57 protein-coding genes and 2 riboswitches (2 of these 59 cut by a window edge) are annotated in these 55610 nt (G+C 70.7%); of the genes, 41 read left to right on the top strand and 16 right to left on the bottom strand.

Features of this window, described 5'->3' with window-relative positions; all coding sequences use genetic code 11:
* Positions 1–166 carry the 3' portion of a TolB-like translocation protein gene (locus tag AWQ70_RS26370; RefSeq protein ID WP_067181267.1) on the top strand. It extends 1040 nt beyond the left edge of the window, so the window shows 166 of its 1206 coding nt (coding positions 1041–1206); its start codon lies off the left edge, out of view; it ends in the stop codon at positions 164–166.
* A 53-nt stretch (positions 167–219) separates the two neighbouring features.
* On the opposite strand, the gene AWQ70_RS26365 is transcribed toward AWQ70_RS26370, so the two are convergent.
* On the bottom strand, positions 220–597 hold the full coding sequence (locus AWQ70_RS26365) for a VOC family protein (RefSeq protein ID WP_067181262.1): 378 nt from the start codon (positions 595–597) through the stop codon (positions 220–222).
* 200 nt (positions 598–797) lie between these two features.
* Between AWQ70_RS26365 and AWQ70_RS26360 the strand changes: the two genes are divergently transcribed.
* A complete protein-coding gene (locus AWQ70_RS26360) occupies positions 798–1376 on the top strand; it encodes a hypothetical protein (RefSeq protein WP_067181258.1) in 579 nt (192 codons plus the stop codon).
* Positions 1373–1711: a transcriptional regulator gene (locus AWQ70_RS26355; protein ID WP_174552421.1), complete on the top strand. Its 339-nt coding sequence runs from the start codon at positions 1373–1375 to the stop codon at positions 1709–1711. The genes AWQ70_RS26360 and AWQ70_RS26355 overlap by 4 nt, the downstream gene beginning before the upstream one ends.
* Positions 1712–1864: 153 nt before the next feature.
* On the opposite strand, the gene AWQ70_RS26350 is transcribed toward AWQ70_RS26355, so the two are convergent.
* On the bottom strand, positions 1865–2128 hold the full coding sequence (locus tag AWQ70_RS26350) for a hypothetical protein (protein WP_245647158.1): 264 nt from the start codon (positions 2126–2128) through the stop codon (positions 1865–1867).
* A 165-nt stretch (positions 2129–2293) separates the two neighbouring features.
* Positions 2294–2626: a cupin domain-containing protein gene (locus tag AWQ70_RS26345; RefSeq protein WP_067181252.1), complete on the bottom strand. Its 333-nt coding sequence runs from the start codon at positions 2624–2626 to the stop codon at positions 2294–2296.
* Between the two features lie 70 nt (positions 2627–2696).
* Here AWQ70_RS26345 and AWQ70_RS26340 point away from each other — a divergent pair, with 70 nt between their 5' ends.
* Positions 2697–3323: a DedA family protein gene (locus AWQ70_RS26340; RefSeq protein WP_067181248.1), complete on the top strand. Its 627-nt coding sequence runs from the start codon at positions 2697–2699 to the stop codon at positions 3321–3323.
* A 77-nt stretch (positions 3324–3400) separates the two neighbouring features.
* Positions 3401–4105 carry a GNAT family N-acetyltransferase family protein gene (locus AWQ70_RS26335; RefSeq protein ID WP_067181245.1) on the top strand — a complete coding sequence of 235 codons (705 nt, stop codon included), beginning with the start codon at positions 3401–3403 and terminating at the stop codon, positions 4103–4105.
* Positions 4106–4144: 39 nt separating this feature from the next.
* Here AWQ70_RS26335 and AWQ70_RS26330 read toward each other — a convergent pair whose 3' ends face one another.
* A complete protein-coding gene (locus AWQ70_RS26330) occupies positions 4145–4525 on the bottom strand; it encodes a PPOX class F420-dependent oxidoreductase (RefSeq protein ID WP_067181242.1) in 381 nt (126 codons plus the stop codon).
* A 162-nt stretch (positions 4526–4687) separates the two neighbouring features.
* Between AWQ70_RS26330 and AWQ70_RS26325 the strand changes: the two genes are divergently transcribed.
* From AWQ70_RS26325 to AWQ70_RS40340, 7 genes are all read left to right on the top strand, one after another.
* On the top strand, positions 4688–5236 hold the full coding sequence (locus tag AWQ70_RS26325; protein WP_306303417.1) for a SigE family RNA polymerase sigma factor: 549 nt from the start codon (positions 4688–4690) through the stop codon (positions 5234–5236).
* Positions 5233–6396 (top strand): WD40 repeat domain-containing protein, encoded by a 1164-nt coding sequence (locus AWQ70_RS26320; RefSeq protein ID WP_157530411.1) that lies wholly within the window; start codon positions 5233–5235, stop codon positions 6394–6396. The genes AWQ70_RS26325 and AWQ70_RS26320 overlap by 4 nt, the downstream gene beginning before the upstream one ends.
* A gap of 76 nt (positions 6397–6472) precedes the next feature.
* Complete coding sequence (locus AWQ70_RS26315) at positions 6473–8083, top strand: ABC-F family ATP-binding cassette domain-containing protein (protein WP_067181237.1); 1611 nt, start codon at positions 6473–6475, stop codon at positions 8081–8083.
* 95 nt (positions 8084–8178) lie between these two features.
* A complete protein-coding gene (locus tag AWQ70_RS26310; RefSeq protein WP_067181235.1) occupies positions 8179–8961 on the top strand; it encodes a hypothetical protein in 783 nt (260 codons plus the stop codon).
* An 83-nt stretch (positions 8962–9044) separates the two neighbouring features.
* Entirely contained in the window at positions 9045–10145 is a 1101-nt protein-coding gene (locus AWQ70_RS26305) for a saccharopine dehydrogenase NADP-binding domain-containing protein (RefSeq protein WP_067181233.1), read from the top strand.
* Between the two features lie 180 nt (positions 10146–10325).
* Positions 10326–12035: an RNA polymerase sigma factor gene (locus AWQ70_RS26300; protein WP_084517829.1), complete on the top strand. Its 1710-nt coding sequence runs from the start codon at positions 10326–10328 to the stop codon at positions 12033–12035.
* Positions 12036–12236: 201 nt separating this feature from the next.
* Positions 12237–13385, top strand: coding sequence for a C40 family peptidase (locus AWQ70_RS40340; protein ID WP_067181229.1), 1149 nt, complete (start codon positions 12237–12239; stop codon positions 13383–13385).
* Here AWQ70_RS40340 and AWQ70_RS26290 read toward each other — a convergent pair whose 3' ends face one another.
* The gene (locus AWQ70_RS26290) at positions 13386–13883 is read right to left on the bottom strand and encodes an inorganic diphosphatase (RefSeq protein WP_067181226.1); all 498 of its coding nucleotides are present in this window, start codon (positions 13881–13883) and stop codon (positions 13386–13388) included.
* Positions 13884–14178: 295 nt separating this feature from the next.
* Here AWQ70_RS26290 and dacB point away from each other — a divergent pair, with 295 nt between their 5' ends.
* From dacB to AWQ70_RS26235, 11 genes are all read left to right on the top strand, one after another.
* Positions 14179–15351, top strand: coding sequence for a D-alanyl-D-alanine carboxypeptidase/D-alanyl-D-alanine endopeptidase (gene dacB, locus AWQ70_RS26285; protein ID WP_245647157.1), 1173 nt, complete (start codon positions 14179–14181; stop codon positions 15349–15351).
* A 61-nt stretch (positions 15352–15412) separates the two neighbouring features.
* A complete protein-coding gene (locus tag AWQ70_RS26280) occupies positions 15413–16552 on the top strand; it encodes an Rv3626c family coenzyme F420 biosynthesis-associated protein (protein ID WP_174552423.1) in 1140 nt (379 codons plus the stop codon).
* A 205-nt stretch (positions 16553–16757) separates the two neighbouring features.
* Positions 16758–17744, top strand: a complete 987-nt coding sequence (tilS, locus tag AWQ70_RS26275; protein WP_067181223.1) for a tRNA lysidine(34) synthetase TilS — start codon at positions 16758–16760, stop codon at positions 17742–17744.
* Positions 17745–17755: 11 nt separating this feature from the next.
* Positions 17756–18313: a hypoxanthine phosphoribosyltransferase gene (gene hpt, locus AWQ70_RS26270; protein ID WP_084517827.1), complete on the top strand. Its 558-nt coding sequence runs from the start codon at positions 17756–17758 to the stop codon at positions 18311–18313.
* 263 nt (positions 18314–18576) lie between these two features.
* The gene (ftsH, locus tag AWQ70_RS26265) at positions 18577–20577 is read left to right on the top strand and encodes an ATP-dependent zinc metalloprotease FtsH (RefSeq protein ID WP_067181216.1); all 2001 of its coding nucleotides are present in this window, start codon (positions 18577–18579) and stop codon (positions 20575–20577) included.
* A 2-nt stretch (positions 20578–20579) separates the two neighbouring features.
* The gene (folE, locus tag AWQ70_RS26260) at positions 20580–21167 is read left to right on the top strand and encodes a GTP cyclohydrolase I FolE (protein ID WP_066945722.1); all 588 of its coding nucleotides are present in this window, start codon (positions 20580–20582) and stop codon (positions 21165–21167) included.
* A 44-nt stretch (positions 21168–21211) separates the two neighbouring features.
* Positions 21212–22069 carry a dihydropteroate synthase gene (folP, locus tag AWQ70_RS26255; protein ID WP_067181213.1) on the top strand — a complete coding sequence of 286 codons (858 nt, stop codon included), beginning with the start codon at positions 21212–21214 and terminating at the stop codon, positions 22067–22069.
* On the top strand, positions 22056–22478 hold the full coding sequence (locus AWQ70_RS26250; RefSeq protein WP_067181210.1) for a nuclear transport factor 2 family protein: 423 nt from the start codon (positions 22056–22058) through the stop codon (positions 22476–22478). Before folP ends, AWQ70_RS26250 begins: the two co-directional genes overlap by 14 nt.
* Entirely contained in the window at positions 22475–22846 is a 372-nt protein-coding gene (folB, locus tag AWQ70_RS26245; RefSeq protein WP_067181207.1) for a dihydroneopterin aldolase, read from the top strand. Before AWQ70_RS26250 ends, folB begins: the two co-directional genes overlap by 4 nt.
* Positions 22843–23343: a 2-amino-4-hydroxy-6-hydroxymethyldihydropteridine diphosphokinase gene (gene folK / locus AWQ70_RS26240; protein WP_067181204.1), complete on the top strand. Its 501-nt coding sequence runs from the start codon at positions 22843–22845 to the stop codon at positions 23341–23343. Before folB ends, folK begins: the two co-directional genes overlap by 4 nt.
* 19 nt (positions 23344–23362) lie before the next feature.
* Positions 23363–23812, top strand: a complete 450-nt coding sequence (locus AWQ70_RS26235) for a DUF3180 domain-containing protein (RefSeq protein ID WP_067181202.1) — start codon at positions 23363–23365, stop codon at positions 23810–23812.
* A 6-nt stretch (positions 23813–23818) separates the two neighbouring features.
* Here the strand turns inward: AWQ70_RS26235 and AWQ70_RS26230 are convergent, their stop codons facing one another.
* Positions 23819–25009, bottom strand: a complete 1191-nt coding sequence (locus AWQ70_RS26230; RefSeq protein ID WP_067181201.1) for an NADH-quinone oxidoreductase subunit D — start codon at positions 25007–25009, stop codon at positions 23819–23821.
* Positions 25010–25053: 44 nt separating this feature from the next.
* On the bottom strand, positions 25054–26370 hold the full coding sequence (locus tag AWQ70_RS26225; protein WP_067181315.1) for an aminotransferase class V-fold PLP-dependent enzyme: 1317 nt from the start codon (positions 26368–26370) through the stop codon (positions 25054–25056).
* Positions 26371–26425: 55 nt separating this feature from the next.
* Positions 26426–26541: riboswitch (SAM riboswitch) on the bottom strand.
* A 120-nt stretch (positions 26542–26661) separates the two neighbouring features.
* On the opposite strand from AWQ70_RS26225, the gene AWQ70_RS26220 reads away from it, so the two are divergent.
* Complete coding sequence (locus AWQ70_RS26220) at positions 26662–27867, top strand: cytochrome P450 (protein WP_067181198.1); 1206 nt, start codon at positions 26662–26664, stop codon at positions 27865–27867.
* Here the strand turns inward: AWQ70_RS26220 and AWQ70_RS26215 are convergent.
* Complete coding sequence (locus tag AWQ70_RS26215; RefSeq protein ID WP_067181195.1) at positions 27851–28813, bottom strand: SAM-dependent methyltransferase; 963 nt, start codon at positions 28811–28813, stop codon at positions 27851–27853. The two genes, AWQ70_RS26220 and AWQ70_RS26215, sit on opposite strands and share 17 nt — an antisense overlap.
* Positions 28814–29226: 413 nt before the next feature.
* On the opposite strand from AWQ70_RS26215, the gene AWQ70_RS26210 reads away from it, so the two are divergent.
* The 4 genes from AWQ70_RS26210 to AWQ70_RS26195 all read left to right on the top strand — a co-directional run bounded on the left by AWQ70_RS26210 (position 29227) and on the right by AWQ70_RS26195 (position 34437).
* Entirely contained in the window at positions 29227–30117 is an 891-nt protein-coding gene (locus AWQ70_RS26210; RefSeq protein WP_067181192.1) for a Rossmann-like and DUF2520 domain-containing protein, read from the top strand.
* Positions 30108–30956: a pantoate--beta-alanine ligase gene (gene panC / locus AWQ70_RS26205; RefSeq protein ID WP_067181189.1), complete on the top strand. Its 849-nt coding sequence runs from the start codon at positions 30108–30110 to the stop codon at positions 30954–30956. Before AWQ70_RS26210 ends, panC begins: the two co-directional genes overlap by 10 nt.
* A gap of 96 nt (positions 30957–31052) precedes the next feature.
* Complete coding sequence (locus AWQ70_RS26200; RefSeq protein WP_067181185.1) at positions 31053–33608, top strand: L-aspartate oxidase; 2556 nt, start codon at positions 31053–31055, stop codon at positions 33606–33608.
* A 46-nt stretch (positions 33609–33654) separates the two neighbouring features.
* A complete protein-coding gene (locus AWQ70_RS26195) occupies positions 33655–34437 on the top strand; it encodes a type III pantothenate kinase (protein ID WP_067181181.1) in 783 nt (260 codons plus the stop codon).
* Here the strand turns inward: AWQ70_RS26195 and AWQ70_RS39985 are convergent.
* Complete coding sequence (locus AWQ70_RS39985; protein WP_169808745.1) at positions 34416–34556, bottom strand: type II toxin-antitoxin system VapB family antitoxin; 141 nt, start codon at positions 34554–34556, stop codon at positions 34416–34418. The two genes, AWQ70_RS26195 and AWQ70_RS39985, sit on opposite strands and share 22 nt — an antisense overlap.
* On the opposite strand from AWQ70_RS39985, the gene lysX reads away from it, so the two are divergent.
* The 3 genes from lysX to AWQ70_RS26180 all read left to right on the top strand — a co-directional run bounded on the left by lysX (position 34516) and on the right by AWQ70_RS26180 (position 37119).
* Positions 34516–36153, top strand: a complete 1638-nt coding sequence (gene lysX / locus AWQ70_RS26190; RefSeq protein WP_084517825.1) for a bifunctional lysylphosphatidylglycerol synthetase/lysine--tRNA ligase LysX — start codon at positions 34516–34518, stop codon at positions 36151–36153. The two genes, AWQ70_RS39985 and lysX, sit on opposite strands and share 41 nt — an antisense overlap.
* Positions 36154–36259: 106 nt before the next feature.
* Positions 36260–36655: a winged helix-turn-helix transcriptional regulator gene (locus tag AWQ70_RS26185; protein ID WP_067181178.1), complete on the top strand. Its 396-nt coding sequence runs from the start codon at positions 36260–36262 to the stop codon at positions 36653–36655.
* Between the two features lie 215 nt (positions 36656–36870).
* Complete coding sequence (locus AWQ70_RS26180) at positions 36871–37119, top strand: helix-turn-helix domain-containing protein (RefSeq protein ID WP_157530407.1); 249 nt, start codon at positions 36871–36873, stop codon at positions 37117–37119.
* Between the two features lie 86 nt (positions 37120–37205).
* On the opposite strand, the gene AWQ70_RS26175 is transcribed toward AWQ70_RS26180, so the two are convergent.
* Positions 37206–38255: a C40 family peptidase gene (locus tag AWQ70_RS26175; protein ID WP_245647156.1), complete on the bottom strand. Its 1050-nt coding sequence runs from the start codon at positions 38253–38255 to the stop codon at positions 37206–37208.
* A 75-nt stretch (positions 38256–38330) separates the two neighbouring features.
* Positions 38331–38492: riboswitch (cyclic di-AMP (ydaO/yuaA leader) on the bottom strand.
* Between the two features lie 394 nt (positions 38493–38886).
* Between AWQ70_RS26175 and AWQ70_RS26170 the strand changes: the two genes are divergently transcribed.
* From AWQ70_RS26170 to AWQ70_RS26145, 6 genes are all read left to right on the top strand, one after another.
* On the top strand, positions 38887–39453 hold the full coding sequence (locus AWQ70_RS26170) for an amino-acid N-acetyltransferase (protein WP_067181172.1): 567 nt from the start codon (positions 38887–38889) through the stop codon (positions 39451–39453).
* 112 nt (positions 39454–39565) lie between these two features.
* On the top strand, positions 39566–40843 hold the full coding sequence (locus AWQ70_RS40335; protein ID WP_067181169.1) for an RDD family protein: 1278 nt from the start codon (positions 39566–39568) through the stop codon (positions 40841–40843).
* Between the two features lie 179 nt (positions 40844–41022).
* Complete coding sequence (locus AWQ70_RS26160; protein WP_067181166.1) at positions 41023–41619, top strand: RDD family protein; 597 nt, start codon at positions 41023–41025, stop codon at positions 41617–41619.
* Between the two features lie 514 nt (positions 41620–42133).
* Positions 42134–42478 carry a histone-like nucleoid-structuring protein Lsr2 gene (locus AWQ70_RS26155; RefSeq protein ID WP_067181163.1) on the top strand — a complete coding sequence of 115 codons (345 nt, stop codon included), beginning with the start codon at positions 42134–42136 and terminating at the stop codon, positions 42476–42478.
* Between the two features lie 269 nt (positions 42479–42747).
* Positions 42748–45252 carry an ATP-dependent Clp protease ATP-binding subunit gene (locus AWQ70_RS26150; protein ID WP_067181160.1) on the top strand — a complete coding sequence of 835 codons (2505 nt, stop codon included), beginning with the start codon at positions 42748–42750 and terminating at the stop codon, positions 45250–45252.
* 326 nt (positions 45253–45578) lie between these two features.
* Positions 45579–46514 carry a sugar phosphate isomerase/epimerase family protein gene (locus AWQ70_RS26145; RefSeq protein ID WP_067181157.1) on the top strand — a complete coding sequence of 312 codons (936 nt, stop codon included), beginning with the start codon at positions 45579–45581 and terminating at the stop codon, positions 46512–46514.
* Here the strand turns inward: AWQ70_RS26145 and AWQ70_RS26140 are convergent, their stop codons facing one another.
* Positions 46515–47381, bottom strand: coding sequence for an iron-sulfur binding domain-containing protein (locus tag AWQ70_RS26140; RefSeq protein WP_067181307.1), 867 nt, complete (start codon positions 47379–47381; stop codon positions 46515–46517).
* Between the two features lie 83 nt (positions 47382–47464).
* On the opposite strand from AWQ70_RS26140, the gene AWQ70_RS26135 reads away from it, so the two are divergent.
* On the top strand, positions 47465–48208 hold the full coding sequence (locus tag AWQ70_RS26135; RefSeq protein WP_067181155.1) for a hypothetical protein: 744 nt from the start codon (positions 47465–47467) through the stop codon (positions 48206–48208).
* Between the two features lie 23 nt (positions 48209–48231).
* On the opposite strand, the gene disA is transcribed toward AWQ70_RS26135, so the two are convergent.
* The 5 genes from disA to AWQ70_RS26110 form a co-directional block, all read right to left on the bottom strand.
* Positions 48232–49320 carry a DNA integrity scanning diadenylate cyclase DisA gene (gene disA / locus AWQ70_RS26130; RefSeq protein ID WP_067181152.1) on the bottom strand — a complete coding sequence of 363 codons (1089 nt, stop codon included), beginning with the start codon at positions 49318–49320 and terminating at the stop codon, positions 48232–48234.
* Between the two features lie 56 nt (positions 49321–49376).
* Positions 49377–50804 (bottom strand): DNA repair protein RadA, encoded by a 1428-nt coding sequence (gene radA / locus AWQ70_RS26125; protein WP_067181149.1) that lies wholly within the window; start codon positions 50802–50804, stop codon positions 49377–49379.
* 59 nt (positions 50805–50863) lie between these two features.
* Positions 50864–51178: a thioredoxin gene (trxA, locus tag AWQ70_RS26120; protein WP_067181146.1), complete on the bottom strand. Its 315-nt coding sequence runs from the start codon at positions 51176–51178 to the stop codon at positions 50864–50866.
* Complete coding sequence (locus AWQ70_RS26115) at positions 51175–51555, bottom strand: MerR family transcriptional regulator (RefSeq protein WP_067181142.1); 381 nt, start codon at positions 51553–51555, stop codon at positions 51175–51177. Before AWQ70_RS26115 ends, trxA begins: the two co-directional genes overlap by 4 nt.
* A 63-nt stretch (positions 51556–51618) precedes the next feature.
* Positions 51619–52317 (bottom strand): class I SAM-dependent methyltransferase, encoded by a 699-nt coding sequence (locus AWQ70_RS26110; protein WP_067181139.1) that lies wholly within the window; start codon positions 52315–52317, stop codon positions 51619–51621.
* 80 nt (positions 52318–52397) lie between these two features.
* Here AWQ70_RS26110 and AWQ70_RS26105 point away from each other — a divergent pair, with 80 nt between their 5' ends.
* The 3 genes from AWQ70_RS26105 to AWQ70_RS26095 form a co-directional block, all read left to right on the top strand.
* Positions 52398–53210 (top strand): sugar phosphate isomerase/epimerase family protein, encoded by an 813-nt coding sequence (locus AWQ70_RS26105; protein ID WP_067181136.1) that lies wholly within the window; start codon positions 52398–52400, stop codon positions 53208–53210.
* Positions 53211–53221: 11 nt separating this feature from the next.
* Positions 53222–53800 carry a TetR/AcrR family transcriptional regulator gene (locus AWQ70_RS26100; RefSeq protein WP_067181133.1) on the top strand — a complete coding sequence of 193 codons (579 nt, stop codon included), beginning with the start codon at positions 53222–53224 and terminating at the stop codon, positions 53798–53800.
* A 162-nt stretch (positions 53801–53962) separates the two neighbouring features.
* On the top strand, positions 53963–55610 hold the 5' portion of the coding sequence (locus AWQ70_RS26095; RefSeq protein WP_067181130.1) for a (Fe-S)-binding protein. 467 nt of this gene lie beyond the right edge of the window; only the first 1648 of its 2115 coding nucleotides appear in the window; the start codon lies at positions 53963–53965; its stop codon lies off the right edge, out of view.

The raw sequence follows: 55610 nt of genomic DNA, 5'->3' as shown, positions 1-55610 counted from the left end.
TCAGGCCCTGTACGACGTGGTCACCGGCAAGTCGGGAGACCTGGGTCTGCGCCCGAACGCGAAAGGTCAGTCGATCGCGGTCGAGGCCGGCCTCGGAGACGGACGCCTGGTGGCGTACCCGCTGGGGAACGAGTACGTGATCATCGATCTCGCGAAGATCCGGTGAACGTGTCGCAATCGCATCTGGGTGGCTCCTCCGACCCGCGGATGACTCCGCTGTCAGTGGCGGACCAGACAGAAGGGATGCCCTGCCGGATCCGCGTAGATACGCCAGCCCCGCCCGTCAGGGCCTTCGTCCAGCACCGCCGCGCCCCAGGCGAGCACCTGCGCCTGCGCCTGATCCAGGTCCGGGACTCCGAAGTCCAGATGGAACTGCTGAGGGCGGGACGGATCCGGCCACCGCGGCGGCCAGTAATCGTGTACGCGCTGGAAGGCGAGTACGAGACCGGACGGCGTGTGCAGTGTCGACCAGTCGTCGCCGAGGGCCCACCGCCGGTCCTGCTTGTCGACGGTCCCGCCCAGCAGGGATCGGTAGAACCCGGCAAGTCGCAGCGGATCGGGACAGTCCAGCACGACACACTGCAGTTCAGCGATCATGTCGAGATCCTAAGCGGCCATCGGAGGCCCAGGCAGTCGTCCCCGAAGGCGGCCCCGGGGTCGCCTGGTCGCTCCACGGCCAGTGAGCTTGCTGTGGGCGGGCATGCCTTGGCACTGGAGATTCCTGGCCGGTTTGTGTTGCAAACCGGTTTGCGGCGATCTACGCTCTGGGTGTCGGTCGATCCCCATCGGAGGATGCCATGGTCAACCGGGCCGAACTGGAGCGCGTTCGCTATGTCACCGCCCACTTCGAGGTTCTGCAGGGCTTGGCCGTGCTGCCGGTGGCCCTGGGCTGCGGCGTGGCCATGGCCTGGGCGGCCGGCTGGATCAGCGGGTGGGTCGTGCCGGTGGTCGCCGTGATCGCGGCGGCGGCGACGGTCGCGGCGACCCGCCATTACCGCCGCACCTATGGGCAGGTACGGCCGCGCCCCGGCAAGGCCCGCGACACCTTTCTCCTCTGGCCCACGGCGGGCCTCATCACGGTGGTGGCGCTGGCCCACGCGGTCGGCCCGCACCTCTCCATCAGCCCGGAAGGTGTGGTCCTCTCCGTCGGAGCGCTGGCCGGCGCGTGGTTCCAGCGCCCGCTCGCCCCGGCCTTCCTGCTCATCGGCTGCGCGGGGCTCGTCCTGAGCCTGGCCCCGCTCGGCGGTCCGGGCGGTCCGCACCCGCTGTCGGACACCGAGAACTGGATCATCCTCTTCTGCGCCGGAGTCGCCGTGCTGGCCGGATGGGGCCACCTGTTGCTCCGCCGTACGCTGGGGCGGGGCCGCCACCTGTGAACGCTCCCTTCGAAGAGCTGGCCGGACTGGACAAGCTCATCCACGAACCGGCCCGGCTGGCGATCACCACCGCTCTCGCCGCCTGCGAGCGGGCCGACTTCCTGTTCCTCCAGCGGCTGACCGGCCTCTCCAAGGGCAACCTGTCCGCCCACCTCGGCAAGCTGGAGGCGGGCGGCCTGGTCGAGATCGGCAAGGAGTTCGCCGGCAAGCACCCGCGAACCTGGATCGGGCTCACCGAGTCGGGCCGGCGGTCGGTCGACGCTCATTGGGATCGCCTCAACGACCTGCAGGAGCGTTCACGCGCCTGGGCCGCCGACCACCAAGCCGAGCCCTGACCGGCACATCGTCGCGGTGTCGGTCTCGGCGGCCCACACGCGGTCAATGCACTGCTGAGTCACACATATGTCGGCCGGTTGCCCGATGACCCGCTCGGACGTACGGGACGCCCAAGACGCGGCTCACGGCAACCGGCCGACCCGGAAAGAGATTCAGGCGAAGATGTCGTCTGCTGACTCGGCGGTCGCTGCTCGGCGGATCCACGTTTCGAGCTGCTGGAGGTCGGAGCAGTGGGTGATGCGGTCGCGGGCGTCGGCGGAGATCTCGAGTCCGCGGGCGTCGAGGACGGCGAGGATGGCCGCCACCTCACCCTTCGCGCGGCCTTCCTGGATACCTTCTTTCCGGCCTCGGTCGATCCAGTGGGAGAGGTATTGGCCGGCCATGCTCTCGTAGTCGTGGCTCGTCGTGGTCACCATCTCCTCCAGTCGATTCCGGGCACGGCCAGAACGTTACCGATCGTGACTTTGCTATTACCCTTCGCGTGCGTGTGTGGGGTGGTTGCTTTCCTCCCCCGGGGTGGATTTCCCCGCGATGCGGCCCGTCGGGACCCGTTTCCCTGGGAACCGCTCGGACGGGGAAGGTCAGGAGCGCTTGGCCACGGTGAGGAGGAACGCGGTGTCCTCCAGAGCCTCGACGCTGTGCCGCGCCTGCGGGATGACCAGCAGGTCGTCGGTGCGTCCTTCCCAGGCGTCGTCGCCGCTGCGCAGCACCAGCCGTCCGCGCAGGACGAGCAGGGTCGCCTCGCCGGGACTCTCGTGTTCGGCGAGGGTGGCGCCGGCCGTGAGGGTGAGCATGGTCTGACGGAGGACGTGTTCGTGCCCGCCGTAGACCGTCTCCGCGCTGCGTCCCGCCGGGGCCGCCGCCGCCCGCTCCAGGTGCTCACGGGCCAGCGCGTCGAGTGAGATCTTCTCCATGGTCACCAGTCTGCCAGGGGGCACCGCACGGCTGCAGGCACTGTGAGCTGGGCGGACGTAGAGTTCTCGCATGCGCCCACCGCTGCCGGGTCCGCTGGAAGAGCTGGCTCCGCTCCTTCACGAGTACGGCTACGCCGCGGTGGCGGCGGTGATCTGTCTTGAGGATTTCGGCGTCCCCGTTCCGGGGGAGACGATCCTCATCGCCGCAGCCGTCTACGCGGGCGCCGGACATCTCAACATCATCGTCGTCATCGTGGTCGCGCTGGCGGCGGCCATCGTCGGCGACAACATCGGCTACCTGATCGGCAGAGTCGGGGGCCGGAGGCTGGTCCGCCGCTGGGGCCGTTACGTACTGCTCACGCCGGAGCGCTTCCACGCGACCGAGCGGTTCTTCCTCCGCCACGGAAGCAAGATCGTGGTGATCGCCCGGTTCGTCGAGGGGCTGCGCCAGGTCAACGGCATCGTCGCGGGCACCACCGGCATGCCGTGGCGCCGCTTCCTCGTGTGCAACGCCATCGGCGCCGTCCTGTGGGTGGGCGCCTGGGCGAGCCTCGCATACTTCGCCGGCAAGAAGATCGACGTCGTCTACGAGATGATCGACCGCTACCGGACGTACGCGCTGATCGTCGCCGGTCTCGCGGTCGCCGCCGTCGTCGCCTGGCATGTGGTGCGCCACCTTCGACACCGTAAGGGGTGACCGCGGTGCCGCACCGGAGGCGGAGCGTCCCCGGAAATCCGTTGCCCCCGGTACGGCGCAGGCATGACGATCGCGGGATGAACGAAGAACGTAAGACCATGGCGGGCGCGATCAGCTACAGCGAACGCGTCAGAGACGGGCGCCCCTGGGCGGATCGGGTCGAGGTGATCGGCCCTGGCGCCGCGGACGCCATCATGTCGGGAATGCGGGGCTGGGCGGTCTCGGCCCCGCCCGACCTGGGGGAGGAACTGCTCGCGCGGGGCGCGCGCGTGTTGCGGCACGCCCATGTCATGTTGTGCGACCTGAAGAACGTGGAGCCGGCCGAGATCGAAGCGCCGGAAGGCTTCCGGTTCGTCCCGTGCGACCGTACGCCGGAGGAACTGCTGCCGGCGGTCCGCGCGGCCTACCCGCCCGACCATCCCGATCGCCACCCCGGTGAGGGGGACACGATCAGTGAGGAGCTCACCCCCTTGCTGGAGGGACGGCTGATCGGGAAGGTCCTGCCGTGCAGCCTGCTCGTCGTGGACTCCGGCGACACGGTGGTCGCGGGGGTCGTGGTCAACGACTTCGACGAGATCCCCTGGGTCTCCCAGGTGTTCCGCCACCCGGTCGAGGCGCCTCCCGGGACCGGTGCGCTCGCCCTGCGCGCCGTCCAGGCGCGGGCCGTCAAGGACGGGCTGGCCACGCTCGGGCTGGCGGTCACCCACACCAACCCGGCGAAGCGGGTCTACGACAGGCTCGGTTTCGTGGTGACCGAGACCTCGATGACGGTCGCCGTCTGATCCCCCGCCGCGGCCGCCCCCGGCCGTACGGAAGACAGGTCAGGGAGACAGGGTGATGCGTACGCCGACGGTGCCCCGGCGGCCGCGGCGCAGTTTGCTGCCCAGGACGGTCAACCGGCCGATCAGTCCGTACTTCCTGATCAGGAGTTCGCGTACCCGGTCGGTGTCCTGCGGCGAGAGCAGTACGGCTTCGCCGGAGACCGGCTCACCGCGCGGCCTGCCGCGCACGTCGCAGGGGGTCACCGTCACCTCCGGCCGGTTCCGGATGCGCTTCACCTTGCCGGAGTCGGCGACGGTCCAGACGACCAGGGCGTCGTCGTCGCGCACCACCCAGACCGGCGTCGGGACCGGGGTCCCGTCGCGCCGCAGCGTCACCAGAGACACGTACTGTTCCGCGCCGAGCCGTTCAACGGTTGTCATGCCAGCACCGTACGCGCCGCCCGCCCCTGCCCTGGGAAATCGGCAGGCCTCCGGTGATGAGACAGGGCGGCGGCCTGCGCGGGACTCGACTCGGTCCCGCTTCACCGGAAAGAAGTCGCCGTCCCGAAGCAACCTCATCAGGGGCATGCGCATGAAACGGGCATGCCGACTGAGATCAGGAATGTGATGGGGGAGCCTCCTCCGAGACTCCAGGCGGCGGCTTCCGCTGATGTGACCGTCGCCGAGTTGTTCGCGGCCCACCGTCTTGGGCTGGTCCGTTTCGCTTTTCTCCTGGTGGGAGACCAGGAAACGGCCGAGGACGTCGTCCAGGACGCCTTCGCGGCCGTCCATCGCCGATGGAGACGATTGGCGGATCACGATGATCTGCTGCCCTATATCCGTACGGCGGTGCTCAACGGCTGCCGTACGGTTCACCGCCGCCGGGCGATCGCCCGGCGGTTCGGCATCGACCGGGAGGTCCCGTTCTGGTCCGCCGAGTCCTCGGCCCTGCTGGGGGAGACCCGCCGGGAGGTGTTCGCGGCCGTTCGAGATCTACCGCGCCGCCGGCGTGAGGCGGTGGTGTTGCGCTATTACCTCGATCTTTCCGAGGAGGAGACGGCCGCGATCATGGGGGTCAGCCGCGGCACGGTGAAGTCGACCACGTCCCGGGCGCTCAGGACGCTCGCCGAGAAACTTGAGGAGGACCGATGACCCAGCGAATCGAACAGCAGCTCCGTGACGCCTTCGCCGCAGGTGCGGAGCTCGTACGTGCCGAGACTCTGCGTCCCTCCGACCGGGTGCCACGGAGGGAGGCCCGCCCGCGCTTGCGCAGACCTCTGGTGCTGGCCCCGCTGATGGCGGCTCTGGCCGTCGTGGTGGTGAGCCTCACCGTCGTGGCCGGGCTCGGCAGTCCGGCCACTGTGGCCGGAGGTGCGCCGCCGCCTCCGCCGTTCCTGCTGACGGCGGGAGACGATGGCCTGTCGATCCGCGACGCCGTGACCGGCAAGATCACCGAACGGGTGGCGATGCCTCCCACGCCGAAGGGGAACCGCCTGTTCAACCCCGGGGGATACGTGCTCGCCGGTACGGGAGAGGGCACGACGTTCTACGTGGCCCAGAGCGTGACGGAGCCCGGGACGATGGTGAGCACCACACGCTTCTACCGGCTGCGCGTGGACGATCGGGGCAAGACCGCCGAAATGGCGCCGGACGTGATCCCTCCCGTGACCGGTGCCGGTCCCGTCGTCTCGCTGGCCGTGACGCAGGACGGTGCCCGGCTGGCCTACGGTTTTCAGTGCGCCGGGAAGGTCCGGTGTTCCGGCGCTCGTCTCGCGATCGTCGATCTGGCCGCGGACAAGACGCGTAGCTGGTCGGCGGACGCCTCCGAGAGCATCAAGAGCCTGTCGTGGGCGGCCGACGCCCGTACGCTCGCCTTCGTGGCCGGCTCGGAGGTCCGCGTCCTTGACACCGCGGCCGCAGGGGACACGCTCGCCGGCAGTCGAGTCGTCGTACGCGGTGTGGAATCTCCGGTGGGCGTGGCGATCAGCCCGGACGGCGGCACGATCGCGGTCGGTGGCCCCTTCTCGCAGCCGGACGGCGAGGCGCCGCAGCGTTACTCCATCGAGGAGTACTCGGTCGCCGACGGCACCAGAACGCGCACGCTGTTCACCGCGGAGAACACCGCCAGAACGGTCGCCAAGTGGACCCTGATCCGCTACGACGCCACCGGGCGGCATCTCCTGATCTGGGGCAACGTGTACCCGTTGAGCAGGCTGGAGGACGGTCAGGCGACCGTCCTCGTCCGCCCGCCGGTCCACCCGGACCCCGAGTCCCCCGACGCGTCGCCGCAGGAGATGTTCGCGGCCTGGTAACCGGGGCCGGGAAATTGGGATGCCCGGTGACGAGATCGGGCGATAACCTGCGCGGAACGCGAGGAGGGGAAGCGCCGTGGGACACGTCGAGATCGGGCACCTGACCTATGTGCTGCCCGATGGACGGCCGTTGCTCGACGACGTGTCCTTCCGCATCGGAGAGGGCGTCAAGGCAGCGCTCGTCGGGCCCAACGGCGCGGGCAAGACGACGCTGATGCGGCTCATCGCCGGCGATCTCCAACCGGTGGAGGGCACCGTGGCCCACTCCGGCGGGCTCGGCGTGATGCGGCAGTTCATCGGCAGCATCCGCGACGGCCGCACCGTCCACGACCTGCTGCTCAGCGTCGCGCCCGTCCGGGTCAGGGAGGCGGCGGCCCGCCTGGACGCGGCCGAGCTCGTGATGATGGAGCGGGACGACGAGAAGGCGCAGATGCGCTACGCCCAGGCGATCACCGACTACACGGACGCCGGCGGCTACGACATCGAGGTCCTGTGGGACACCTGCACCATGGCCGCCCTCGGCGTGCCGTACGACAGGTGCAAATATCGCGAGGTCAACACGTTGTCCGGCGGCGAGCAGAAGCGGCTGGTGCTGGAGGCGCTGCTCCGCGGTCCCGACCAGACGCTGCTGCTCGACGAGCCCGACAACTACCTCGACGTGCCGGGCAAGCTCTGGCTGGAGCAGGCGCTGCGGGAGACGCCGAAGACGGTCCTGCTCGTCTCCCACGACCGGCAGTTGCTGGCGAACGCGGCCGACCGGATCGTCACCGTCGAGTCCGGCAACATCTGGGTCCACGGCGGCGGGTTCGCGACGTACGCCGAGGCGCGCAAGGAGCGCAACGAGCGCCTGGACGAGCTGCGCCGCCGCTGGGACGAGGAGCACGCCAAGCTCAAGCGCCTGGTGGTCATGCTGAAGAACAAGGCGACCTACAACGACGGCATGGCCAGCGCCTACCACGCGGCGCAGACGCGGCTGCGGAAGTTCGAGGAGGCGGGGCCGCCCGAGCTCGCGCCGAAGGACCAGCTCATCAACATGCGCCTGCGCGGCGGTCGCACCGGCAAGCGCGCCGTCATCTGCGAGAGCCTCGAACTCACCGGCCTGATGAAGCCGTTCGACCTGGAGGTCTGGTACGGCGAGCGCGTCGCCGTCCTCGGCTCGAACGGCTCGGGGAAGTCGCACTTCCTGCGGCTGGTCGCGGGGGAGGCGGTCAGGCACACCGGTGTGGCCCGGCTCGGCGCGCGGGTCGTCCCGGGACATTTCGCCCAGACACACTCCCGCCCCGAGCTGCTGAAGCGCACGCCGTGCGAGATCGTGATGACCGAGCACGCCAAGCTCAAGAACGAGGCGATGAAGGCGCTCGCCCGCTACGAGCTGGCCGGAGGCATCGCGGAGCAGCGCTTCGAGACGCTGTCCGGCGGGCAGCAGGCGCGGCTGCAGATCCTCCTGCTCGAACTGTCGGGCGCCACGCTGCTGCTGCTCGACGAGCCGACGGACAACCTCGACCTCGCCAGCGCCGAGGCGTTGCAGGCGGGTCTGGACGCCTTCGACGGCACGGTGCTCGCGGTCACCCACGATCGGTGGTTCGCCGCGGACTTCGACCGCTTCCTGGTCTTCGGGGCGGACGGGCGGGTATACGAGGCGCCTGAACCCGTTTGGGATGAGACCCGGGTGGTCCGCCCGAGATAGGCGAAGATCCTAAAGAGTTCGTACGGCTGGCGCGTGTCCGTTGGGTGGCGTCCCATTCACCGGGTTATGACGGCTAAGTGACTCAGCGCAGCCGCATGGCAGCAGCATTGGCCCTCGTCGTCGTGGTCGTGGCGGCGGGGTGCAGTGGTGAAACGAGCGAAAACAAGAAGCAGCTCGCCCCGCTCACGCTGAAGGAGCAGGTCTCCTCGATCGACAAGTCGAGCAACGGCTACGTCGTGACCTGGGCGGGCGTGCTGGGCAACGCCAACCGGTGGCACTTCGGGGAGAACGCCGTGGCTCTGATCAGCGCGCGCGACGCCGCCGGCAAGGAGGTCCTCCGCATGGAGCAGCCGCTGGACGCCGTCCCGCCCGGCCGCTCGCTGGCGTTCACCGGCCAGGCGGTGGCGAAGGCCGCGCCCGCGAGCGTGAAGGTCGACTACCGCCCGGCGTCGTGGCGTCCGGTGAAACGGATCCCGTCGGCGTTCCGGCGCTTCCCGGTCTCCGACGTGGCGACGGACAAGCTGGAGGCGGGTTCCTACCTCGTCACCGGGTACGTCAGCGATCCGTTCCGGAAGGCCGCGAACAGCCTGGTCGTCACGGCGCTGCTCCGCGACGAGGCCGGCGCCCTGCTCGGCGGCGGCACGACCTTCGTCGACGACGTGCGCACCGAGATGAAGCGGCGTTTCGTCATCACGGCGAGCGGCGTCAAGGGGAAGGTCGCCGACACCGACGTGTCGGTCAGGACCTGGGGCGCGACCGCCAAGCCGTACGAGGAGCTGGTCGCGGGCGGGACGGTCCCCGTCAACGTGGCCAAGCCGACGACCAAGCCGTTCGCCAAGGATCGCGGATATCCGCCGATCGGTGACCGGCGGCCATGAAAGGCATCGTGACGGTCCCGGAGCCCAGGATCGGCGCGGACCCACTATGGATCTTGAATTCCGAGGCGGGATACCGTAACGGCATGACCACCTCCCGGATCGTGCTGTTCGGGGCCACCGGGTTCACCGGCAGGCTGACGGCGCAGGCGTTGCTCATGCTGGGCGCCCGGCCGCTGCTCGTCGGGCGGGACCAGACGCGGCTGGACGGGTTCGCCGCGTCGCTGCCGGTGGCGCTCCCCACCGCGGTCGCCGACGCGGGCCGGTCGGAGTCGCTGGAACGCCTGCTCAACGCCGGCGACGTCCTCATCTCCACGGTCGGCCCCTTCACCCGGTGGGGCGAGGGAGCGGTCACCGCGGCGAGCGAGGCGGGGGCGGTCTACCTCGACTCGGCGGGCGAGCCCACGTTCATCAAGCGCATCTTCCAGCGGTACGGCCCGGCCGCCGCGACCCGGCAGGCCGCCCTGATCACCGCGTTCGGGTACGACTTCGTGCCCGGCAACGTCGCCGCCGCGCTGGCGCTGCGCAAGGCGGGGACCGAGGCGGCCCGGGTGGACGTCGGCTACTTCGTCCGCGGCAACATGGCCAGGCGCGCCAGCGCCGGCACGAGGGCCTCCGCGCTCGGCGTCGTCCTGGAGCCGATGTACGGCTTCCGCGAGGGCCGCATCGTCCGCGAGCACGGCCGTACCCGCCAGTTCACGGTGGGCGGACGGCGCCGCCACGGCATCTCGATGGGCGCCTCGGAGCATTTCGCGCTGCCCAGGGCCTTTCCCGGGCTGCGCGAGGTGAACGTCTACCTGGGCTGGCTCGGCGGCCTGACCCGGGCGGCGGGGGTGCTGGCCAGGGCGACGCCGGTGCTGGCCGCGTTGCCCGGGGCCAGGCGGGTCACCGAGGCGATGGCCGACCGGGTGATCCGGCTCGGCAACCGCGGCAGGGCCGCGGATCCCGGCATCTCCTCCCAGACGGTCGCGGAGGCGTACGACAAGGACGGCAGGCTGCTGTCGTCGGTGCAGCTCGACGGGGGCGACCCGTACGACTTCACGGCGCGGATCCTGGCGTGGGCGGCGACCACCGCGCTGGCCGACGGGGTGAAGGGGGCGGGGGCGCTCGGGCCCGTCGAGGCGTTCGGCCTGGACGCCCTGCTCGAAGGCTGCGCCGGTGCCGGGTTGCACCTTTCGTCGGTCTAGCGAGGTTTATCGCTACATATCGCGCAAAACACGCGAATGGCCTGGGATGAATCGGGAGCGGTACGGATCAAGCGCACACAAGACGAATCCCATTGTATGAGATGGGGGCGCCAATATCATTTGCTCTCGTTCTGTGGAATCGGTAGAACTGCTAGTTATTAATCATTTACTCTCGGTCACATGGATGACCGCGTGCTGGTCGAGGCGTTGCGCGCTCGGGACCCCGATGCGCTGGCCGCGCTGTACGACACGTATGCCCAAGCGATCTACCGATACTGCCTCGTCATGCTCGGCGGTCCGGACAGCGCGCAGGTCGCCCTGCGTGACACGCTGATCGCCGCGGAGGCGCTGGTCGGCTCGCTGGCGGATCCCGGGCGGTTCCGCGTCTGGCTCTACACCCTGGCCAGGGGCGAGTGCCTGCGCCGCCGCACGCCGCAGGGCGCGGAGTCGCAGGGCACCGACCTCTCCACCGTGCTCGTGCCCCAGCTCTCCGATCCCGCCGACGCGGAGCTGCGCGTCGTCGCCTGGCACGCCACCCGCGGCCTCGCCCCCGAGGACCGCGAGGTCCTCGAGCTCGCGAGCAGGCACGCGCTGACCGGCGCCGACCTCGCGACGGTCCTCGGCACGGGCCAGCGCTACGCCGACGGCCTCCAGGAGGCCGCGACCGAGCGCCTCAGCGACGCGGTCACCGTCGAGATCCTCGCGAGGAAGGGGCCCTACGACTGCCCGCGCCGCGCGAAGATCCTCACCGGGTTCGCCGGAGAGCTGACCGCCGAGACCCGCGATCGGATCTCGCGCCATCTCGCCCGCTGCGAGACCTGCGCGGCCCATCGCGTACGGCACGTCTCGCTGGCCAAGGTCTTCGGTCTGCTCCCGGAGGCGACCCTGCCGGACACCGTGCGCGTCCGGGTGATGAGCTGCTTCGCCGACCCCGAGCTGGTCGCCTACCGCCGGTACGTCGCCAAACGGGTGGGGCGGCTCACCTCCGCCGGGTTCCCCGCGGGCGGCGCCGGGCGCGCCTGGCCGCGCGCGTTCGGCGGGGCGCTGGCGACCGTGGCGGCGGTCGGCCTCGTGCTGTTCTCGTTCAACCAGTTCGCCGGGCGGCCGGAGGACCGGATCGTCGGCATCGCGTCGGACGCCTTTCCCGCCGCGGGCGACCCGCCTGGTCTGACGGTGCCGTGGAAGGCCACTCCCCGCGACCGGCGGATGATCCTCACCCCGATCCTCGACCGCGGCCCCGACCCTGCCCGCCCCGCCGGTGTCCGCGACGACGCGGAGTGGCCGGTCATGCGGACCAGCCCGGACGCGGGTCCGGGAGATGCGGGCACACCCTCGCCCTCCGGCTCCCCGTCCAGGACGACGCCGACGCCGCGGCCGTCGCACTCGCAGACCCCGTCCGCCGAGCCGTCGGAAAGCCCGTCCGGCGACGTGTCCCCGCTGCCGGAGCCGTCAGGCCCGGAGACGCCCGCCGATCCCCCCGGCTCCGGAGACCCGGGCCGGGAGCACCAGCACCACCATCCCCGCCCGCAGCGAAGCTGCCCGCCCGACAGCTCGCCGTCGCCGACCCCCAGCCGTACCGCGACGGCGAGCCCCACTCCCACTCCCGCCGCCTCGGCCGCGCCCTCCGCCGCCCGGTCCGCGCCGCCGCCGCGCCCCGCCAGGTCGGTGCCGCCGCGTCCCGCCCGGTCCGCCATCCCGGAGGAGCCCGTACGGCCGACGGCCGGGGAACGCCCGCGGGGCCGTGACCAGGACCCCGGAGCCGGGGACGCCGCCGGCCGGGACGGTTCCTCCCGGGACGGTTCCTCCCGGGACGGTTCCTCCCGGGGCGGTTCCTCCCGGGACGTCTCACCCGCCGCTCCGGCTCCCGCGGAACCGACACTCGCCGGATAGTCACTTCCGCGGTCGTTATCCCAACAAAGCGATAAAGCGCCCCTTTATCCGTGCCCTCCGGCCTCGGCCGGAATTGCCCGAGAATGCCGTCGAGAATTTCCGGCTCACGGACATTACGCTCGGTGAGCCTATTGTGTACGCAGAGTTATTCTCGGGGAGTCTGGGAGTGGTGAAACGGAAGGGGTAAGCATGCCACTCCGCATGGCATCCGGGCATATCGCCGGGCTCGCTTGCGGGCTCATTCTCACTCTCGCCGTTCCGGCGGGCGCCGACCCGGGAGGGCCGGCCGGAAAGATCGCCGACGCGCGTGAGCAGGTGCGCGCCCGTGCACAGGAGCTCGGCCGGGCCCAGGCCGACTACGCCGCCGCGAAGGCCCGCCTGGCCGAGCTGAACGCCGATGTCGAGCGCCTCGTCGAGGCGTACAACGGGCGGCTCGTCATGCTGCGTTCCGCCGAAGAGGCGTACGACCAGGTGACGGAGAGGTTGGAGCAGGCGCGGGGCGAGGTCGAGGAGGCCCGCAAACCGGTCGCGGCGGTGGCCGCGCAGCGCTACGCGAACCTCAGCGTCAGCGACATGGGGCTCGCCATGCTGACGGGGGACGGGTTCAACGGCTTCATGCAGCAGGCCGACATGCTGAGCCAGCTCGGCAGCCAGCAGGCCGCGAGCATGCAGAACCTGACCGACACCGAGACGGTGCTCGACATCGTGCGCACCCAGGCCGCCAGCGCGTACACCGAGCAGGCCGAGCAGGCCGAGCAGGCCAGGCTGGCCAAGGAGGCGGCGGCCGCTGCGGTGGCCGAGCAGGAGCGGCAGATGGCGGAGATCGAACAGGCGACCGAGGAGATCACGCGGCGCCTCGACGCCGCCCGCTCCCGTGTCGAGCGTTTACGGCAGGCCCGCGAGGAGCGCAGGCAGTCCCGGCTGCGGACCATGAGCACGCGCGCGGCGTTGAAGGCCCCGGCCTGGGCGGCCACCGGGGTGGCCGGACCCGGCGGAGTCGCGGCGACCTGGGCGCTCCAGCAGCTCGGCAAGCCGTACGTCTGGGCGGCGGCGGGGCCCGGCAGCTTCGACTGCTCCGGGCTGACGATGCGCGCGTGGGAGCGCGCGGGAATCGATCTCGACCACTGGACCGGCACGCAGTGGCAGTCCGGGCCGCACGTCCCGGTCGAACAGCTTCAACCCGGTGACCTGGTCTTCTTCGGAAGGGTCACCAGCGATCCCGGGACGATCCACCACGTCGGCCTCTACATCGGCCGGGGGTTGATGGTCCACGCCCCCCAGACGGGGGACGTGGTCCGCATCGCGCCCATCTGGCGTCCCGACCTCGTCGGGGCCACCAGGCCGACCTGATCAGGCGTGGTCGTGGCCCTGCTCCTGGAACCGCTTCACTGAGTTGGTGATCTCGGCCTCGGCCTCGACCCGCCCCACCCAGTTGGCGCCCTCGACCGACTTGCCGGGCTCGAGGTCCTTGTAGACCTCGAAGAAGTGCTGGATCTCCAGCCGGTCGAACTCGGCGACGTGGTGGATGTCGCGGATGTGCTCCATGCGCGGATCGGTGGCGGGTACGCACAGGACCTTGTCGTCGCCGCCCTTCTCGTCGGTCATGCGGAACATGCCGACCGCGCGGCACTTGATCAGGCAGCCGGGGAAGGTCGGCTCCTGGAGCAGGACGAGCGCGTCCAGCGGGTCGCCGTCCTCGCCCAGGGTGTTCTCGATGAAGCCGTAGTCGGCGGGGTACTGGGTGGACGTGAACAGCAGACGATCCAGTCGGATGCGACCGGTCTCGTGGTCCACCTCGTACTTGTTCCGTTGCCCCTTGGGAATCTCAACGACAACGTCGAACTCCACTACGGTTCCTCCACTCAAGCTCTCCCGGCATCCCGGGGGCGTTAATGTCTCGTAGGCGTATATCCCATTTGGCGCGACAAGAGGTGACATGGTGCGACGCGAGCGATGGGTGTTGTTAGTCACCCTCGCCCTATTGCAGGTGTTCGCCGTCGCCGCAGGCGTCCATGTGATCACCAAGATCGCCGGCACACCGTCGGCTCCGATCGCGTCACCGAAACCGACCCCCACCCCCATCATCACCGCCGGCGCGGTTCTGGCCGCGGTTGGGGACGCGCCTCTTCCCGCTAAGGGTACTTTGACAGCCCGGCTCACCCGCGCGCTGGGTGACTCCGCGCTCGGCCGCAGTTCCGGCGGCGTCGTGCTCGACGCCGAGACCGGCGCCGCGCTCTTCGACGGCCGCGCGGAGGTCGCGCTCACGCCGGCGTCCACCACCAAGATCGTCACCGCGGTCGCCGTCCTCGCCTCCGTCGGCCCGGACGCGACCTTCGCCACCAAGGTCGTCACCGGCGCGGCGAAGAACTCCATCGTCCTCGTCGGCGGCGGCGATCCCACACTCGCGGGGCCGAAGGAGTCCCGCGACCTCTATCCCCGGCCCGCCTCGCTCGCCACCCTGGCCTCCCGTACGGCCAAGGCCCTCAAGGCGGCCAAGATCACGACCGTCACCCTGGGATACGACGACTCCCTCTTCGAGGGGCCGGTGACCCCGCCCGGGTGGAAGCCCACGTACGTGCCGGAGGGCAGCGCCTCGCCCGTCACCGCGCTCGCCATCGACGAGGGCAGGGTCGCGCCCGGCCAGAGTGCCCGCGTACCCGACCCACCGCGCGCGGCCGCCGCCGCCTTCGCGTCGCTCCTGATGAAGAACGGCATCAAGGTCGACAAGAACATCAAGCCCGTCACCGCCGGGCAGACGGCGAAGGAACTCGCCCGGGTCGAGTCGGCTCCCGTCTACGCGCTGGTGGAGCGCATGCTCACGATGAGCGACAACGACCTCGCCGAGGCGCTCGCCCGCCAGGTCGCGATCAAGGAGGGGCTGCCGCACACCTTCCCCGGGCAGGCCGCGGCGGTCCACCGCGTCCTCGGCAGGCTCGGCCTCGACAAGGACATCACGATCACCGACGGCAGCGGCCTCTCCATCAAGAACCGCATCACCCCCACCGCGCTCGCCCGCCTGCTCGCCGCCTCGGTGCTGCCGGCCAACCGCGACCTGCACTCCCTGGTCACCGGGCTGCCCATCGCCGGGTTCACCGGCACCCTGCACAACCGGTACGACGACTCCGGCTCCAGGCCGGGCCGCGGGCTGGTCCGGGCCAAGACTGGCACGCTCAACGGCGTGAACACCCTCGCCGGCGTCGCCTACACCGCCGACGGTCGGCTCCTCGCCTTCGCCTTCATGGCCGACGACGTGCCCGACCCCACCGCCGCCGTGGCCGCTCTCGACCGCCTCGCCACGATCGTCTCCCAAAGCTGAGGGAAGGGGCGCACGCGTCCCTCGCGCGCGGAGGGAGGGAGGAGAACGTACGGTGGTGAGTATGCAGGTGATCGACTGGGATCTGGCCGTCGCGACCGGAGTGCGCCTGGTGCGCCCGGGGCCACAGGTGAGCCGGGAAGAGGCCAGACAGGCGGTCGCCGAGCTGAGGCGGCTGTCCCGCGAGGCCGAGGGACACGTGCGGGAGTTCACCCGCATCGACTCCGCCCCGCCGGAAGCCGCGACCATCGTCGACCGGCCGGGATGGATCCGCGCGAACGTCGACGGGTTCCGGGTCGTCTTCGAGCCGCTCACCCAGAAGATGTCCAGCGTGCCGGCGATCGTCGGCGCGGTCGGCTCCCGCATCACCGGCGTGGAGGTGGGCGCCGTCCTGGCGTTCCTCGCGTCCCGGGTGCTCGGGCAGTACGAGCTGTTCCTCCCGCCCGACCCCGACGGCCGCGCCCCCACCGGGCGGCTCACCCTGGTCGCGCCCAACATCGTGCACACCGAGCGCGAGATGGGCGTCAACGCCCGCGACTTCCGCCTCTGGGTCTGCCTCCACGAGGAGACCCACCGCGTGCAGTTCACCGGCGTCCCCTGGCTCCGCGAGTACGTCCGCACCCAGATGACCGAGTTCCTGCTCGCGTCCGACATGGACCTGACGACCCTGCTCGAACGGCTGCGCGCCGCCTCCGACGCGGTCGCCGACGCCATCAGGGGAGGCGACGGCAACCTGATCGAGGCCATCCAGACCCCCGAGCAGAAGGCCGTGCTCGACCGGGTCACCGCCGTGATGACGCTGGTCGAGGGGCACGGCGACTACGTGATGGACGCCGTCGGCCCGTCCGTCGTCCCCTCCGTGGCCGAGATAAGGTCCCGGTTCCAGCGTCGCAGGGAGGGCGGCTCCCGCACCGACCAGCTCATCCGGCGCCTGCTCGGCATCGAGCTCAAGATGAAGCAGTACGCCGAGGGGGCCCACTTCGTCCGCACCGTCGTCGAGGCGGCCGGGATGGACGGCTTCAACCGGGTCTGGACGTCCCCCGACACGCTGCCGACCAAGGACGAGATCACCGACCCCCACGCGTGGATGGGCCGCGTCCTCGGCACCCGCTCACTCGACTCCTCCCCCGGGGACTCCGCGCCCGGCGATCCGTCTCACGGCGACCCCTCGGCGAACGGGGGGACCGGCGGGCCCGGGGACTGACGGGGCACACCGTACGGGCGCGCGGCACCGCCACGGGACCGCGACGGCCGCCTGAGCGGCGTCGAGCCGCGAGGGCACGCACGGACCGCTTCACGGGAACGGCTACGGCCGCCTGACCGGGCCCGCGCCGTACGGGCGCGCGGCGCCGCCGCCCGGTGGCGGCCGCGTTTTCCCCGTCCGGCTGGCGGGCGGACACAATGGCCTCATGGGCCCCCATCCCGCCGTCGCCGACGTCCGCCGTGCCGTACGGCTGTCGCTCGCCGACCTGCCCCGAGAGGCGCTCGTGCTGGTCGCGTGCAGCGGCGGCGCGGACTCGCTCGCCCTCGCGGCGGCGCTCGGCTTCTCCGCGCCGCGCATGGGCCTGCGCGCGGGGCTGCTGACCGTCGACCACGGCCTTCAGGAGGGCTCCGCGTCCCGCGCCCACGACCTCGTACGGCTCGCGCCCCGGCTCGGCCTCGACCCGGCCGTCGTCCTGCCCGTCACCGTGGGCCGCGTGGGCGGGCCGGAGGCGGCGGCGCGCGACGCCCGCTACGCGGCGCTCTCGGAGGAGGCCCGGCGGCTCGGGGCGGCGGCGGTGCTGCTGGGGCACACGCGGAACGACCAGGCGGAGACCGTGTTGCTGCGGCTGGCCCGCGGCAGCGGCACCCGCTCGCTCTCCGGGATGGCGCCGGTCTCCGGGGTGTACCGCAGGCCCCTCCTCGGCCTGGGGCGCGCGAGGACCGAGGAGGCGTGCGCGGCCCTCGGGCTGGAGCCGTGGCACGACCCGCACAACGACGATCCCGTCTTCACCCGGGTCCGGGTCAGGCACGACGTCATGCCCGTCCTGGAGGCGGCGCTCGGGCCGGGGGTCGCGGAGGCGCTCGCCCGCACCGCGCGCCTGTGCCGAGACGACGCCGACGCCCTGGACGAGTGGGCGGACGCCCTGTACGCCGAGTCGCGTACGGGACCGGGCGCGGGGCTGGCCGTGGCCGTGCTGGAGAAGGCCCCGGGCGCGGTGCGGCGGCGGGTGATCCGGCGGGCGGCCGTCGAGGCGGGCGCGCCCGCGTCCGCGCTGGCCGCCGCGCACATCGACGAGGTGGAGCGGCTGCTGACGGCCTGGAGGGGGCAGAAGCGCGTGGATCTACCCGGGGGGGTGGGAGCGGTCCGGCGCTGTGGCACCCTGATATTCGCTACAGGGAACAACCTCGCGTAAGGAATCCGCAGGTGGATGCAGCCGACATGGGCAAGGACCTTTTGAGCGTCCTCATTCCGGAACACGAGCTTCAAGCCAAGATCAAGGAGCTTTCCGGCCAGATCGACGCCGACTACGACGGTAAGGACCTGCTGATCGTCGGCGTCCTGAAAGGGGCGGTCATGGTCATGGCCGACCTGGCGAGGGCGTTGCACGTCCCCGTGCAGATGGACTGGATGGCGGTGTCCTCGTACGGCGCGGGCACCAGGTCGTCCGGTGTGGTGCGGGTGCTGAAGGACCTGGACACCGACATCGCGGGCCGCCACGTGATCGTCGTCGAGGACATCATCGACTCGGGACTCACGCTCTCCTGGCTCATGAACAATTTGAAGTCGCGTAACCCGGCCTCGCTGGAGATCTGCGCGCTGCTTCGCAAGCCGGACGCGGTCAAGGTGCCGATTGACGTGAAGTATGTCGGGTTCGACATTCCCAACGAGTTCGTGATCGGTTACGGGCTCGACTACGCGGAGCGATACCGCAACCTTCCGTTCATCGGCACTCTCGCACCGCATGTCTACGGCGGCGAGTAAGCCCTGAGCGAAGTCCCCTTGTACGCGGGCGATCCGCTCCCAGGTGGGGAACACGGATTGCGTCACGTACGTTGGAAAGGTAAAGCCGGAGCCGCTCTTGCAGTTACCGCATGCGGCGGCCCGGTGTACCTTCGGATATCTGCGGGTGCCATTCGGTTACCTGCGGGTAGTCAGTAGGAGCGGCGAGGGATGCCGCGACCCGGGTTCCACCCGGGGCCAGGCCTTGGTCAGGAAGGGACGGGCCCGCCGGGGTTCCGCAACGGATGGATCTCAAGCGATTTACACGTGGGCCACTTCTGTGGATCCTGGGCATCGTCGTGCTTCTCCTGCTCGTCACCACGATGTTCAATGGTGACGGCAACTACGCCACGGCCGACACTTCCACTGTTGTCCAGCAGATCCAGCAGGGCAACGTGAAGAATGCCACAGTCGTCGACAAGGATCAGCGGGTCGAGCTGACGCTGAACAAGCCGATCGACGTGGCCGGCAAGTCCGTCGACCGCATCCAGGCCCCCTGGGTGCAGGGCCAGGGCGTGCAGCTCACCGAGGCGCTGGCGAAGGCCAACCCCTCCAAGGGCTGGACCGTCGAGGTTCCGAGGGAGAACTTCCTCGTGAGCCTGCTGGTCAGCTTCCTGCCGATCATCATCATCGTCCTGATCTTCCTGTTCATCATGAACCAGATGCAGGGCGGCGGCTCCCGGGTCATGAACTTCGGCAAGTCGCGGGCGAAGCTGATCACCAAAGACACGCCAAAGACGACGTTCGCCGACGTCGCGGGTGCCGACGAGGCCATCGAGGAGCTCCAGGAGATCAAGGAGTTCCTGCAGGCCCCGGCCAAGTTCCAGGCGATCGGCGCCAAGATCCCCAAGGGCGTCCTGCTGTACGGCCCGCCCGGCACCGGTAAGACCCTGCTCGCCAGGGCCGTGGCCGGCGAGGCCGGGGTGCCGTTCTACTCGATCTCGGGTTCCGACTTCGTCGAGATGTTCGTGGGTGTCGGCGCCTCGCGCGTCCGCGACCTGTTCGAGCAGGCGAAGGCGAACGCCCCGGCGATCATCTTCATCGACGAGATCGACGCGGTGGGCCGCCACCGCGGCGCCGGTCTCGGCGGTGGCCACGATGAGCGCGAGCAGACGCTGAACCAGCTCCTCGTCGAGATGGACGGCTTCGACGTGAAGGGCGGCGTCATCCTCATCGCCGCGACCAACCGGCCCGACATCCTCGACCCGGCGCTGCTGCGTCCCGGCCGTTTCGACCGGCAGGTCGTCATCGACCGGCCCGACCTGGAGGGCCGCAAGGGCATCCTGCGCGTCCACGGGCGCGGTAAGCCGTTCGCCCAGGACGTCGACCTGGACGTCATCGCGCGGCGCACGCCGGGCTTCACCGGCGCCGACCTCGCGAACGTGATCAACGAGGCGGCGCTGCTGACCGCCCGCCAGGACCAGAAGCTCATCTCGATGAACACCCTCGAGGAGTCCATCGACCGCGTGATGGCCGGTCCGGAGCGCAAGTCCCGCGTGATGTCGGACGAGGAAAAGAAGATCATCGCGTACCACGAGGGCGGTCACGCCCTGGTCGCGCACGCGCTGCCCAACTCCGACCCGGTCCACAAGATCACGATCCTGTCCCGCGGCCGCGCCCTCGGTTACACGATGACGCTGCCGATGGAGGACAAGTTCCTGGCGACCAGGTCCGAGATGATGGACCAGCTCGCGATGCTGCTGGGCGGCCGCACCGCGGAGGAGCTCGTCTTCCACGAGCCCACCACGGGCGCGTCCAACGACATCGAGAAGGCCACCTCCATCGCCCGCCGCATGGTCACCGAGTACGGCATGAGCGAGAAGCTCGGCGCCCGCAAGTTCGGCAGCGGCAACGGCGAGGTCTTCCTCGGCCGCGAGATGGGCCACGAGCGCGACTACTCCGAGCAGATCGCCTCCACGATCGACGAGGAGGTCCGCCGGCTGATCGAGTCCGCGCACGACCAGGCGTGGGAGATCCTCGTCCAGTACCGTGACGTGCTCGACAACCTCGTGCTGGAGCTCATGGAGAAGGAGACCCTCTCCCGCGAGCAGGTGCTCGAGGTCTTCGCGCCGGTCCAGATCAAGGAGAAGCGGCCGTCGTACGCCGGGTACGGCAAGCGCCTCCCGTCCGACCGCCCGCCGGTGATCACGCCGAAGGAGCGGGCCAACGGCAACGGCCAGGCCCTGCCCGCCGGCAGCCCGGCCCCCTGGATGAACGACCAGGCGCCGCAGAAGGACGAGGCCTGACCGTGACGGTTGAGCCCCATCACGTGGACCAGGGCCGGATCGAGAAGGCCGTCCGGGAGATCCTCCTCGCCATCGGCGAGGACCCCGACAGGGACGGCCTCCGCGACACCCCGGCCCGGGTCGCGCGCGCGTACACGGAGCAGTTCGCGGGCCTCGGGCAGCGTCCCGAGGACGCGCTCACCACGATGTTCGACGCCGACCACGACGAGATGGTGCTGGTCAAGGACATCGAGGTGATGTCGACCTGCGAGCACCACCTGCTGCCCTTCCACGGCGTGGCCCACGTCGGATACACGCCGAACGCCAAGGGGCAGATCACCGGGCTGTCCAAACTGGCCCGGCTGGTGGACGTGTACGCCCGCCGGCCGCAGGTGCAGGAGCGGATGACCTCGCAGATCGCGGACGGGCTGATGCGGGTGCTCGAACCCCGTGGCGTGATCGTCGTGATCGAGGCCGAGCACATGTGCATGAGCATGCGCGGAGTGCGCAAGCCGGGCGCCAAGACCATCACCTCCGCGGTCAGGGGCGACTTCCGCACCTGTGAGAGCACGCGCGCCGAGGCGATGTCGCTGATCCTCGGGCGGAACTGATCCGGACACCGCCCGTCACCTCCGACACGGAAGAGGAGGGGAGCATGACCACACACGACGTGCCCGGGATGCCCGCCCCCGGGCGCTGCCTGGTCATGGGCGTGGTCAACGTGACCCCCGACTCCTTCTCGGACGGGGGGCAGTGGTTCGACGTGGACGCCGCCATCGCCCACGGGCTGGAGTTGGTCGCCCAGGGCGCCGACATCGTCGACGTGGGCGGCGAGTCCACCCGCCCCGGCGCCGCCCGGGTCCCGCTGGGCGAGGAGCTGCGCCGGGTCGAGCCGGTGATCCGCGTCCTGCGGCAGGAGGGCGTGACGGTCAGCGTCGACACCATGCGGGCCGAGGTCGCCGAGGCGGCCGTGGAGGCCGGAGCCGTCCTCGTCAACGACGTGAGCGGCGGGCTGGCCGACCCGGCGATGCCGAGAGTGGTCGCGGCCACCGGCGTGCCGTACGTCGTGATGCACTGGCGGGGCCACAGCCACGACATGGACAGCCGAGCGATGTACGGTGACGTGGTCACAGAGGTGAGCGAGGAGCTGCGCAAGCGGGTCGACTCGGTGCTCGGCGAGGGTGTGCGCGAGGAGCAGATCGTCATCGACCCCGGGCTCGGCTTCTCCAAGAACCCCGAGCACAACTGGGCGCTGCTCGCCGGCATCCACCGGCTGGCCGAGCTGGGGCACCCGGTGCTGATCGGCGCGTCCAGGAAACGTTTCCTCGGACGGTTGCTGGCCGACGCCGAGGGCAGGCCACGCCCCTTCGATCGCAACGACGACGCCACGCTGGCGGTCACCGCGCTCGCCGCGCGGGAGGGCGCCTGGTGCGTCCGCGTCCACCAGGTGGGGCCCAACGCGGACGCCGTGCGCGTCGCCGCCGCCTGGAAGGCAGCCGATGAAGGACGTTGAGGAGCTCAACCAGGAGTTCTACGACGCGATCGAGAGCGGCGACCTGGACCGGATGTCCGAGATCTGGGTGGAGGACGCCGGCGATCGGGTCGCCATGTGCGTCCATCCCGGCTGGCCCATGCTCACCGGCCGGTCCGAGGTGCTCCGCTCGTGGGCCCTGATCATGGCGAACACGCCGTACATCCAGTTCGTGCTGACCGACGTGCGGACCAGCGTGCTCGGCGACGTGGCCGTGCTGACCTGCGCGGAGAACATCCTGACCGCGGCGGACACCGACGAGCCGGGGTTCGCCGCCGGCCGGGTGGTCGCGTCCAGCACCTACGTTCGCACCCCTGAGGGCTGGCGCCTGTGGCTCTACCACGGTTCTCCCGTCCTGCAGAGCGAGGACGAGGAGGAGGAAGAAGAGTGAGCCGCCCAAGCGACAGCGTCCGTCTGGTGGGGTTGCGGGCGCGGGGCCGGCACGGCTGCCTGCCCGCCGAGCGCGAGCTGGGCCAGGAGTTCGTGGTCGACGTGACGTTGTTCCTCGACACGGCGCCGGCCGCAGCGGGGGACGACCTGACGAAGACGGTGGACTACGGCGCGCTGGCCGTGCGCCTGGTCGAGACCGTCGAGGGTGAGCCGGTCAACCTCATCGAGACCCTCGCCGACCGCCTCGCCGCCCTCTGCCTCTCGTACGACCGGGTCGACGAGGTGGAGGTGAGCGTGCACAAGCCGGCCGCGCCCATCCCGCTGCCGTTCGACGACGTGGTGGTGACGGTCAGGAGGGGCCGCGCATGAGGGTGGTGCTCGCGCTCGGCAGCAATCTCGGCCGCCGGATGGACAACCTCCAGGGGGCGCTCGACGCCCTCTTCGACGCTCCCGGGCTGACGTTCGTCGCGGTCTCCCCCGTCTACGAGACCGACCCGGTCGGCGGGCCCGAGCAGGGGCCGTACCTCAACGCGGTCGTCGTGGCCGAGTCCATGCTGGACGCGCGGGCGCTCCTGGAGCGGGCCCAGGGCGTCGAGAACGCCTTCGGCCGTACGCGGGTGGAGCGTTGGGGGCCGCGCACCCTCGACGTGGACCTGATCATGGTGGACGGCATCGTGTCCGACGATCCCGAGCTCACGCTCCCGCATCCCCGTGCGCACGAGCGGGCGTTCGTGCTGGTCCCCTGGTCGCGGGCCGATCCGGACGCGACGCTTCCGGGGCGCGGTGCGGTGGCGGACCTGCTCGCCGGGCTCGACCGGGCCGGTGTACGGCTGCGCGACGACCTCGTCCTGGAGCCCCCCGCCTGATGTCGTCCGAGGAGCGCGTGTGAAGCCCAGCAACCCCGGAGTGCTGGTCGGCCTGGTGGTGGTCTTCGCGGCGATCACCTGGGGGCTGTTGCAGAAGACCTACTCCCAGCTTCCGACGGTGCCCTGGAGCGCGATCCCGACGCTGCTGCTGCTCGCGATCGGGGAGGGCTACACGGGCTGGCTGACCCGGGCCAGGATCCGCCGCAGGCCGGGCACCAAGCCGCCGGAGCCGCTCGCGGTGGCCCGGCTGGCCGCCCTGGCGAAGGCGACCGCCCACGCGGGCGCGGTGTTCGCCGGGGTGTTCGCGGGGTTCGTGTTCCACGTGCTCAACCTGCTCGACCTGCCCCAGCCGCGGCAGGACGCGTTCGTCGCGGGCGGCTCGTTCGCCTCGTGCGTCGTGCTGATCTGCGCGGCGCTCTTCCTGGAGCACTGCTGCCGGGTGCCGGGCGAGCCGAAGGACCGCACCTGATCGGCGTTACTTGTCGATGTCGCCGACGACGAAGAACATCGAGCCGAGGATCGCGATCATGTCGGCGACCAGGTTTCCCGGCAGGAGCTCGCGCAGCACCTGCACGTTGTTGAACGACGCGCTGCGCAGCTTGAGCCGCCACGGGGTCTTCTCGCCCCGGGACACCAGGTAGTACCCGTTGATGCCGAGCGGGCTCTCCGTCCAGGCGTACGTGTGCCCCTCGGGGGCCTTGAGGATCTTCGGCAGGCGCTGGTTGATCGGCCCGGGCGGCAGGTCCCGCATCCGCTCCAGGCAGGCGTCCGCCAGGTCGAGGGACGCCTTGACCTGGTCGAGCAGCACCTCGAACCGGGCGTGGCAGTCGCCCGCCGTCCTGGTCACCACCCGGACGGGCAGCTCGCCGTACGCGAGGTAGGGCTCGTCCCTGCGCAGGTCGAAGTCGACGCCGGAGGCGCGCGCGATGGGGCCGCTGACGCCGTACTGCATGATCGTCTCGGGGGAGAGGGCGCCGACGCCGACGGTCCGGGCGAGGAAGATCTCGTTGCCGGCGATCAGCGCCTCGATGTCGGGGAGGCGGCGGCGCACGTCGGCCACGGCCGCGGCGGCGCGGTCGAGCCAGCCGAGCGGCAGGTCCTCCTTGAGGCCGCCGACCCGGTTGAACATGTAGTGCATGCGTCCGCCGGAGATCTCCTCCATGACGTGCTGCAGCGTCTCGCGCTCGTTGAACGCGTAGAAGACCGGGGTGATCGCGCCGAGCTCCAGCGGGTAGGACCCGAGGAACATCAGGTGGTTGAGCACCCGGTTGAGCTCGGCCAGCAGCGTGCGGGCCCAGACTGCGCGCTGCGGGACCTCCATGCCGAGCATGCGCTCGACCGCGATCACGACGCCGAGCTCGTTGGCGAAGGCCGACAGCCAGTCGTGCCGGTTCGCCAGGACGATGATCTGGCGGTAGTCGCGCACCTCGAACAGCTTCTCCGCGCCCCGGTGCATGTAGCCGATGATCGGCTCGGCGCCGATGATGCGCTCGCCGTCCAGGGTGAGCCGCAGCCGCAGCACGCCGTGCGTCGAGGGGTGCTGCGGTCCGATGTTGAGGACCATGTCCTCGGTGGCCAGCTCCCGGGGCGCGACCGCTCCCGCGCCCGACCCGACGCCCACCACGCGTTCCTGGAACGCGCCGGTGGCCCGAGGCTCTCCTGTCATACGGCCCATGCTCCCACGTCCCGGGCCGGTCCAGGATGGACCGATCAGGAGGAAACGCGTGTATCGGTCGCGGCCAGGGAGCGCAGCGCCTCGATCAGCCGGTCCACGTGCTCGTCGGTCGTGCCGATCCCGATCGACGCGCGTACGGCGCTGGCCGTGCCGTCCTCGCAGCCGCCGTCGGCGGTGCCGAGCAGGTGGCGGACGAACGGGTGGGCGCAGAACTTGCCGTCCCGGACGCCGATGCCGTGCTCGGCCGAGAGGGCCTCGGCGACCTCGCGGGCGGTCAGGCCGTCCACGGTGAACGACACGATGCCGATCCTGGGGTGGTCCGGGCCCCAGAGGGACAGCTCGCGCACGCCCTCGATGCCGGCGATGCCCGCGCGCAGCCGGGCCACCAGCCGCTCCTCCTCGCGTACCAGTGCGGTCCAGCCGGTGGCGGCCAGCGCGTCGCAGGCGGCGGCGAGGGCGATCGCGCCCAGCACGTTCGGCGTGCCGGCCTCGTGGCGCACCTCGGGGTCGTCGCTCCACAGCGTCTCCGCGCCGTCCGAGCCGTCCCGGTCGCTGGTGTCGCGCGCTCCGACGGAGGTCACCGCGCCCCCGCCCAGCAGGTACGGCGCGGCCGCAGCGAGCCAGTCCGGCCGCCCGACCAGGGCTCCGGCGCCGAACGGCGCGTAGAGCTTGTGCCCGGAGAACGCCACGTAGTCGAGGTCGAGCGCGGCCAGGTTGAGCCGCCGGTGCGGGACGAGCTGGGCGGCGTCCACGGCGATGCGGGCGCCGTGCCGGTGGGCGATGTGGGCCAGCCCGGCGATCGGCCACAGCTCGCCTGTCACGTTGGAGGCCGCGGTGACGACGAGCAGGGCGGGGCCCTCGATCTCCGCGAGCGTCTCGTCCACGGCCCTGATCGCCTCGCCGGGGAAGGCCGGGGGCGCGAGCCGTACGGCGTCGGGCCAGGGCAGCAGCGAGGCGTGGTGCTCGGTGTCGAAGACGACGACCGTGGTGCCCTCGGGCAGGCTGCGGGCGAGCAGGTTCATCGCGTCGGTCGTGTTCCGGGTGAAGACCACCGCGTCGCCGGTGCGGGCGCCGACGAAGGCCCGCACGGTGTGCCGCGCCCGCTCGTACCTGGCGGTGGTGAGCTGGGAGGCGTATCCGGCGCCGCGGTGCACGCTGGAGTAGGCCGGGAGCGCGGCGGCGACGGCGGCGCTCACCGGCTCGAGACACGGCGCGCTCGCCGCGTAGTCGAGGTTCGCGTACGGCACCAGCCGTCCGCCCTTGACGGGCACCTGGAGGTCGGCGCCGACGACGGCGGGGATCGGCCGGGACGGGGCGGCCTCGGCGGGGGCGGGGACGGCGGGGAGCGAGATCACGGACACGACGGCCTCCTCGGGTCAGGGACCCCGGCCGTGGCATCGGTGGCGGAGCCCGCGCTTGACCGGCGCGCTTCGCGCCGGACCTGGTCCTCACCCGGGGCACCCCGCCGCGGACGCGAGGGTTGCCGGCCAGCAAGCCGGGGCTTTGCGCTGGCGCTCATGACCTGTGCGGCACTATAACCCACCCCCTCCCCGCCATCGCAAGCCGCCGTTTGCCCGAAATGTGACGTATGTGGTGGGGCTCCGGGTGATGCGACCAGGGAAAATGCTTCGTATGGTTGCTTTGTGAAGTTTGATCCTTGGAATCCCGAGTTCGTGGCCCACCCGTACGGCGTCTACGCCGATCTGCGTGAGAACGAGCCGGTCAGCTTCTTCGAGCCGACCGGCCAGTGGCTGATCGCCCGCCACGCCGATGTCAACACGCTGCTGCGCGACCGGCGGCTGGGCCGTTCCTACCTCCACGTCGCCTCACACGAGGCGTTCGGCCGGGAACCCGAGCCGGAGTTCCAGGAACCCTTCTGGAGGGTGGTCCGGGCCGGGATGCTCGACGTCGAGCCGCCCGTCCACACCCGCCTGCGGCGCCTGGTGTCCAAGGCGTTCACGCCCCGGATGGTCGAGGCGCTGCGCCCCCGGGTCCGCAAGATCGCCAGAGAGCTGGTGGACGGGCTGGTCGAGCGCGGCGGCGGCGACCTGCTCGCCGAGGTGGCCGAGCCGCTCCCGGTGACCGTGATCGCCGAGATGCTGGGCGTGCCCGAGGCCGACCGGCACCTGCTGCGGCCCTGGTCCGCCGACATCTGCGGCATGTACGAGCTCAACCCCTCCCCCGAGGCCCAGCACACCGCCGTACGCGCGGCGAAGGAATTCGCCGAGTACCTGCGCGACCTGGCCAGGACGCGCAAGGACCAGCCGGGCGACGACCTGATCTCCGCGCTCGCCCAGGTCGTGGACGAGGGCGACCGGCTGACCGAGGACGAGCTGATCGGCACCTGCGTGCTGCTGCTCAACGCCGGCCACGAGGCCACGGTGAACGTCACCGGCAACGGCTGGTGGTCGCTTTTCCGCAACCCGGGCGAGCTGGAGCGGCTGCGAGCCGACCGGAGCCTGATGCCCACCGCGATCGAGGAGCTGCTGCGCTGGGACACCCCGCTGCAGATGTTCGAGCGCTGGGTGCTGGAGGACATCGAGGTCGGCGGGGTGACCATCCCGCGCGGCGTGGAGATCGGGCTGCTCTTCGGCTCGGCCAACCGGGATCCCGAGGTCTTCCCCGACCCCGACCGGCTGGACGTCGGCCGGGTGGACAACCCGCACATCTCGTTCGGCGCGGGCATCCACTTCTGCCTGGGCGCCCCGCTGGCCCGGGTCGAGCTGGTGGAGTCGTTCAGCGCGCTGCTGGACGCGGCCCCGGCCATCGAGCTGGTCGAGGAGCCCGTGTGGAAGCCCGGCTACATCATCCGGGGGCTGGAGTCGCTCAAGGTCAGCGTGACTGGCTGAGCCAGCCGAACCTTCCGAGCCCGGCCGGGTCGATCAGCTCGGCCTCCTCCGAGGCGCGCCCCAGCGCCCGGAGGTAGCCGCGCGGGTCGGAGTGCGCCAGCGCGAGCGGCGGCCGGGCTCCGGTGACGCCCAGCCGCCGCAGGGCCTCCCGCTGCGTCGTCAGCGTCGTCGTCCGCGCGCCCGCCCGCTCTCCGGCCGCGGCGCACGCGTCCAGGGCCACGTGCGCCGTGATGTCGCACGACCCGTCCGGCACGGGTGGTACGGCCGCGCCGTCGCGGTAACCCGCCAGCGTCCCGGCTGCCGGGCGGTCGTCCACAGGGTGTGCGTAGTCCACGGCGACCGCCGTCCCGCGCGTGAGCCGTACGAGCAGGGACGCCCAGGCGTCGTCGCGGGGGCGGCCGATCTCGGCCCGGTCGCCCTCGGCCCGCAGCGGCCACCAGCGCGCGAGCCAGGCCAGGTCGGCTCCGTCCGGGGCGGGGCCGGGCCGTTCCTCGCCGGTCTCGGGGTCCACCAGGAGCAGGCGCGGCCCGTCCCCGGTGAGCTCCACCACGTCGACCGGCACGTTGTCGAGCCACTCGTTGGCGAAGACCAGCCCGGCGACCTCGTCGGGAACGGCGGCCACCCACGCCACCCGGTCGTCCAGGCCGTCCGGCCGCGGTGACAGATCCACCGCCGTGACCCGCAGCCGGCCCGCCAGCCCGGACGGGGCGAGCGCGAGCACGGACGCGGCGAGGAGGCCGTCCCCCGCGCCGACGTCGACCAGGTCGAGGATCTGCGGGCCTCCGAGGGCCTCGTCCACCTCCCCGAGCAGGCGCAGCACCGCCCCGGCGAAGGCCGGCGACGCGTGGACCGACGTGCGGAAGTGCCGGCCCGGCCGTTCACGCAGGTAGAACCCGCCGTCGCCGTACAGCGCCCGCCGCGTCGCCTCCCGCCAGGTGACCCACACGCCGACCGACGTTACCGCCGTACGGCGGGACCCACTTCGCGCCCCGCGCCCGCGCGAGCCTTATCGATCATGACGGCGGCCGCTCATCACGCTCGGGGCGCGGCGGTGTCTGGACTGAGGAACGAGTCCCGAGTGACGAGGGAAGACATCGCCTGAGGGCGCCCCGAGCCCGCCGAGCGAAGCGAGGCGATCAAACACAGCCCCGAGCGCTACCCCCGGCATTACGGCGCTGAACCGTCACGCGAGGGGCGCGGCGGTGGAGTAACCGACGAGCGAGCGGGGAGCGAGGAACGAGCGACTCCGAGCGAGGAGGGCACGAGCCGACTTCGGGCGCCCCGAGCCGCGCGAGCGGAGCGAGCGCAATCAGACACTGCGATGCCCGCCGCCGTTACGCTGGGCGGGAGGGAGGCGTCATGGATACAGGTGACCGCCCCGGGCGGCTTGCTGTGGGGGTGCTCGGCGCGGGGCGCGTGGGCTCGGTGCTGGGGGCCGCGCTCGCCCAGGCCGGCCACCGGGTGGTGGCGGCCAGCGGGGTCTCCGACTCGTCCAGGAGGCGGGCCGCCGAGCGGCTCGGCGTCGAGCTGAGCCGGCCGGAGGAGGTGCTCAGGCGGGCCGACCTGGTGCTGCTCACCGTGCCGGACGACGTGCTGCCCGACCTGGTGTCCGGGCTGGCCGCGACCGGCGCCGACCTGCGCGGCAAGCTCCTCGTCCACGCCAGCGGCGCGTACGGCCTGGCGGTGCTCGATCCGGCGGCCGAGGCCGGGGCGCTGCCACTGGCGCTGCACCCGGTCATGACGTTCACCGGCCGCGACGACGACCTGGCCCGGCTCACCGGCGCGTCGTTCGGTGTGACGGCTCCGGTGATGCTGCGGCCGGTGGCCGAGGCGCTCGTCGTCGAGATGGGGGCCGAGCCGGTCTGGATCGCCGACCAGGACCGCGCGCTCTATCACGCGGCCATCGCGGGGGCGGCCAACCACATGGTCACCCTGATCGCCGAGTCTCAGGAGTTGTTGTCGCGGATCGGCGTCGAGCATCCGGGCCGGATGCTGGGCCCGCTGCTCGGGGCGGCGCTGGACAACGTGCTGCGCCTCGGCATCGCCGGGCTGACCGGCCCGGTCGTGCGCGGCGACGCCGGCACCGTGCGCAAACACGTGGACGCCCTGATCCTCGCGGCACCCGAGGCGGCGGACGCCTATGTCGCCCTCGCTAGGCTCACCGCCGACCGGGCGCTCGCCGCCGGGCTGCTCAAGCCCGAGACCGCGGAGCGCCTCCTGGACGCGCTGGGAGGGAACATATGGACGTGATCGTCGCGGGCGACCGTGCTGAGCTCGCCAAGGCGAGGGAGGCCATCGGTCCCGGCAGGCTCGCGCTGGTCCCCACGATGGGGGCGCTGCACCCCGGGCACCGCTCGCTGATGCGGCTGGCCCACGAGCACGCCGAGCACGTGGCGGTGAGCATCTTCGTCAACCCCCTGCAGTTCGGCCCCTCCGAGGACTTCGCGCGCTATCCGCGCACGCTGGAGGCCGACCTGGAGGTGTGCGCGGAAGAGGGCGTACGCGTGGTCTTCGCGCCGTCGGTCGAGGACATGTACCCCGAGGGCAGCCAGGTGGGGGTGTCCGCTGGGGCGATGGGCGCGACGGTGGAGGGCGCGTTCCGGCCCGGCCACTTCGACGGCATGCTGACCGTGGTGCTGAAGCTGTTCAACCTGGTCCAGCCCGACGTCGCGGTCTTCGGGCAGAAGGACGCGCAGCAGCTCGCCCTGATCCGGCGCATGGTCCGCGATCTCAACGTGCCGGTCTCGGTCGTCGGCGCGCCCACGGTACGGGAGGGGGACGGCCTGGCCCTCTCCAGCCGCAACCGCTACCTGTCGCACGCCGACCGGGGCACCGCGCTCCACCTGTCCCGCGCGCTGCGCGCGGGGGCCGCCCAGGCGAGCCCGTCCCGCGTGCTGGACGCGGCGCGGGCGGTGCTGGACGAGGCGGCCCGGCTGTCGCCGCCGCTGCTCCTGGACTATCTGGCGCTCGTGGATCCGGCGACGTTCGCCCCCGTGGGCGAGGAGCACCACGGCGAGGCGATCCTGGCGGTGGCGGCCAAGGTGGGGAGCACCCGGCTGATCGACAACATCACCGTCGACCTTCCCTGACCTGGGAGATCCCCTGCCTTTGCGGTTTGGAGGGGGGCCCGTGGGGCCGCGTATCCTTGGGGCGTTATCGTCATTGTGACGAAAGGGGAACCCCCGATGGTGGCGATTCCGAGAAAGCTCACCGCGCCCGCCCCCGGCTGGACCGTCCACGCCGACGTCGTCGTGATCGGCTCCGGCATCGCCGGACTGACCGTGGCGCTCCGCTACACCGAGCTCTCCCCTGTGGGGAAGGTGCTGGTCGTCACCAAGGACACGCTGTCGGCCGGGTCCACCCGCTGGGCGCAGGGCGGCATCGCGGCCGTGCTCGACCCGGACGACACGCCGGGCGAGCACCTCAGGGACACGCTCGTCGCCGGCGTCGGCCTCTGCGACGAGGAGGCCGTACGCGTCCTGGTCACCGAGGGGCCGGACGCGCTGCGGCGGCTGATGGACCACGGGGCCCGCTTCGACCGCGACGAGCGCGGCGAGCTGCAGCTCACCCGCGAGGGCGGCCACCGGCGCAACCGCATCGTCCACGCGGGCGGCGACGCCACCGGCGCCGAGGTGCAGCGCGCCCTCGTCGCGGCCGTGGCGACCGAGCAGCGCATCGAGGTCATTGAGCACGCCCTCGCGCTCGACCTGCTCAAGGACGCCGGCGGCCGGGCCTGCGGCGTCACCCTGCACGTCATGGGCGAGGGGGCGCGCGACGGCGTCGGGGCCGCCCGGGCGAACGCCGTCGTCCTGGCCAGCGGCGGCATGGGCCAGATCTACGCCTCCACCACCAACCCGGCCGTGTCCACCGGGGACGGCGTCGCCCTCGCGCTGCGCGCGGGGGCCGTCGTCAGGGACATCGAGTTCGTCCAGTTCCACCCCACGGTCCTGTGGCTCGGCGAGGACTCCACCGGCCAGCAGCCCCTCGTCTCCGAGGCCGTACGCGGCGAGGGCGCGGTGCTGATCGACGCGGACGGCGAGCGCTTCATGCGCGGCGTCCACGAGCTGGCCGACCTCGCGCCGAGGGACGTCGTGGCCAAGGCCATCACCCGGAAGATGCGGGAGACCGGCGCCGACCACGTCCACCTCGACGCGCGGCACTTCGGCGAGGAGAAGTGGCGGGTGCGCTTCCCCACGATCCTCGCCGCCTGCCGCGAGCACGGCATCGACCCCGTCACCGAGCCGATCCCGGTCGCTCCGGCCGCCCACTACGCGAGCGGCGGCGTCCGCACGGACCTGCGCGGCCGCACCACCCTCCCCGGCCTGTACGCCTGCGGAGAGGTGGCGTGCACCGGCGTCCACGGGGCCAACCGGCTCGCGTCCAACTCGCTGCTCGAAGGGCTGGTCTTCGCGGAGCGGATCGCCTCCGACCTGGTGGCGTCCTCGGCGGAGCCGGGCGAGCCGGTGGACGACGGACGCCACGAGGGCCTGGTCGACCCGCGTACCCGGCCGAGGATCCAGAACCACATGAGCCGCGGCGCGGGTGTGCTGCGCAGCGAGCGGAGCCTGGTCGACGTGTCCCGTGCCCTGTCCGGCGCGCTGTGGACGCCGGTCGCGGTCGCGCCGTGCACCGAGTCGTGGGAGGCGACGAACCTGCTGACCGTCGCGTGCGCCCTGACCGGCGCGGCGGCCGAGCGGCGCGAGACGCGGGGGTCGCACTGGCGCGAGGACCACCCCGCGCGCGACGACCGGCACTGGCGGGGGCACATCGACATCACCCTGGAAGAGGAGGGACTGTTCATGCGGCACACGGCCCACGAGGAGCGGCCCGGCCACCGGCCGGCGGAGCTCCCGGACGAGCTGTCCGCCGAGCTGGCCGGGCTCGGCGTCGATCCGGCGCGCCTCCTCGCACTGGTGACCGAGGCGCTCACCGAGGACCTGGCCGGCCTGCGGGACGTCACCTCGGCCGCCACGATCCCGGCCGACCAGACCGCCGTCGCGGACGTGGTCGCCCGCGCGGACGGTGTGGCGGCGGGCCTGGCCGTCGCGGAGGCGGTGTTCCGCCAGGCTCCCGGCGGGGTCGCGGTGGAGCGGCACGCCAAGGACGGCGACCGGGTGGCCCGCGGCGATGTGCTGATGACCGTGCGCGGCCTGACCACCGACCTGCTGACGCTCGAACGCACCGCGCTGAACTTCCTCACCCACCTCTCCGGCGTCGCCACGCTGACGCGCCGGTGGGTGGACGCCGTCTCGGGCACGAAGGCGCGGATCCGTGACAGCCGCAAGACGCTGCCCGGCCTGCGCGCGCTGGAGAAGTACGCGGTGCGATGCGGCGGCGGGGTCAACCACCGCATGGGGCTGCACGACGCCGCGCTGATCAAGGACAACCACGTCGTCGCGGCCGGCGGGGTCGCCGAGGCGTTCCGCGCCGTACGGCTGGCCTACCCCGACCTGCCCATCGAGGTGGAGGTGGACCGCATCGACCAGATCGAGCCGGTGCTCGCGGAGGGGGCCGAGGAGATCCTGCTCGACAACTTCACCGTGGCGGAGCTGGCCGAGGCCGTACGCCTGGTGGACGGGCGGGCACGGCTGGAGTCCAGCGGCGGCCTGACCCTGGACACGGCGTCCGCCGTGGCGGCGACCGGTGTGGACTACCTCGCGGTGGGCGGCCTGACGCACTCCGCGCCCGCGCTCGACATCGCCCTGGACCTGCGCGAGGCGGACCGGCCCCGTGGTGCCTGAACGCGGTGATGGTGAGGGATTGATCGACAGAGTGCATAATCGGGGCATGCTCCTCGCCATCGACGTCAGCAACACCCACACGGTGCTTGGCCTGTTCGAGGGTGAAGAGGTCATCGAGCACTGGCGGATCGCGACCGACCCCCGGCGTACGGCGGACGAGATAGCGGTGGTCCTGCAGGGGCTGCTCAGCCAGTCGCCGCTGCTCAAGGACGCCGACATCAGCGGCATCGCGATCTGCTCCACGGTGCCTTCGGTGCTGAACGAGATGCGCGACATGTCCCGGCGCTACTTCGGGGACGTGACCGCCGTCGTCGTCGAGCCCGGCGTACGGACCGGCGTGCCGGTGCGGATGGACAACCCCAAGGAGGTCGGCAGCGACCGCATCGTCAACGCGCTGGCCGCCACCACGCTGTACGGCGGGCCGTGCGTGATCGTCGACTTCGGCACGGCGACGTCGTTCGACGCGGTGTCCGCGCGCGGTGAGTACATCGGCGCGGTGACCGCGCCCGGCGTGGAGATCTCCGTGGACGCCCTCGCGTCCGCCGGGGCCCAGTTGCACAAGGTCGAGCTGATCCGGCCCCGGTCGGTCATCGCCAAGAACGCCGTCGAGGCGCTCCAGTCCGGCATCGTGTACGGCTTCGCCGGCCTGGTGGACGGCATCGTCGAGCGGATGGCGGCCGAGCTGGCCGACGACCGGGACGAGGTGACGGTGGTGGCCACCGGCACCGGCGCACCGCTCGTGGTCAGCGAGGCGCGCACGATCGACGTGCACGAGCCGTGGCTGACGCTGATCGGCCTGCGGCTGATCTACGCGCGGAACACCGGCTGACGGACGAGGCTGGGGTAGATCAGCCGCCGCAGGGCGTGGTCGATGACCTCTTCGGTGGACATCTCGGGCAGTTGACGCATGACGTCGGCGAGCAGCTCATCGTCCACGTCGATCGACATTCGTATCACCTGCCCCACTTTAGAGTATTCGTCACTTAACGCGCATGATTTTTCGCGAAGCGTAGCCGGATCCGATCCGGTGGCTAGCCTTTTGTCTGTGAGCGACGACCTCAACGGGGTGCCCGAGCAGATGCGGGTCCGGAGAGAGAAGCTGGACCGGCTGCGGGCCGAGGGCATCGACCCCTATCCGGTGGGCTTCCCGCGCACCGCGACCGTCGCCGAGGTCCGGGAGAAGTACGGCGATCTCGGGCCGGGCGCCGCCACGGGCGACCGGGTCGGCGTCGCGGGCCGGGTGATGTTGTCGCGGAACGGCGGCCGGCTCTGCTTCGCCACGATCAGGGACGGCTCCGGCGACCTGCAGATCATGTTGTCGCTCGACCGGCTCGGCGAGGAGTCCCTGGCGGCCTGGAAGCGCGACGTCGACCTCGGCGACCACGTCGGGGTCGAGGGCGAGGTCGTCACCTCCCGCCGGGGCGAGCTCTCCGTCATGGCGGAGCACTGGCGGATCACCTCCAAGTGCCTGCGCCCGCTGCCGGAGAAGCACGCCGGGCTCAGCGATCCCGAGTCGCGGGTCCGCCTCCGCTACCTCGATCTGATCGTCAACGACGAGGCCAGGCGGATGGCGCGGATCCGCGGCGCCGCCGTGCGGGCCGTCCGGGACTTCTGGCACGACGAGGGCTACCTCGAAGTCGAGACGCCGATGTTGCAGCCGATCCACGGCGGCGCCGCGGCCCGGCCGTTCCGCACCCACATCAACGCGTACGACATGGACCTCTATCTGCGCATCGCGATCGAGCTGTACCTGAAGCGGCTCGTGGTCGGCGGGCTGGAGAAGGTCTTCGAGATCAACCGGAACTTCCGCAACGAGGGCGTCGACGCCACGCACAACCCCGAGTTCACCATGCTGGAGGCGTACGGGACGTACCTCGACTACAACGACATGGCGGATCTGACCCGGCGGATGTACCAGCAGGCTGTGGTGGCCGCCCTGGGCACGACGGTCGTGGTCCGCGACGGCGAGGAGGTCGACCTCGGCCTGCCCGAGTGGCCGCGCGTCACGCTCTACGGCTCGGTCTCGGCCGCCCTGGGCGAGGAGGTGACGCCGCGCACCCCGCTGCACCGTGTACGGAGATACGCGGACCGGCATCGGGTCGGCTGGGACTCCGGGTGGGGGCAGGGCAAGCTCGTCCAGGAGATCTTCGAGAAGCTGGTGGAGCACACGCTGGTGCAGCCGACGTTCGTCATGGACTACCCCCTGGAGACCTCGCCGCTCACCCGCCCGCACAGGGACGATCCGCTGCTGGCCGAGAAGTGGGACCTCATCGGGTTCGGCACCGAGCTGGGCACCGCCTACTCAGAGTTGGTCGACCCGGTCGAGCAGCGCCGTCGCCTCACCGAGCAGTCCCTCCTCGCGGCCGGAGGCGACCCGGAGGCCATGCGCCTCGACGAGGACTTCCTGCGGGCCCTGGAGTACGGCATGCCGCCGACGGGCGGGGTGGGGGCCGGGATCGACCGCATGATCATGGCGTTCACCGGTGGGAACATCCGGGAGACGATCCTGTTCCCGCTGGTCAGGCCGCCGTCCGGCCGCGGGTAGCCGGGTGCGTTGACCCGCCGGGGGATTGCTGCATGATCTTGGGAGGGTTACTCTCTTTCGGGAAGAAAGATCCTGGAAGTGGGGCAACCTACCTCAAGGAGGACTTGTGGTGACATCCTCGGCGGCGCGGCGACCGGAGACCCCGCGCCAGTACGACGCCTATGACCCTTCCTGCCCATCGCGGGGCCTCTTCGACCGTCTCAGCGACAAATGGGTCGGACTGGTGGTGAGCGCCCTCGGTGACGGGCCGCTGCGCTACACCGACCTGGCGCGGGCCGTCGCCGGTGTGAGCCAGAAGATGCTCACCCAGACGCTGCGCACTCTGGAGCGCGACGGCCTCGTGTCCCGCCGGGTCACCCCGTCCGTGCCCGTACGGGTCGACTACGAGCTGACCCCCCTCGGCTGGACCCTCATGCCCCTGCTGTACGCGGTGAAGGAGTGGGCCGAGGTCCACATGGCGGAGGTCGAGTCGGCCCGGGCCGCCTATGACGCCGATCGGTGAGTCCTTTCGGTCGTGGGACCCGCTCGGCGTTTTCCCGGCTTGCCGGGAAATGCGGGATAAAGACGATGACCTAAACTACGTGACCCAAACCACACCAGCGCTTTGCCGTACACGGTGTCAATGACCAATGAGAGTCCGAACTTGACGATTTTTGAACAAAGTGTTTACCTTCCCAAGGCGAGCCGATAAATCATGCTGGTGGGGGAGGGCCGACGATGCCACTTTCCGATGTGGTTTCCCGAGGCGAGAGCCCCGCGTCGGAATGCGAACGCGCCGGTCTCACCGATGACGACCTAAGGCTGCTGGCCGAGCTGGCCAAGGGCGGCACCGTCGATCGGGTGGGCCGTCGCCTCGACGTGAGCGGACGCACCGTCCGGCGGCGGTTGCGGGGCATCTGCGACCGGCTCGGCGTCGCGACCGCCATCGAGGCGGTCGCCTGGGCGGCGAGGCGCCGCCTGATCTGACCCCGGCCGCGCCGGGCTTCCTCCGCCGCACACGAATCAGCCCCCGACCGTCGATCCGGTCAGGGGCTGACGTCACAGGGTGATCGCTAGTCGGCGATCCGTACGGCTCCCACGATCGGCCGGTTGGCCAGCGAGGCGATCCGCACGACGTCGCCCGTGCGCGGCGCGTGCACCATGTAGCCGCCGCCGATGTAGATGCCCACGTGGTGCAGGTCGTTGTAGAAGAAGACCAGATCGCCGGGGCGCATGTCCTTCACGTCGATGTGCGTGCCGGCCGACCACTGCGAACCGGTGTAGTGGGGCAGGCTGATCCCGACCCGCTGGTAGGCCGCCATGACGAGCCCGGAGCAGTCGTAGGAGCTCGGGCCGTCGGCGCCCCACACGTACGGCTTGAGCTGCTGGGTGAGGGCCCAGCGCGCCGCCTCGGCGGCCTTGCCGTCGCCGATGATGGGGAAGGCCAGCCGCCTGGCGGCGCTGCCCCTGGTCACGCTTCCCGCGACCTTGCTGTAGAGGTTGCTCTCGGACTTCTTGACCAGCTTGCGGATCTTTTCGCGCTGCACGTCGAGGCCGGAGAGCAGGTCCTTCACTTCCGCCTGCCGGGCCTTGGCGCTGGTCCTGGCCCGCTCGGCCGCCTCCATGGCCTTGGCGACCTGCGCGACCTCCTCGCCCTGCTGCATCTGGAGCGCGTACGTCGTGGACGCCCGGTCGAGGTAGGAGTCCGGGTCGTCGGAGCCGAGCAGCACGAAGGCGGAGTCGAAGCCGCCGGTCATGTAGGAGTTCTGCGCGAGGAGGCTGGCCGTCCTGCGCCGGGTCTCCAGCTCGGCCTCGCTCGTGGCGAGGGTCTTCTTGGCGAGCTCGGCCGACCGCTGGGCCTCCTTGAGCTTGACCCGGGCGCCGTTGTACTGCTCGGTCAGGGTCTCGATCTCGTCGTAGAGCCGCTCGACCTCGGCGGTCAGCTCCTTGAGGCTGGGCTCGGGATCGGCGGTCGCGGACACCGCCGGCACGCCGAAGGTCATCGCGATGATCGCGACGCCGAGGAGCGCGACCCTGCGGATCGGGCCACCGGCGGAAGACCGGGGGCGGCGCCGTCGCCCGCGGGCGTGCCTGCCCGCGGATCGTCCTCCAGAGATGCGCACCAAAGCTCCTCTCCTACGCGTGCCCGGCAGGGGGGATCCCGCGCCGCGCGGCTCCCGGTCGGCGGCGGCGTTCTGCCCGGCACTCTGGCCGCCTACCGGGTTAGCTGACGGGTTCGGGCCGGAGCAGCCCTACCTTTCGGATTCACCCCTTGAGGATCCGGGAGTGACCTGGATCTCCGCAGTTGGTTCCCCGGCTCCCCTCGGCATGGCGCCTCGGGGACTCGGCGGTCGCGGTCGTCGCGCCTTGTCGCGATGACCGGCATCGTCGGTGGACACTAGTGCACCGGGGGTTCCTGCTCAACCAGAACTCCGGATTCCGTCTAGGTTCCACAACCGAACGATCACGACCCGGTCACGCGTGATAAAGAGGCGGAACACCATCCGGCCTGCGCCGACCCGGCCGGACCCCGCCTCCGTGGCAGGTCACCGCGGCGGCGACCTTGCTAAAAGGGGAAATTTCCGGAACGCGACCCGAGGGGGAGCGCAACGTGCTCGAACGGATACGCCGCGTGAGGCTCGTCGGGAGGCGCCGAGTTTCGGCATGACCGATACTCCGCGTTCTTCTTCCCGTCGGCGTGCGGACCCTCGCCGCGCGCTCGAACGGCCCGCCCGGCGACTAGGCTGGCCGTTCATGGAGCAGGTTGCGGGCCGGCCCTCGGAAGCCGAGAGCGGCGAGCGCGCGCCCGGGGCAGTGCGGGTGCGCCGGGCCAGGACCCCCGACGTCCGTGCCATCCGCCGCCTGGTCGACGCGTACTCCGGTGTGGGGCCGCGGCTGTTGAAGAAGACCACCGTCACCCTTTACGAGGACGTCCAGGAGTTCTGGGTGGCCGAGTACGACGGCGCGGTGGTCGGCTGCGGGGCGTTGCACGTGCTCTGGGAGGACCTGGCCGAGATCCGCACGGTCGCGGTCGATCCCGAGGTCCGGGGAATGGGCGTGGGTCACCGGATCGTCGCCGCGCTCATCGACGCCGCCCGCGAGCTGGGCGTGCGCCGGGTCTTCTGCCTGACCTTCGAGGTCGCGTTCTTCGGCCGGCACGGATTCGTGCCCATCCACGGCACTCCCGTGTCCCCGGAGGTGTACGCCGAACTGCTCGCTTCCTACGACGAGGGGGTGGCCGAGTTCCTCGATCTGGAGCACGTCAAGCCCAACACATTGGGCAACACCCGCATGTTGCTGCATCTCCATCCCCGATCCTGACCATTGTGGTGACCGGCCGGAAAGGTGACTGTTGACCACTCCTGTCGCTACTTTGGCCATACCGGCATGTGCATGACCCTTTGTGCATGCGACCCCGAAACGAGGTGAAACGGTGAGCTCCGGACAGCCGCCGTACCCCCACGACGCGCCGGACGGCACCCCACCGCCGCCTTCGGACCGTGAGCAGGGTACAGACAATCCCGCCCAGCAGTACGACCCCGACGTCACGGTCGTCACCTACCGCAACCCGTCCCAGTCGACGGGCCAGCAGCAGGCGTACGGATACGGCCAGCAGCACGACCAGCACGTCTACGGCCAGCCCCAGCAGGGGTACGGTCAGCAGCCTCAGCAGGGGTACGGCCAGCCCCAGGGTTACGGGCAGCAGCCCGGGACGGGCGCCTTCGGCCAGCCGCAGGGGTACGGCCAGCAGGCCGGCTATCCCCAGCAGCCTCAGCAGCCTCAGCAGGGCTACGGGCAGCAGCCCGACTACGGCCAGCAGCAGGGGTACGGCCAGGCCCAGCAGGGCTACGGTCAGCAGCCTCAGCAGGGCTACGGCCAGCCCCAGGGTTACGGGCAGCAGCCCGGGACGGGCGCCTTCGGCCAGCCGCAGGGGTACGGCCAGCAGGCCGGCTATCCCCAGCAGCCTCAGCAGGGCTACGGGCAGCAGCCCGACTACGGCCAGCAGCAGGCGTACGGCCAGGCCCAGCAGGGGTACGGCCAGCAGCCCGACTACGGGCAGCAGCAGGCGTACGGCCAGCAGGGTTACGGGCAGCAGCCCGACTACGGCCAGCAGGCGTACGGCCAGCCCCAGCAGGGGTACGGCCAGCCGGGCTACGGCCAGCCGTACGGCGGACCGGTGGCCGAGGCGATCCCGCCCGGCGCCCCCGCCCCGCTCGCCGAGTGGTGGCAGCGTCTGGTGGCCCGCCTCATCGACGCGGTGATCATCGGCATCCCCTACGCCATCGTCTCGACGGTGATCGCCGCCATCGTCATCACCCAGGCCAGCTTCAACCCGACGACGGGCGTCTTCACGGAGTCAGGCGGCGTCTTCCTCGCGAGCCTGCTCACGTCGATCGTCGCCGCCGTGATCATGAGCGGTTACGAGTTCCTGCTGCTCAAGCAGCGCGGCCAGACAGTCGGCAAGATCGTCATGGGCATCAAGGTCGTCCCCGTCGGCGGCGCCCTTCCCCCCGGCGGCCTCGCGTCCGACGCGGCGGTCAAGCGCGCCGGCGTCCTGTACGGCCCGCAGTTCCTCGGCTGGATCCCGGTCGTGGGCCTGCTTCTCAACATCTTCTCGCTGATCAACGTCCTCTGGCAGCTCTGGGACAAGCCGCTCCAGCAGGCGCTGCACGACAAGGCGGCCGGCACCGTCGTCGTGAAGATCAAATAGGGCGTCGCCGGGTAACTCCGGGAAACACGGGACCGATGGAACGGGCCATCGGTCCCGTTTTCATAGGGATTCGGCGGGGACTGGAAGTGTGTCCAATTGGGGAAGGGAAAAGCGGTAACGGTCGGGATCGCCGCCGCGATGGTTGGGGAACGCACGTCCTCACAGTGAGAGGTGACCCAATGACCGCGGAACCGCCCCCCGGCCAGAACCCGTACGGCTCGGCTCCGCCGCCTCCGCCGCCCGGCTCCTATCCGCCGCCCGGCCCTTATGGGGGCCCTCAGGGCGCATATGGCGCGCCTCAGGGCGCGCCCCTTCCGCCGGGCGTTCCCGCTCCGCTCGCCGAATGGTGGGAGCGGCTGGTCGCGCGAATCATCGACACCCTTGTCTTCGGGGTCGCCTACCTGATTCTCAGCGCCGTGTTCGTCTTCGGGACCGGCGGCTCGTTTCTCGGGGGCTTCCTCTCGGCCCTGATCGCGTACGGCCTGTACACGGCCTACGATTACGTCCTGCACTCCAAGGACGGGCAGACCGTCGGAAAGAAGATCATGAAGATCCGGGTGGTCGCGCTCGGCGGCGCGCCGCTCGATTCCTCGGTCGTGATGAGGCGTTCGGCCGTGTATCCCGGCGTCCTCGTGCTCTACGGCATTCCCGTCCTCGGTCTCCTGGCCAGCCTTTTCGCCTTGGTGACGGGCGTGTTCATCCTCGTCGACAAGCCTCTGGGCCAGGGCCTGCACGACAAGGTCGCCGGAACCGTGGTGGTGAAGACGCCTCGTTGATCTCCGGAAGAACTTGACCGACGTCCGGTCAAAACAGTGGGGCGGGCCCGTCGCGGACCGCCCCACTTGTCATTCATGGGTACGATTTCTATGCATCCGGTAAGGCGGCTGGAGAGACATGGATTCGCTCCGCGGGCACCTGCCGCCCCGGGCGCGCACCGGGCGTCACGTGGGGCTATCGTCAGGTCAGGGCCGCCAGGAGGGCGGCGGGCGGTGCGCCGCATCAAGGTCCCGAAAATCCTGGGTGCCGAGAAAGACACCCCCGGCACGAGCGAGGACGAATGACAGAGGTATTGTCCGCCTTGATACCCGTCGTAGTTGTCGGCGGAGCGGTCGTCTACGGCGTGGTTAAGTTGGTGCGTTCCGAGGCGGCCGGCCTTCGCGCCGCATCGGAACGACGTGACAAGGACAACACGAGTTCCTGAGGGCGAGCTGAAAGTTGAATTGTCAGCCGCCCGAAGCGGGTATATGTTTGGCTGACGAATCAAACAATGCTCTGCGAAAGGATTGCCGTATGGCCAAGCATACGCAGGTGATTCTCATCGACGATCTCGATGGCGGCGAGGCCAATGAGACGGTCACCTTCGCGCTTGATGGCAAGTCATATGAGATTGATCTCAGCGATGGGAACGCAAAGAAGCTGCGCGAGGCGCTGTCGCCTTTCGTCCAAGGTGCACGGCACGCCGAGCCCACTCCGGCCCGTGGTCGCCGCCGTGGTGCCGCCGGTGGTGCTCAGCGCGCGATGACACGCGAGAAGAGCGCGGAGATCCGTGCCTGGGCCAAGGCGCACGGTCACCCGGTGAGCGAGCGTGGTCGCATTGCCGCCTCGATCGTCGAGGCGTACGACGCCGCCCACTGAGGGGGCTTTTGATCGTGCGGTCAAACCGATCGTCGGATGTTACGACCTTCGGTTGGACCGCACGATTCTGTTTGCACTTCCCTAAACCTCGTTCGCTTGCGGCGTATCGGGAACACCTCACCCCCGGCAGGTAGTTGGATGAAGGGTGAACGCCCTGCTCTCGGGGAACGTCCTCTCTGATAGGAGCGGTTGCCGGGTCGGGGCTACCATGCGGAAGGACGGGGCCGGATATGCCGGGTCCGCCTGACCGCTCTGTGAGGAGCGACGAGATGTTCGAGAGGTTCACCGACCGTGCGCGGCGGGTTGTCGTCCTGGCCCAGGAAGAGGCCCGGATGCTCAACCACAACTACATCGGTACTGAGCACATTCTTCTTGGCTTGATCCATGAGGGTGAAGGCGTTGCCGCCAAGGCTCTGGAGAGCCTGGGCATCAGCCTTGAGGGTGTGCGCCAGCAGGTCGAGGAGATCATCGGCCAGGGCCAGTCGGCGCCTTCGGGGCACATTCCTTTCACCCCCCGCGCCAAGAAGGTCCTTGAGCTGTCGCTCCGCGAGGCCCTGCAACTCGGCCACAACTACATCGGCACCGAGCACATCCTGCTCGGCCTCATCCGCGAGGGCGAGGGCGTGGCGGCGCAGGTGCTGGTGAAGCTGGGGGCCGACCTCAACCGGGTGCGTCAGCAGGTCATCCAGTTGCTGCACGGCTACCAGGGCAAGGAGCCCGCGGCGGCCGGAGGCCCGCAGGAGGCCGCTCCGTCGACCTCCCTTGTGCTCGACCAGTTTGGCCGCAACCTGACCCAGGCCGCCCGTGAGGGCAAGCTCGACCCGGTCATCGGCCGGGAGAAGGAGATCGAGCGGGTCATGCAGGTCCTCTCCAGGAGGACCAAGAACAACCCGGTTCTCGTGGGTGAGCCCGGCGTCGGCAAGACCGCCGTCGTCGAGGGGCTGTCCCAGAAGATCGTCAAGGGCGAGGTTCCCGAGACGCTCAAGGACAAGCAGCTCTACACGCTGGACCTGGGCGCGCTGGTCGCGGGTTCGCGTTACCGCGGTGACTTCGAGGAGCGCCTCAAGAAGGTGCTGAAGGAGATCCGCACCCGCGGCGACATCATCCTGTTCATCGACGAGCTGCACACGCTGGTCGGTGCGGGCGCCGCCGAGGGCGCGATCGACGCCGCCAGCATCCTCAAGCCGATGCTGGCCCGCGGCGAGCTGCAGACCATCGGCGCGACCACCCTGGACGAGTACCGCAAGCACCTGGAGAAGGACGCGGCTCTGGAGCGGCGCTTCCAGCCGATCCAGGTGGCCGAGCCCAGCCTCAGCCACACCATCGAGATCCTCAAGGGTCTGCGGGACCGTTACGAGGCGCACCACCGGGTGTCCATCACCGACGGCGCGCTCGTGGCCGCCGCCACGCTGGCCGACCGGTACATCAGCGACCGGTTCCTGCCGGACAAGGCGATCGACCTGATCGACGAGGCCGGGTCGCGGATGCGCATCCGCCGGATGACCGCTCCGCCGGACCTGCGCGAGTACGACGAGAAGATCGCCAACGTGCGGCGCGAGAAGGAGTCCGCGATCGACGCGCAGGACTTCGAGAAGGCCGCGGCGCTGCGCGACCAGGAGAAGCAGCTCCAGCTCAAGCGCGAGCGCAGGGAGAAGGAGTGGAAGGCCGGCGACATGGACGTCGTGGCCGAGGTCACCGAGGAGCTCATCGCCGAGGTTCTCGCGACCGCCACCGGCATCCCGGTCTTCAAGCTGACCGAGGAGGAGTCGCAGCGGCTGCTCCGCATGGAGGACGAGCTCCACAAGCGGATCATCGGCCAGGACGACGCGATCAAGGGTCTGTCCCGGTCCATCCGCCGGACCCGTGCCGGTCTGAAGGACCCGCGCCGTCCGGGTGGCTCGTTCATCTTCGCCGGCCCGTCCGGTGTCGGTAAGACCGAGCTGTCCAAGGCGCTGGCCGAGTTCCTGTTCGGGGACGAGGACGCGCTGATCATGCTCGACATGTCCGAGTTCATGGAGAAGCACACCGTCTCGCGGCTGTTCGGCTCCCCGCCCGGCTACGTCGGGTACGAGGAGGGCGGCCAGCTCACCGAGAAGGTGCGGCGCAAGCCGTTCTCGGTGGTCCTGTTCGACGAGATCGAGAAGGCCCACCCGGACATCTTCAACTCGCTGCTGCAGATCCTGGAGGACGGTCGCCTGACCGACGCCCAGGGCCGCGTGGTGGACTTCAAGAACACCGTCATCATCATGACGACCAACCTCGGCACCCGGGACATCTCCAAGGGCATCGGGGTGGGCTTCGCGAAGTCCAACGACGTCGAGAGCAACTACGACCGGATGAAGTCCAAGGTCCAGGAGGAGCTCAAGCAGCACTTCCGGCCCGAGTTCCTGAACCGTGTCGACGACATCGTGGTCTTCCACCAGCTCACGCCGAAGGAGATCATCCAGATCGTCGACCTGATGCTCGCTCAGGTGGACGAGCGGCTCAAGGACCGGGACATGGGCCTGGAGCTCAGCGCCGCCGCCAAGCAGCTGCTCGCCGACCGCGGTTACGACCCGGTGATGGGCGCCCGCCCGCTGCGCCGTACGATCCAGCGCGAGCTGGAGGACGTTCTCTCCGAGAAGATCCTGTACGGCGACCTGCGTCCGGGCCAGATCGTCAAGATCGACATCGAGGGCGAGGGCGACACCGCGAAGTTCACCTTCACGGGCGAGGCCAAGAGCCCCGAGGTGCCCGACTCGGCCGCCTCGATCGCGGAGCCGATCCAGCACTGACACAGGCGACACCGACTGCGCCACGGGAACCCCGCGTGAGAACACTCACGCGGGGTTCCCGCTTTGTTGACACCCGGACTATGCCACCACCCGATGTAGTACTACACTGCGTAGAGCGCCCGCCGGAGACACGACGGGCCTGACATCACTCCCGCGGCGTACCGAGAAATCCGCTGCGGGGCGGACGCGGTAACCGGAAGCACCGGGGCAAGCTCGGTGGCCCGGGCCGGATTTCCCGGCAGGGAGGTGACTCCCGTCCCATGCGGTCAGGACCGACCGCGTGGGCCAATAGGGCCGGGAAAGCGGACAAGCCTTGGAGGGACCTGATGCGCCTGTTGCACGACGACGGGACGCTCGTTCATCTGGCCTACAACACGGGAGTTCATCCCGCCGAGGACCTGGAGAACCTGATCGCGCACCTCACCCGCTACGCGGTGCCGGTGCGCAGGAAGCTGGGCGTGGACCGGCTCGGTGTGTGCCTGTGGCTCGCCCCCGCGGTCGCCGACCACCTCATCGCCGACCGCATCGAGCTGGTACGGCTGCGCCGCTCGCTCGAGGAGCGCGGCCTGGAGGTCGTGAGCCTCAACGGCACCGGCGGCCGCCACCAGGAGGTTCCCGGTCCCGACTGGGCGAAGCCCGAGCGCTACCGGTACACCATGGCCCTGGCCAAGATCCTCGCGTTCCTGCTGCCGGACGATGTCAGGTTCGGCAGCATCTCCACCATCCCGATCGGCTGGCGCCGCGACTGGCCGGCCGACCTGCACGCGATCGCCTCGCGCCGGCTCGACCGGCTCTCCCGCGAGCTGCGCGGCCTGTACAGCGTGACGGGGAAGACGATCCGGGTCGGCTTCGAGCCGTGGCCAGGCTGCGTCATCGAGACCACCGAGCAGGCCCTGAGCCGGGTCGGCGGCATCGACTCCGAGCACCTCGGCGTGTGCCTGGACGCCTGCCACCTGTCCTCCGGGGACGAGGAGGCCGGCGAGGCGCTGCGCGGTCTCGCCCGCACCGGCGCGCCCGTGGTGAAGCTCGGGCACGTGCACAATCACGGCCAGGAGAGCCCGAGCACCCAGCCCGTGATCGAGGGCACGCTCAACGCGATCCTGTCCGGCGCGGTGAGCGGCAGCGCCCACGTCGAGGTCGAGGTCCACGACTGGACCCCGCCGAAGTCGAAGGGCCCCGCCGCGCTCGTCGCGCGGCTGGCCGACGAGCTGGACTGGACCCGCAACAACCTGACCGCTCTCGGGCTCAAGCTCGCCGCCTGATCAGGCGGGCAGCCGGTAGGTCCCGTCGTCGAGGACCTCGGCCAGCCCGTCGTCCAGGAGGCCGTCGAGAGCCCTCTCGCGCTGGACGTGGTCCGCCCAGACCGCGTCCAGCGCCTCTTTGGGCACCGGGCCGTGCGCCTCGCGCAGAACGGCGAGCAGCCGTCCCCGGCACTGCCGGTCGGTGCCCGCGTACGTCTGGCCGCGCCGTACGGGGCCGTCGTGGGCGGGCCGGCCGGCGAGGCGCCAGGCGCACTGCGCGGTGATCGGGCAGCCTTCGCAGCGCGGGGAGCGGGCCGTGCACACCAGCGCGCCGAGCTCCATCACCGCGACCGCCCAGCGCGGCGCGCCGACGGCGGGGATGAGTGACTCGGCAAGCCGCCGCTCGGCCGTCGTGGTGGCCTTCGGCGGATACTCCTCGCCGCGTACGGCGCGGGCCAGCACCCGGCGGACGTTGGTGTCCAGGACGGCGTGGCTGCGCCCGTACGCGAAGCTGGCGACCGCGGCGGCGGTGTAGTCCCCGACGCCGGGGAGTGCCCGCAGCTCGTCGTAGGTGTCGGGCACCCGGCCCCCGTGGTCGGCCGTGACGGCCCTGGCGCAGGCGTGCAGGTTCAGCGCCCGGCGGGGGTAGCCGAGGCGCCCCCAGTGGCGTACCGCCTCGCCGGGCGGCTCTGCGGCGAGTGCCTCGGGAGTGGGCCAGCGCTCCATCCACTCCGTCCAGATCGGCAGCACCCTGGCGACCGGGGTCTGCTGGAGCATGATCTCGCTGACGAGGATGCCCCAGGGGGTCGCCTCCGGGCGGCGCCACGGCAGGTCCCGGTTGTGCTCGGCGTACCAGTCGAGGATGGGCTCGCGCAGTGAGATGGCCACCCGCCCGACCTTACCGGCGCTCGAGTCCTGCGCCGTCGGCGAGCCGTTCCCCTTCGCGCCCAACGACTCACCATACTTAGCGTATGGATCCGGACACGTTCCGTAGCGACATCGGCATCGAAGGGACGGACGTCTACTGGCGCCGTCGCATGGCGGTGCTCACCGGCGTCCTCGTCGTGGTGGCGGTCGTGGCCTGGGCTTGCACGAGCGCTTCGGGCAGGCGGACGTCCGCCGGGGCGGCCGATGGCGCCACGCCCGCGCCCGACGCGCTGGTCGTCTCGCTCCCGTCGCCTCTCGCCTCGCCGTCGGCCTCGGGGAGCCCCTCGCCCGCCGCGTCGTCGTCCGCGGAGAAGGACGGCAAGGGCGGCAAGGACGAGAGCGACGACAAGGACGTCAAGGCCGCCAAGGAGGCGAAGGCGGCCGCTCCGCTTCGCCCCGGCGATCCCTGCGACCCGAAGGATCTCGTGCTGAGCCTGCGCGGGGGCCAGCAGACGTACGCGAGTGGCGTGGAGCCGACGTTCCTGCTGACCGTCGTGAGCACCGGCAAGGTGGACTGCACCGTCGACGTGGGCCCGCGGATGCTGGAGACGCGCATCGTCTCGGGCAACGACCGGGTGTGGTCCACGGCCGACTGCGTCAGCGGCGACGGCGTCGACATCCAGATGCTCAGGCGCGGCGTGCCGTACGTGCGGACGATCAGGTGGGATCGGCGCCGCTCCGGCGACGACTGCACGGGGAAGCGTACGACGGCCCTGCCGGGGACGTACGTCGCCTGGACGCACGCGGCCGGCCTGCGCAGCCCGAAGGCGGTCTTCTACCTGCGCTGATCGAGGTGCGGCGGCGCCCGGGCTCAGATGTAGCGTTCGAGCAGTGACGACTCCGCGAGGCGGGACAACCCCTCGCGGACGCTGCGGGCCCGGGTCTCGCCGACGCCGCCCACTGACTGGAGGTCGTCGACGCTGGCGGCCAGGAGCTTCTGCAGCCCGCCGAAGTGGTCGACGAGCCGGTCCACGATCGTGCCGGGCAGCCGGGGCACCTTGGCCAGCAGCCGGAAGCCGCGGGGGCTGATCGGCCCGTCCAGCGCACCGGCGTCGGAGTAGCCGAGCGCGTGGGCGACCTTCGACGGGTCGAGCAGGTCGCCGGAGGACAACGCGTCGAGCGCGCGCAGGTGCTCGGTGAAGTCGCCCGAGCGCTCCAGCGCGGAGTCGGGCAGGTAGTCGCGCACGATCAGCTCGCGGTCGGCGTCCACCCCGGCGACCAGCTCGTCCAACTGGAGCGAGAGCAGCCGCCCGTCGGTGCCGAGCTCCACGACGTAGCCCTCGATCTCGCCCGCGATGCGGCGGACCATCTCCAGGCGCTGGACCACCGTCACCACCTCGCGGACGGTGACCAGATCCTCGATCTCCAGGGCGGACAGGGTGCCGGAGACCTCGTCCAGCCGCATCTTGTAGCGCTCCAGGGTCGCGAGCGCCTGGTTGGCCTTGGAGAGGATCGAGGCCGACTCCTCCAGGACGTAGCGCGTGCCGTCCAGATAGAGCGCGATCATCCGCATCGACTTGCTGATCGCGATCACCGGGAAGGACGTCTGCCTGGCCACCCGCTGGGCCGTGCGGTGGCGGGTGCCGGACTCGTCCGTCGGGATGGAGGGATCGGGCACGAGGTGCACGGCCGCGCGGACGATCCGCAGGTCGCCGCTGTTCAGCACGATCGCGCCGTCCATCTTGGCGAGCTCGCGAAGCCGGGTCGCGGCGAACTCGACGTCGAGCTCGAAGCCGCCGGTGCAGATCTCCTCGACGGTGCGGTCGTAGCCGAGGACGATGAGGCCCCCGGTGTGGCCGCGGAGAACACGTTCGAGGCCCTCACGCAGCGCGGTGCCAGGGGCGACGGCGGCGAGAATCGCCCTGCGCCGCTCGTCAGTTCCCTTGTCGTCGTATGGCACGTGACCCCCGCGGTCGGACGCATTACCTCGCTCAGTTTACCGGCGCAAGCCCAGGGTCACCGGACGTGCGAGAGGGCGTCCCAGACGTACTCGGCCTCGGTGACCTCGAAGCCCGGTGCGAAGGTCGTGGTGCGCAGCACGGGCTCGCGGACCGCGACGAGATGGCCGCGTGTCGGCGCCCGCTCCAGCTTCGGCGCCTCGTCTTCGAGCGACCCCTTGGGGACCAGCGCGCGGGTGAAGCCGAGCCGGGCCGCCTCGGACAGGCGGCGCCGTACGTCCCGGACCGGGCGCAGCTCTCCGGCGAGCCCGACCTCGCCCAGGACCACCAGGCCGGCGGGCAGCGCCTGGTCGGCGGCCGCGCTGACCACGGACAACATCAGGGCGAGGTCCACCGCGGGGTCGGTGAGCCGGATGCCGCCCACGGTGGCGGTGAACACGTCGCACTTGCCGATCTTGGCCTGGAGGCGTCGCTCCATCACGGCGAGGACCATCGCCACCCGGTAGGAGTCGAGGCCGGAGGAGGTCCGCCTCGGCTGCGGCGCCTCGGTCGGCCCGACGAGGGCCTGCACCTCGGCGGGGATCGGGCGGGTGCCCTCGATGGTCACCGTGACGCAGGTGCCCGGCACCGGCTCGGTGTGCCGTGACAGGAACAGCCCGCTGGGGTCGGTGATCCCGGTGATGCCGCGCTCGTTCAGGTCGAAGCAGCCGACCTCCTCGATCGGGCCGAACCGGTTCTTCACGGCGCGGACCATGCGCAACCGGGAGTTGCGGTCGCCCTCGAAGTGGAGCACCACGTCGACGAGGTGCTCCAGCACGCGGGGGCCGGCGATCGTGCCGTCCTTGGTCACGTGGCCGACGAGAACGGTGGACATGCCGCGCTCCTTGGCCAGGCGGACCAGGTTGCCCGCCACCTCGCGCACCTGGGTGACGCCGCCGGGCACGCCGGTGGCCTCGGCGGAGCCGATCGTCTGCACCGAGTCGACGATGAGGAGCCGCGGCTGCACCTTCTCCACATGCGCGACCAGGGCCGACAGGTCGGTCTCGGCGGCGAGGTAGAGCCGGGGCTCGATCGCGCCGATGCGGTCGGCCCGCATCCGCACCTGGGCGGCGGACTCCTCCCCGGTGACGTAGAGGACGGTCTCGTGGCCGGCGGTGCGGGCGGCGGCCTCCAGCAGGAGCGTGGACTTGCCGATGCCGGGCTCGCCGGCGAGCAGGACGACCGCGCCGGGCACCAGGCCGCCGCCCAGCACCCGGTCGAGCTCGCCCACCCCCGTGGGGCGGGCGTGCGCGACCTCGGCCTTCACCTCGCTGATCGGGACCGCCGGCGCGCTCACCGCGCCCGGTCTGACCACGCTGACGCCCTGGCGGGCGCCGGCCTCCTCGACCGTGCCCCACGCCTGGCACTCGCCACAGCGCCCCACCCACTTGGCGGTGGTCCACCCGCACTCGCCGCATCGGTAGGACACCCTCTGCTTCGTCGCCACGGGGGCACGTTATCGGCCCGCGCCGACAAACAGGCACGGACGTCCGCTCCGGCGGCCGGTCAAAACTGGCCGTCGAGGTCGGCGAGCAGCAGCCGCTTGGGCTTCGCGCCGCGGATCTGCCGGACCACCTCGCCGTCCCGGTAGAGGTTGAGCGTCGGGAAGCCGAGGATGTCGTACCGGCGGGCGATCTCCGGGTGGTCGTCGGCGTTGAGCTTGGCCACGGTGAGGCGGTCGCCGTACTCGGCGGCGATCTCCTCCAGGATCGGGGCGATCATCCGGCACGGCGGGCACCATTCGGCCCAGAAGTCCACCAGGACGGGCTTGTCGCTCCGCAGCACCTGCTCGTCGAACGTCTCGGCGGTGAGAGTGATCACGGTTCTCCTCCTTTGGAAAGCACGCAGCCCGGGCAGGCCCGCGCGAGCTGGGAGGCGACCTCGGACCTGCGGGCGACCAGCGCCCGGATCTCCTCGTCGATCTCGGCGAGCTTGCGCCGGTAGACCGCGACGGAGTCCGGGCAGGCGTGCCCCGACGGCCGGCCGGACCGCAGGCACTCGACGAACGGCCGGGCGTCCTCCAGCGTGAACCCCACCGCCATGAGCGAGCGGATCTCGACGACCAGCCGCAGGTCGGCCTCGTCGTACTCGCGATATCCGTTCGCGGAGCGGCGCGCCTCGATCAGCCCCTGTTGCTCGTAGTAGCGCAGCGCCCGGGTGCTCACCCCCGCGCGCCGAGCCAGCTCTCCGATCCGCATCGGCCCTCCCGGAACCAGACGGTAAACCTTGACGCCGACGTCAAGGTCAAGGAGCGGGCGGGATCAGAAATGCCGCCAGCGCAGGACGTTGGGGTAGGCGATCTCCAGTCCCTCGGTCTCGTCGGCGGCCGCCCGCGCCACCTCGGGGGTGAACTCGATGCGCAGCACGCTCTCCAGATCGTCCCTGGACGTGAAGACCATCCGCAGGTCGAGCTCGCGCCGCCGCCAGCCCTGGCGGGACCAGAACGCCTCCACGTCCTCCGGGGAGTACGACGGCAACGAGCGGCGGAACCAGCGTCCGAAGGCGCCCCTCGTGGCGTCCAGGTCCACCACGAAGGCCGCGCCGCCGCGGCGCACGACCCGGGACAGCTCGCGCAGCCCCGGCTCGCAACCGGGCCCGAAGAAGTACGCCCAGCGGGCGACGGCCACGTCCACCGAGGAGTCGGGCACGGGGAGCTCCTGGGCGGTGCCCGTACGGACGTGGACGTTGGGCAGGGAGGCGCAGCGGGAGGCGGCGTGCGAGGCGAGGCCGGCGTGCGGCTCCACGCCGACCACACGGGCCGCTTCGGCGGCGAGCGCGGGGAGGTGGAAACCGGTGCCGCAGCCGATGTCGAGCACGTGGCCGCCGTCCCAAAGGCGGATCGCGCGCATCGCCGCGTCGGCGACCCCGTCGGGGTCCACCGCGCGGTTCTCCACCTCGTAGATCCGCGGGGAGTTCCAGATGTTCGGGCTGGGGATCGCCCCGGTCAGGATGCGCGCCATGCGTCAACGATAGGTTGTGATCTTCACTGCATCATTGTGGCGTCGCGGCACGCGCTCTCCGCCCGGCTTAGGCTGGATCCGTGAGTGCCATCCGTGTCCCCAGCGCGAAGATCGCGTTGTCCACGGCGTCGGTGTACCCCGAGCGGACGCCGGACGCCTTCGAGCTGGCGCAGCGCCTGGGATACGACGGCGTAGAGATCATGGTCGGGCAGGACCCGGTCAGCCAGGATGTCGAGGTCCTCCAGCGGCTGGTGGACCACTACCAGATGCCGATCCTGGCCGTGCACGCCCCGTGCCTGCTCGTCACCCAGCGGGTGTGGGGACGTGACCCCTGGCTCAAGCTGCAGCGGGCCCGCCGGGCGGCCGAGCGGCTGGGCGCGCGGACCGTGGTGGTCCACCCGCCGTTCCGCTGGCAGCGTGACTACGCCCGGGACTTCGAGGTCGGGCTGGCCCGCATGCGCGAGGAGACCGACGTGGTCTTCGCGGTGGAGAACATGTTCCCGCTGAGGGCGCGCGGCAGCGAGGTCGTCCCGTACGCGCCGGGGTGGGACCCGATCGACTACGACTTCCCGGACGTCACGCTGGACCTGTCCCACACGGCCGTCTCGGGGTCGGACGCGATGGAGATGGCCGCCAAGCTCGGCGACCGGTTGGCGCACCTGCACCTGGCCGACGGCGTCGGGACCACGAACAAGGACGAGCACCTGGTGCCGGGGCGGGGCAACCAGCCGTGCGCGCAGATGTTGCAGCGCCTCGCGGGCAACGGGTACGACGGCCTGGTGGTGCTGGAGATCAACACCCGCAGGGCGGCGGGCCGGACCGAGCGGATCGACGATCTGGCCGAGGCGCTGGCCTTCGCGCGGCAGCACCTGGCGGCCACGGGTCGGCGGTGACGGAGCGGGCCGTGCCCCGGCGGAGGCCGGGCCGCAGGCCGGGCGCCGCGGACACGCGGGGTGAGGTGCTGGCCGCCGCACGCCGGATCTTCGCCGAGAAGGGGTACGACAAGGCGACTGTCCGGGGCATCGCGGCCGAGGCGGGGGTGGATCCGGCGCTCGTCCACCATTACTTCTCCTCCAAGGAGGGCGTCTTCGTCGCGGCCATGCAGTTCCCGATGGTGCCGGCGGACGTGCTCCCGGGGATCCTCGCCGGGCCGCGCGACCAGATCGGCGAGCGGCTGGTCCGGTTCCTGCTGACGATGACGTCCGCCCCGGAGGCCCGCGAGCCGATCATGGCGCTGCTGCGCACCGCGATGGTGAACGAGCAGGCGGTGGGTATGCTGCGCGAGTTCATCACCGACGCGATCCTGACCCGGGTCGCCCAGGCGCTCTCCATCCCACCCATCAGGATGGAGGTCGCCTTCGCCCAGATGTTCGGGGTATTGATGATGCGGTACATCGTCGAACTCGAGCCGCTCGCCTCGGCCGGCACGGAGGAGCTCGTGGAGATCCTCGCCCCTACGCTGCAGCGATACCTCACCGCGTAGCCCGGGGTCGTGCTGCTCTAGAGCTTTCTTCTACTATCGGGGCGGGACGTATCGGACTTTTGCCCGGCAAGTTACCGATGGGTAGGATTTGGTGCGGCCTCGGCGTAATCGTGGATGACCTGCGGTCGTACGCTGGCAGCCAACTTCGGTATAGGAGGACCCGTGCTCTGGGTTGCGATCATCGGGCTCGTCGCGACGGCCGTCGCGCTCGCCCTGGCGGGCCGCCGGGTGGCGTTCCTCTACAGGCTCGCCACCAGTGGACAGCCCGCCCCCGAACGTGTCGCATACGCCAAGGAAAACGTCGGCACCGAGATCAAGACCCAGCTCGTCGAGGTCTTCGGGCAGAAGAAGCTGCTGAAGTGGACGCCGTCGGGCACCGCGCACTTCTTCGTGATGTGGGCGTTCTTCATCCTGGCGACGGTCTATCTGGAGGCGTACGGCGCGCTCATCCAGGGGATGATCACCGGCACTCCGGACTTCCACATCCCGCTCATCGGGACGTGGGCGGTGCTGGGCTTCCTCCAGGACTTCATAGCCGTCGCCGCGCTCATCGGCCTGATCGCCTTCACCGTCATCCGGATCAAGAACTCGCCCAAGAAGCTCGGACGCGGCTCCCGGTTCTCCGGCTCGCACCTGGGCGGCGCGTGGCTCGTCCTCTTCATGATCTTCAATGTGATCTGGACGATGTTCCTCTTCCGCGGCGCCGCGATCAACACCGGGAACTTCCCGTACGCGTCGGGCGCGTTCGCCTCGGAGCTGACCGCGAAGATCCTGCCGACCAGCGAGCTGCTGGAGGAGATCGGCCTCCTGCTGCACATCGGCGTCATGCTGGTGTTCCTGATCATCGTGGTGAACTCCAAGCACCTGCACATCTTCACCGCGCCGCTGAACGTGCTCTTCTCCCGCCGCCCGGACGGCCTGGGCGCGGCGCAGGAGATGCGCAGCGGCGGCAAGGTGCTCGACTTCGAGGAGGCCGACCCCGAGGTCGACGTCTTCGGCCGGGGCAAGATCCAGGACACCACCTGGAAGGGCTTCCTCGACTTCTACACCTGCACCGAGTGCGGCCGCTGCCAGTCGCAGTGCCCGGCGTGGAACACCGGCAAGCCGCTGTCGCCCAAGATGCTGATCATCGACCAGCGCGACCACGCCTTCCAGATCGCTCCGTACCTGCTGGCGGGCGAGGAGAAGCGGGACTCCTACCCGGAGGACGTGCTCGCCCTGCTGGACAAGCCGCTGGTCGGCGAGGACGGGGTCATCCACCCCGACGTGCTCTGGTCGTGCACCAACTGCGGCGCCTGCGTCGAGCAGTGCCCGGTGGACATCGAGCACATCGACCACATCCTGGACATGCGCCGCTACCAGGTCATGATCGAGTCCTCGTTCCCGTCCGAGGCGGGCGTCATGCTCAAGAACCTCGAGAACAAGGGCAACCCGTGGGGCATGTCCGAGATGAAGCGGGCCGAGTGGATCGAGGAGCTCGACTTCGAGGTCCCGATCATCGACGAGAAGATGCCCGAGGACGTCGAGTACCTGTTCTGGGTCGGCTGCGCGGGCGCGCTGGAGGACCGGGCGAAGAAGACCACCAAGGCGGTCGCGGAGCTGCTGCACATCGCGGGTGTGAAGTTCGGCGTGCTCGGCCCGATGGAGGCGTGCACGGGTGACCCGGCCCGCCGCCTGGGCATGGAGTTCCTGTTCAACATGCTCGCCCAGCAGAACATCGAGACGCTGAACGAGGCCGGCGTCAAGAAGATCGTGGCCACCTGCCCGCACTGCTTCAACACCCTCGCCAACGAGTATCCGCAGCTCGGCG

This window comes from Microtetraspora niveoalba (genome assembly GCF_001570405.1).
GTDB classification, from domain to species: Bacteria; Actinomycetota; Actinomycetes; order Streptosporangiales; family Streptosporangiaceae; genus Microtetraspora; species Microtetraspora niveoalba.
This window is presented reverse-complemented; position numbering and strand designations above follow the sequence as displayed.

Coding starts and splice junctions, on each gene's coding strand:
- AWQ70_RS26365 (WP_067181262.1), bottom strand. CDS start 597: ATGATCGCTGAACTGCAGTGTGTCGTGCTGGACTGTCCCGATCCGCTG.
- AWQ70_RS26360 (WP_067181258.1), top strand. CDS start 798: ATGGTCAACCGGGCCGAACTGGAGCGCGTTCGCTATGTCACCGCCCAC.
- AWQ70_RS26350 (WP_245647158.1), bottom strand. CDS start 2,128: ATGGTGACCACGACGAGCCACGACTACGAGAGCATGGCCGGCCAATAC.
- AWQ70_RS26345 (WP_067181252.1), bottom strand. CDS start 2,626: ATGGAGAAGATCTCACTCGACGCGCTGGCCCGTGAGCACCTGGAGCGG.
- AWQ70_RS26340 (WP_067181248.1), top strand. CDS start 2,697: ATGCGCCCACCGCTGCCGGGTCCGCTGGAAGAGCTGGCTCCGCTCCTT.
- AWQ70_RS26335 (WP_067181245.1), top strand. CDS start 3,401: ATGAACGAAGAACGTAAGACCATGGCGGGCGCGATCAGCTACAGCGAA.
- AWQ70_RS26330 (WP_067181242.1), bottom strand. CDS start 4,525: ATGACAACCGTTGAACGGCTCGGCGCGGAACAGTACGTGTCTCTGGTG.
- AWQ70_RS26325 (WP_306303417.1), top strand. CDS start 4,688: ATGCCGACTGAGATCAGGAATGTGATGGGGGAGCCTCCTCCGAGACTC.
- AWQ70_RS26320 (WP_157530411.1), top strand. CDS start 5,233: ATGACCCAGCGAATCGAACAGCAGCTCCGTGACGCCTTCGCCGCAGGT.
- AWQ70_RS26310 (WP_067181235.1), top strand. CDS start 8,179: ATGGCAGCAGCATTGGCCCTCGTCGTCGTGGTCGTGGCGGCGGGGTGC.
- AWQ70_RS26305 (WP_067181233.1), top strand. CDS start 9,045: ATGACCACCTCCCGGATCGTGCTGTTCGGGGCCACCGGGTTCACCGGC.
- AWQ70_RS26300 (WP_084517829.1), top strand. CDS start 10,326: ATGGATGACCGCGTGCTGGTCGAGGCGTTGCGCGCTCGGGACCCCGAT.
- AWQ70_RS40340 (WP_067181229.1), top strand. CDS start 12,237: ATGGCATCCGGGCATATCGCCGGGCTCGCTTGCGGGCTCATTCTCACT.
- AWQ70_RS26280 (WP_174552423.1), top strand. CDS start 15,413: ATGCAGGTGATCGACTGGGATCTGGCCGTCGCGACCGGAGTGCGCCTG.
- tilS (WP_067181223.1), top strand. CDS start 16,758: ATGGGCCCCCATCCCGCCGTCGCCGACGTCCGCCGTGCCGTACGGCTG.
- ftsH (WP_067181216.1), top strand. CDS start 18,577: ATGGATCTCAAGCGATTTACACGTGGGCCACTTCTGTGGATCCTGGGC.
- folP (WP_067181213.1), top strand. CDS start 21,212: ATGACCACACACGACGTGCCCGGGATGCCCGCCCCCGGGCGCTGCCTG.
- AWQ70_RS26250 (WP_067181210.1), top strand. CDS start 22,056: ATGAAGGACGTTGAGGAGCTCAACCAGGAGTTCTACGACGCGATCGAG.
- folK (WP_067181204.1), top strand. CDS start 22,843: ATGAGGGTGGTGCTCGCGCTCGGCAGCAATCTCGGCCGCCGGATGGAC.
- AWQ70_RS26230 (WP_067181201.1), bottom strand. CDS start 25,009: ATGACAGGAGAGCCTCGGGCCACCGGCGCGTTCCAGGAACGCGTGGTG.
- AWQ70_RS26210 (WP_067181192.1), top strand. CDS start 29,227: ATGGATACAGGTGACCGCCCCGGGCGGCTTGCTGTGGGGGTGCTCGGC.
- panC (WP_067181189.1), top strand. CDS start 30,108: ATGGACGTGATCGTCGCGGGCGACCGTGCTGAGCTCGCCAAGGCGAGG.
- AWQ70_RS26200 (WP_067181185.1), top strand. CDS start 31,053: ATGGTGGCGATTCCGAGAAAGCTCACCGCGCCCGCCCCCGGCTGGACC.
- AWQ70_RS26195 (WP_067181181.1), top strand. CDS start 33,655: ATGCTCCTCGCCATCGACGTCAGCAACACCCACACGGTGCTTGGCCTG.
- lysX (WP_084517825.1), top strand. CDS start 34,516: ATGACGTCGGCGAGCAGCTCATCGTCCACGTCGATCGACATTCGTATC.
- AWQ70_RS39985 (WP_169808745.1), bottom strand. CDS start 34,556: ATGTCGATCGACGTGGACGATGAGCTGCTCGCCGACGTCATGCGTCAA.
- AWQ70_RS26180 (WP_157530407.1), top strand. CDS start 36,871: ATGCCACTTTCCGATGTGGTTTCCCGAGGCGAGAGCCCCGCGTCGGAA.
- AWQ70_RS26170 (WP_067181172.1), top strand. CDS start 38,887: ATGGAGCAGGTTGCGGGCCGGCCCTCGGAAGCCGAGAGCGGCGAGCGC.
- AWQ70_RS26160 (WP_067181166.1), top strand. CDS start 41,023: ATGACCGCGGAACCGCCCCCCGGCCAGAACCCGTACGGCTCGGCTCCG.
- AWQ70_RS26155 (WP_067181163.1), top strand. CDS start 42,134: ATGGCCAAGCATACGCAGGTGATTCTCATCGACGATCTCGATGGCGGC.
- AWQ70_RS26150 (WP_067181160.1), top strand. CDS start 42,748: ATGTTCGAGAGGTTCACCGACCGTGCGCGGCGGGTTGTCGTCCTGGCC.
- AWQ70_RS26145 (WP_067181157.1), top strand. CDS start 45,579: ATGCGCCTGTTGCACGACGACGGGACGCTCGTTCATCTGGCCTACAAC.
- AWQ70_RS26135 (WP_067181155.1), top strand. CDS start 47,465: ATGGATCCGGACACGTTCCGTAGCGACATCGGCATCGAAGGGACGGAC.
- AWQ70_RS26115 (WP_067181142.1), bottom strand. CDS start 51,555: ATGCGGATCGGAGAGCTGGCTCGGCGCGCGGGGGTGAGCACCCGGGCG.
- AWQ70_RS26110 (WP_067181139.1), bottom strand. CDS start 52,317: ATGGCGCGCATCCTGACCGGGGCGATCCCCAGCCCGAACATCTGGAAC.